Raw genomic sequence first — 56,139 nt, 5'->3', positions numbered from 1 at the left:
CGGCATGGCACTTTCGACCGGCGAAGTGAAGTTCAAGGGCATGGTTCGTCCGGAGACGAAACTCCTCGAATACGGCATCGACTTCAAGCGCGTCATGCGCGGCCGCCTCGTTCTCGGCACTGCCGATGGCTGGCTGAAGGCCGACGGCGAAACCATCTATCAGGCGTCAGACCTGCGTGTAGGCCTGTCAAAGGACAAGGTTGCCTGAACTGCGGCGTTGCCGCCTCCACAAAGACAGACTGTTTAAGAAAAGGTCATCGACATGAGACGGGTAGTTGTTACGGGTCTGGGTATTGTCTCTTCGATTGGAAACGATGCTCAAGAAGTGACCGCCTCGCTGCGCGAAGCCAAGTCCGGCATTTCTTTCTCCCCCGATTTCGCCGAGCACGGCTTCAAGTGCCAGGTCTGGGGTGCGCCGAAGATCGATACGACCGAACTGGTCGATCGCCGCGCCATGCGCTTCCTGTCGCAGGGCGGCGCGTGGAACCATGTCGCGATGAAGCAGGCGATCGCCGACAGCGGCCTCGAGGAAGGTGATATCACCAACGAGCGCACCGGCATCATCATGGGCTCCGGCGGCCCGTCGACCCGCACGCTGATCGAAGCCGCCGACATTACCCGCAAGAACAACAGCCCGAAGCGCATCGGTCCTTTCGCCGTGCCGAAGTCGATGTCGTCGACGGCATCGGCGACGCTCGCGACCTGGTTCAAGATCCACGGCGTCAACTATTCCATCTCGTCTGCCTGCTCGACCTCGGCGCACTGCATCGGCAATGCGACCGAAATGATCCAGTGGGGCAAGCAGGACGTGATGTTCGCCGGCGGTCACGAGGATCTCGACTGGACCATGTCGAACCTCTTCGACGCCATGGGAGCCATGTCTTCCAAGTTCAACGAGGATCATCCGGAAACCGCCTCGCGCGCCTATGACGCCAACCGCGATGGCTTCGTCATCGCCGGTGGAGCCGGCGTGCTGGTTCTGGAAGAGCTGGAACACGCCAAGGCACGCGGCGCCAAGATCTACGCTGAAGTCGTTGGCTACGGGGCCACCTCCGACGGCTACGACATGGTGGCACCGTCGGGCGAGGGAGCTGTACGCTGCATGCGCCAGGCAATGGCCACGGTGAAGGGCGACATCGACTACGTCAACACCCACGGCACCTCGACGCCGGTGGGCGATAGCAAGGAAATCGGCGCGATTCGCGAAGTGTTCGGCGACAAGATCCCGCCGATTCAGTCGACCAAGTCACTGACGGGCCATTCGCTCGGCGCGGCAGGTGTTCAGGAATCGATCTATTCGATCCTGATGATGCAGGAGCGCTTTATCGGCGAGAGCGCCCATATCGCCGAACTCGACCCGGAATTTGCCGGCGTGCCGATCGTGCGCAAGCGCATCGACGACGCCAAGATCGATATCGCTCTTTCGAATTCCTTCGGCTTCGGCGGCACCAACGCCACGCTCGTATTCCAGCGCTACAACGGATAACGCAATGACCGGAATCATGCAGGGTAAGCGCGGCCTCATCATGGGCGTCGCAAACAATCATTCCATTGCCTGGGGCATTTCGAAGGCGCTCGCAGCCGAAGGCGCGGAACTGGCATTCACCTTTCAGGGCGAAGCGCTCGGCAAGCGCGTCAAGCCGCTTGCAGCCGAAGTCGGCTCGGACTTCCTTCTGCCTTGCGACGTCGAGGATCTGGCTTCCGTCGATGCCGTCTTCGAAGAGATCAAGACGCGCTGGGGCAAGCTGGATTTCATCGTCCACGCCATAGGCTTCTCCGACAAGAACGAGCTGAAGGGCCTCTACGCCAACACCACGCGGGATAATTTCACGCGCACCATGGTGATTTCCTGCTTTTCCTTCACCGAGATCGCAAGGCGCGCCGCCGACCTGATGGTCGAAGGCGGCAGCATGCTGACGCTGACCTATAACGGCTCGACGCGCGTGATCCCGAATTACAACGTCATGGGTGTCGCCAAGGCGGCTTTGGAAGCCTCCGTGCGCTATCTCGCTGCCGATTACGGCCCGCGAGGCATCCGCGTCAACGCCATCTCCGCCGGCCCGATCCGCACGCTGGCCGGCGCCGGCATTTCCGATGCCCGCGCCATTCTCTCCTGGAACCAACGCAACGCGCCGCTGCGCAAGTCGGTCACCATCGATCAGGTCGGCTCGTCCTCGCTCTATCTCCTGTCGGATCTGTCGGCAGGCGTTACCGGCGAAATCCATTTCGTCGATGCCGGCTACAACATCACTTCGATGCCGACGCTGGAAACGCTGTCGAGGGCCGACGCCGAATAATATGCTGATCTGAATCGTCCTCCCGGTCATCGGCCGGGAGGATCAAATTTCCGGATATCCTTACAGAGGATTACCGATGGCGTATGCTGCCGCCGAAGCTCTCGCATCCACCGAACGTCTCATCCTCCGCGGTTTTGTGCCGGAGGATTTCGAAGCCTATAGCGCTTATCGCTCCCTTCCCGTCGTCTATCGTTACCTCTACAGCGACCCTCCGTCGGCAGACGCGATGCGGGAGCATTTCGATGCCGGCTTGAACACGCGCTTGTCGGAAGATGGCGATATTCTGCGCTGCGCGGTTGTTCGGCGCGAGGATGATGCGCTGATGGGTCAGGTCAGCCTCAAGCTCGTCAGCAAGGCTGCCCAACAGGCCGAGCTCGGCTACATCTTCAATCCGGCTTATGCCGGCAAGGGCTACGCCACCGAGGCCGCTGCGGCCATCATCACCCTCGGTTTCGAAAAATTCGGCTTCCATCGAATCTTCGCGCGGCTGGATGCGAAGAACGCCGGATCGGTCGGCGTTGTCGAGCGGCTGGGCCTGCGCCGCGAGGCGCATTTGGTCGAGAACGACCGCTTCAACGGCATATGGGGCGATGAATATATTTATGCCCTGCTGAGCCACGAATGGGCTGCAAGAGCGCCGAATCGGCCGCGTTAACCCGCATTGGCTAAAATTTTACGAAAACTTTAGGTTAATTCTATCTTGCCGGGGATGGTCCGTTACCACCGGCCGGATTTGCGATACACCAAGCGCATTCAACAGTATTGCCTGCATGTCCATCGGCGTTCATTGACCATTTACGGGAACCCCAGCCGTGAACACCATAGCTGTTGTCAATTCCAAGTCGCTCGTTCCACCGGACGAGACGACATCGCTCGATGCCATTGCCGGCACGAGAGCGCTGGGGCCGGATATATTGCGCGCCATCGCCATCCTGTTGGTCATGCTGCTGCATCTGCCGGCCGAGGCGACGCCGTTGCCGCTTGTGGGCATCAGGCCCTATGGATGGCTCGGCGTCGACATATTCTTCGTGCTCAGCGGCTTCCTTATCGGCACCCAGCTGATGGCGGAAGCGGCGCGCCGTGACAGCGTCGATTTCAAGAGCTTCTATCTGCGCCGGGCCTTCCGCATATTGCCGGCATTTCTAGTGGTCCTCGCCCTCTACACGTTCATTCCGTCTCTGCGCGATACGCCGACGATGCAGCCGGCCTGGCGGTTCCTCACCTCCACACTCAACTTCGGGCTCGATCCTCGCTCTGGCGGTGCGTTCACCGAGGCGTGGTCATTGAGCGTCGAAACGCATTTCTATCTGATTCTGCCGGTTCTCGTTTTCCTGCTGAAACGCCGCGCGACGATGGTTTTCATTGCCATTCTCGCAGCGACAATCGTCATTGCCGGCATGGGTTTGCGGTTTGCGATCTGGCAGAGCTTGGTCGGCGCGCCTGCGGAAGTGCATGAATATGGCCAAGCCTTTGCGGCCTATCTCAGGGATATCTACTACCCGACATACAATCGGCTTGATGGCTTGACGTTAGGTGTCGTTCTGGCCGCCGTTCGGCTGTTCAGGCCGTTGCTGTGGGAGCGGTACATGCCGCCCTATATCGCCCTTGTCATCGGCAGCATTCTTGCCACGGCTGCCCTGATGATCTTTTCCGGGCGAGGGCCGTTTGCCGAGACCAATCTGCCGCTTTTGCTCCAGCCTTTCCCCGGCGCAGTCGGCGGGCTCCCGCTGTTTTCGGCCGGAGTAACATTGATCCTCGGCGCCATGCTGGATCTGCAGCCGAAGATCGGGCGCTGGCATCCTCCGGCGATCACAGGCATCGCGACCCTATCTTACAGCCTGTATCTGACCCATAAGGCCGTCTATCAGCTCGACAGGATGGTCTTTGGCCGGGAAAATCTTCAGGGCCTGTCCGGCTTCGTGATCTATGTTGCCACATGCTTCATCGTGGCGGCGGCGCTCTGGTTTGTCGTCGAGAGAAGCTTCCTGCATCTGCGGGATCATCTCGTACCTCGCTCGCGCTGAGCCTATATGCTTGCACATACAAAAAAGGCGGCCAATGACCGCCTCTGCTTTGCTTATTTCTTCGCCCAGAGCACCTTGAAGCGGGCATTGCGGCAGGTTTCGCCATGCTCCTTGAAGCTTTCTGCCAGCACCGGCTCATAGGGCAGGCCGCGATTGGCGACCAACATCAGGCGGCCGCCGCTGCGCAGCGCCGAGGCGGCAGTCTTGATCATCGCCTGGCCGAGCGAAGGTTCGGCGGCGTGGCCTTCATGGAAGGGCGGGTTCATGACGATCAGGTCGTACTTGTCCTTGACCGGCTCGCTCGCCAGATCGTGCCAGAAGAAGCGCTGGGCGACCTTCGGGCAATTGGCCAGCAGATTGGCGCGTGCAGCCTCTAGCGCGCCGTAATGGGCCTCATAGAGGTCGATACGGGCGATTCTTGGCGACTTCGTCGCAAGTTCAACGGAAAGATAACCCCAGCCGGCCCCGAAATCGGCGGCATCGCCGGTAAAGTCGGTCGGCAGGCGCGAGGCGAGCAGTTCCGAGCCGGCGTCGATCCGGTCATGGGAGAACATGCCAGGCGTTGTGGTGAAACGGTCGTCGACGCGTGTAGCTGGCTTGCCAAGCTGCGCCGTCATCACCTTGATGTCAGCGGGGCGCGCGAACCAGAAGGCGACACCGTGATATTTCGGCATGTACTCGACCGCGAGGCCGAAGCCTTCCATGCGCTTGCGCAGCGGCTGAATGCCGTCTTCCTTGCCGCCGGCGACCACGATGAGGCCGCCTTCCCTAACGCGCGACAGCGCTTCGGCGATATGGTCTTCGTTTTCGCCCTTGTGCTTGCCGCAAAGGACCAGTGCGCCGTCATAGTCGCCGCCCTCGATCTCCGGCGTCACGTTGATCCGCTGCGCTTGCAGCTGGCGATAGAAGGGGCGGAAGCCCTGAACGGCCGAAAGTTCCGCGGTAAATCCGTCAGGCAGCGAAAAGCCCGCCTCCGCTGCGAGAAAAAGGATCCGCTTGCCCTCGCCGGGCGCGTCAATGGTGCCAGAGGCAAAGGGATGAAACAGGGTCTTCAGGGCGTCGCGGCTCATAGGCGTTATCTCGTCATGGGAATGGGTTTCGATTGTCGGATATGTGCGCCATCGTCGTATTCCATGCTTGCCCCTCACCCTAGCCCTCTCCCCGCCTATGCGGGGAGAGGGCTAGGGTGAGGGGCCGGGCACATAGTTTCAGCGAACGCGGGCCAAGCCGACAGCAATAATATAAAAAGGGCGCGGAAACGAATTCCGCGCCCCGGAACGTGAATGAAGGCGCGGCTTATTCGGCCGCGTCATCCTTCTTCTTGTCGGCGGCGAGTTCCTGGCCGGTCGCCTGATCGACGACCTTCATGGAAAGGCGGACCTTGCCGCGCTCGTCGAAGCCGAGCAGCTTGACCCAGACCTTGTCGCCTTCCTTGACGACGTCCTGCGTCTTCGCAACGCGCTCGGAAGCGAGCTGCGAGATGTGGACGAGGCCGTCACGGGCGCCGAAGAAGTTGACGAAGGCGCCGAAGTCGGCGGTCTTGACAACCGTACCTTCGTAGATCTGGCCGACTTCCGGCTCGGCGACGATCGAGTGGATCCACTTGCGGGCCGCTTCGATCTCCTTGCCGGAGGACGAGGCGATCTTGACGGTGCCGTCGTCTTCGATGTTGATCTTCGCGCCGGTCTTTTCGACGATTTCGCGGATGACCTTGCCGCCCGAGCCGATGACTTCACGGATCTTGTCGACCGGGATGTTCATGACTTCGATGCGCGGTGCGAATTCGCCGAGCTGGCCGCGGCTTTCGGTGATTGCCTTGGACATTTCGCCGAGGATGTGGGTGCGACCGCCCTGTGCCTGGCCGAGAGCGACCTTCATGATCTCTTCGGTGATGCCGGCGATCTTGATGTCCATCTGCAGCGAGGTGATGCCGTCGGCCGTGCCGGCGACCTTGAAGTCCATGTCGCCGAGGTGGTCTTCGTCACCGAGAATGTCGGAGAGAACGGCGAAACGATCGCCTTCCAGGATCAGACCCATGGCGATGCCGGCAACCGGCTTGGCCAGCGGAACGCCGGCGTCCATCAGAGCGAGCGAGGTGCCGCAAACCGTTGCCATCGAGGACGAGCCGTTCGACTCGGTGATCTCGGAGACGACGCGCAGCGTGTAGGGGAACTGTTCGACCGTCGGCAGCATCGGGCGGATAGCGCGCCAGGCGAGCTTGCCGTGACCGATTTCGCGACGACCCGGAGAACCCATGCGGCCGGTTTCGCCAACCGAGTAGGGGGGGAAGTTGTAATGGAGCAGGAAGCGCTCCTTGTACATGCCCGTCAGGCTGTCGACGTACTGTTCGTCTTCGCCGGTGCCGAGCGTGGCGACGACGATTGCCTGCGTTTCACCGCGGGTAAACAGCGCCGAACCGTGCGTGCGCGGCAGGAGGCCGACTTCCGAAACGATCGGGCGAACGGTCGACAGGTCGCGGCCGTCGATACGGCTCGACGTGTCGAGGATGTTCCAGCGAACGATCTTGGCCTGCAGGTGCTTGAAGACGGCGCCGATGACTTCGGCCGAATACTTCGGCTCGACGCCTTCCGGGAAGAAGTGTGCCTTGACCTTGGCCTTGACGGCGTCGACGGCAGCGTAGCGCTCAGCCTTCTGCGTGTTCTTGTAGGCGGTGCGCAGCTCGGCTTCGGCGATGCCGAGCATTTCGGCTTCGAGTTCGGAGTGATCTTCCGGCGTGAAATCGCGCGGTTCTTTGGCCGCGACTTCAGCGAGCTTGATGATCGCGTCGATGACGGGCTGGAAGCCGCGATGGCCGAACATGACGGCGCCGAGCATGACGTCCTCGGGCAATTCCTTGGCTTCCGACTCAACCATTAGAACGGCGTCCTGCGTGCCGGCGACGACGAGGTCGAGGCTCGATTCGTCCATCTCGTCGAGATGCGGGTTGAGCACGTATTCGCCGTTGATGTAACCGACGCGGGCACCGCCGACCGGGCCCATGAACGGAACGCCGGAGAGCGTGAGCGCTGCCGAAGTGGCAACCATCGACAGGATGTCGGGATTGTTTTCGAGATCATGCTGGATGACGGTGACGACGACCTGCGTGTCGTTCTTGTAGCCTTCCGGGAAGAGCGGGCGGATCGGGCGGTCGATCAGGCGGGAAACGAGGGTTTCGTTTTCGCTCGGACGTCCTTCGCGCTTGAAGTAGCCGCCGGGGATCTTGCCGGCTGCGTAGGTCTTTTCCTGGTAGTTGACGGTGAGCGGGAAGAAATCCTGGCCTGGCTTCGGCGACTTGGCGGAAACGACGGTGGCAAGTACCACGGTCTCGCCGTAGGTTGCCATGACAGCGCCATCGGCCTGGCGGGCGATCTTGCCGGTTTCGAGCTTCAGCGGGCGACCGGCCCACTCGATTTCGACGGTATGGATATCGAACATATCTTGTCCTTGCATTGTGCGGGAAAAGGCGCCGTCGCCAATGAGTTCGGCAAGGTGCATCTTCGACCGCACGAAATGTGACGCATCACGGGCAAGACAACGAGAGGCTTTCGAAGATCGGCCGAAGCGCGAAGCCTCGGCTGAAAGCATCCGGCAATCCTGCCCCATGACAGGTCAACGGTTGTTGTTGGCAGGACCGGCCCATCCGGCCTGCCGGCGGTTTCACATCGCGCAAACACAAGGCGCTAGGGAAACTCGTCTCAAGGGTTCATACCCTTCATAAGCATCCGGCGGACGTTCAGGAGAACGCCCGCCGGAAATTCGATTAGCGACGGATACCGAGGCTGGTGATCAGCTTGGTATAACGGCCTTCGTCCTTCTTCTTGAGATAGTCAAGAAGCGAGCGCCGGCTGGAAACCATCGTCAAGAGTCCACGACGGGAGTGGTTGTCCTTCTTGTGGTCCTTGAAGTGGCCTGTGAGATTGTTGATGCGCTCGGTCAGGATAGCAACCTGGACTTCCGGAGAACCGGTGTCGCCTTCGACGGTCGCATATTCCTTGATCAGCGCAGCCTTGCGCTCAGCAGTGATCGACATCGGATAGTCCTTTCTATGAGAGGAAATTAAAGTCGCCAAAAGCCGGGATGTCGTCCAGCATTGGCCGCGAATGCAATCAGGCATGCCCGATGCTGGCGCTGCCTATAGACCATTTGACATGCAAAGGGAAGAGCCGCGATTTTTCCTTCTCCCGGCCGGGAGAAGGCGGCGCTTACACGAACACCCGCTTCGGTCGGAATTCCCCCTCACCGATCTCGCCGATGGCGATCAGCTTGCCGCGCGCGGTGGCATAGGCCTCCGTTTCGGCGACCGGCGCATCGCGGCCGCGGACCAGAATAGGATTGCCCATCTTCAAACGGTGCGCCTGATCGTCGTTGATGACGAGGTGCGGCAGCGACGACAGGGCTTCGGCCGTGTCGATCAGCAGCGCGTCGAGGGCCGCCAGCCGCTCGTCGGCATCCTCGATTGCTTCGAGCGCCACCAGATTGGCGAGCGGCACCATCGCCTCCTCCGCAAAGGGGGCGACGAAACTGCGGCGCAGGCTGGAAATATGGCCGTAGCAGCCGAGATCGCGGCCGAAATCGCGGGCAAGCGCCCGGACATAGGTGCCCTTGCCGCACTCCACCTCGAAATGCGCCGTATTGGCATCTGGGCAGGCAAGCAGCGTCAGGCGGAAGATCTCCACTTCGCGCGAGGGGATCTCGACCGTCTCGCCGTCACGGGCGAGGTCGTAGGCGCGTTCTCCGGCAATCTTGATGGCCGAGAACTGCGGCGGGATCTGGTTGATGACACCGGTATATTGCGGCAGCAGCGCGCGGATGTCTTCTTCGCCCGGGCGCTTGTCTGACGTCTGCGTCACCTCGCCTTCGAGATCGTCCGTGGCGCGCTCTTCGCCCCAGGTGACGGTGAATTCATAGATCTTGCGGCCGTCCATGACGTAGGGGACCGTCTTGGTGGCGTCGCCAAGCGCGATCGGCAGCATGCCGGAGGCAAGCGGATCGAGCGTGCCGGCATGGCCCGCCTTCCGCGCCTTGAAAAGCCACTTGATCTTGGAAACGGCCTCGGTCGAGCCGAAATCCACCGGCTTGTCGAGGATGAGCCAGCCCGAAATCGGGCGGCCCTTGGGCTTGCGTGGTTTGGACATTCTCTGTCTCTGTTATCGGTTTTTGTCGGTATCGGTGTCAGCATCGCCGTCATTGAGATCGCGCTGGACCTCCGGCGAGCGCAGCAGCGCATCGATCTTCTTGTAGTTGTCGAAGCTGGTATCGTCGCGGAAGCGGACTTCCGGCATGTATTTCATCTGCCGGAGCAGCGGCCCGAGACGGCCGCGGATGTATTTCGAATGACGATTGAGCGTGTCGATGACGATGTCGTGGTCGGCGACGCCGAGCGGCGTCACATAGGCGGTGGCGATCTTCAGGTCCGGCGACATGCGCACTTCGGAAATGGAGATCACGGTGCGCTCGATCAGGTCGTCGCGCACTTCGCCGCGCTGCAGGACCTGCGTGATCGCGGCGCGCACTTGTTCGCCGACGCGAAGCATACGCTGCGAGGGCGCGGAAGAAGTTGGTCTGGTCATGGTTTTTCCGTTAGCAGCGTCCCTTGGACGCTATAAAGCGGGTCACATGACTCGATCCGGCGCAAAGGTCAAGGCTGGATGGCCCGTTCTGCCTTCCAGAAGCCCAGAATCCGCTGGAATGCGGCATCCTAGGCCCCATCTGTCGTAAGCATTCGGGGTGCGGCGTACCGCGAGACGGCGTCCCGCCTGTCGCATGACCGCGATATGCTCGTCCGGTTGACGAACGTAGGAAACGACGATCCGATCATTGTCTTCAGACGTTGTCGTCATGAGCCGCGCGCCTTTCTCCAGCCTCTTCGAACCCAATAAAAAACCGCCGGCGATGACCGGCGGTTTTGATATCCAGCCAATAGGAAGGCCGCTTACAGCGTGCGCGTGATGTGCTCGACGCGGAAGCATTCGATCGTATCGCCCGCGCGGATGTCTTCGTAGTTTTCGAAGGCCATGCCGCATTCCTGGCCGACGTTGACTTCGGAGACTTCGTCCTTGAAGCGCTTGAGCGTCTTGAGCTTGCCCTCGTGGATGACGACGTTGTCGCGCACCAGGCGGACGCCGACGCCACGTTCGACCTTGCCTTCGGTGACGCGGCAACCCGCGACCTTGCCGACCTTCGTGATGTTGAACACCTCGAGGATCTCGGCATTGCCGAGGAAGGTTTCGCGGCGCTCCGGAGACAAGAGGCCCGACATCGCCGCCTTCACGTCATCCACCAGATCGTAGATGATGTTGTAGTAGCGGATTTCGATGCCTTCGCGCTCTGCGAGCGTGCGAGCCTGCGAGTTGGCGCGGACGTTGAAGCCGATGATCGCCGCGTCGGAAGCTCCGGCCAGCGAAATATCGGATTCGGTCACGCCGCCGACGCCCGAATGGACGATGCGGGCGCGAACCTCGTCGGTGCCGAGCTTGTCCAGCGCGCCGGCAATGGCTTCGATCGAGCCCTGCACGTCGCCCTTGATGACCAGCGGGAACTCCTTGGTGCCCGTGGCCTGCAGCGTCATCATCATCTGTTCCAGCGAACCGCGCTGGACCGACTGGCGGGCAGCCGCCTTGTCGCGGGTGAGACGCTGGCGGTATTCCGAGATTTCGCGGGCGCGGCTTTCGTTTTCGACGACAGCGAACTTGTCGCCGGCCTGCGGTGCCCCGGAAAGACCGAGTACCTCGACCGGCATGGCCGGGCCGGCTTCCTTCACATGCTCGCCCTTGTCGTTGACCAGCGCGCGTACGCGACCCCACTGATCGCCGGCAACGACGATCTGGCCGGGGCGCAACGTGCCCTTCTGGATGAGCACCGTCGCAACGGAGCCGCGGCCGCGATCGAGCTGGGCTTCGATGACCGTGCCTTCGGCCGTGCGGTTCGGATTGGCCTTGAGATCAAGGATTTCCGCCTGCAGCAGCACGGCTTCCAGCAGCTTGTCGAGGTTGGTGCGGTTCTTCGCGGAGACTTCCACGTCGAGCACTTCACCGCCCATGGATTCGACGAAGACTTCATGCTGCAGCAGTTCGGTGCGAACCTTCTGCGGGTTGGCTTCGTGCTTGTCGATCTTGTTGATCGCCACGATGATCGGAACACCCGCCGCCTTGGCGTGGTTGATCGATTCGATCGTCTGCGGCATCACGCTATCGTCGGCCGCAACGACCAGGATAGCGATGTCGGTCGCTTGGGCACCGCGAGCACGCATTGCCGTGAAGGCGGCGTGGCCAGGGGTATCGATGAAGGTGATCTTCTGGCCGTTCTGCTCGACCTGATAGGCACCGATATGCTGGGTGATGCCGCCAGCTTCGCCGGCCACCACGTTGGCGTGGCGGATGGCGTCGAGCAGCGAGGTCTTGCCGTGGTCGACGTGACCCATGATGGTAACGACAGGCGGACGGGAAACCAGTTCGCCGTCTTCGTCGGCAACGTTGAAGATGCCGTGTTCGACGTCGGATTCTGAAACGCGCTTGACCGTATGACCGAATTCGTTGGCGATCAGCTCTGCCAGATCGGCGTCGATGACGTCACCCGGCTTCAGCATCTGGCCTTCCTTCATCAGGAACTTGATGACGTCGACGGCGCGTTCGGACATGCGCTGCGACAGCTCCTGGATGGTGATTGTTTCCGGCAGCACGACTTCACGCGAAATCTTTTCGCGCGTTTCCTGCATCTGGCTGCGGCGGAACTTTTCCTGGCGGCGGCGCATGGCCGAAAGCGAGCGGCCGCGAGCGCTGCCGTCTTCGTCGACATTGGCCGTCGTTACCGTCAGCTTGCCGCGACGACGTTCTTCGTCGGTCTTCGGACGCGTAGTGACCGGCTTTGCCGGCTCGGGGCGCGTGACCTTGCCGCGCGCCGGAGGGCCACCACGCGGCGGGCCGCGATCGGTTTCTTCTTCATTGACCCGACGACGATTGGCCGGTGCTTCCACGGGCAGCGCGCCGGGGCGCGCCGGCTGCGGAGCCGCATCCGGGCGACGAGCAACGACAGGAGCCGCGGCCGCCTGCACGTCCGGCTTCGGTGCTTCCACCGGTGCGGGCGTTTCGACCTTTGCCTCTACGGCACGGGCAGCTTCTTCTTCGGCGCGGCGGGCGGCTTCGGCCTGCTCCACGATGCGACGGGCGGCTTCCTCTTCGGCGCGGCGCGCTTCTTCCTCGGCACGGCGGACGGCGTCCGCGGCATCGCGGGCCTGGGCGTCGGCGAGTGCGCGACGGCGCGCGTCCATTTCATCGGCAGACAGATGGTTCAGAACCACCGGTCGCGACGAGCGTTCCTGCTGCGGCCGCTGCTGATAGCTTTGGTTGGGCTGTCCCGGCCGCTGTTGCTGGCCACCGGGCTGATGAATGCGCGGAGCGGGCTGCGGCGGGCGCGGCGGCTGCGGCGTCGGTTCCGCGACGCGCGTCACGGATGGCGTTGCGGCAGCCGTCGTCGAAGCCGCGATCGGCTTTTCGTCTTCGGGGCGTAGGGGGCGGCGCTTGCGGGTCTCAACCACGACCGCCTTGGTGCGACCGCGGCCCATGTCCTGGCGCACGGTGCCCTGGTTTACGCCTGAAGGCTTCAGGGTGAGGGTCTTCTTACCCGAAACACTCAGCGTCTTGTCGTCTTGATTGTCGGTCATTCCGTTCCTGTTCCTTCGGACAGGGCTCGGAAACGTCCGTCAGACCCTGTCGTTCAATGCATGTACCTTAATGAGGCGTCCGGCATAGGCCGGTGACCGCGTCATTGTTTTCGCCGGCCAGCGCCGCCCGTTGCCCGGGACTGACCGCCGTTGCGGTACCGTTCGAGCAGGTTTGCGCGCTTCACTACACCTTCACCCGCCCGCCCTGCAAGCGCTGCGGCATGGATAAAAGCATTCTGGCCCATCAGTTCTTCCATTTCCGCCTCCGTGAAGACACGGAATGACGGTATTTCCTTTTCGGTCTCCATGCCGAGATGCCAGGCCTTTCGTGCCTGGTCGATCTTGCGGACGCCGTCGGCGGCGGCATCGATCGCATGGAACACGGCGAGTGCCGAACCGTTGCGAACGGAGCCATCTACCTTTGACGAGCCATTGACGAACTGGCTCGCTTTGCGCGCCATGTGCATCATCCCGGCAAGCTGCGCCACAAGAAGGCGGTCGACGATGGCGCCGAGATCGCTCGGTGCCGTCACCTCCGCCTTCAAGGCGCGAGAAAACAATTTCTTCGCTACCGCCTTGTCCACGAGTGCCCGGTCAAGCTTGACCCAGCAGCCGCGTCCCGGCAGCTGCCGCTTCAGATCGGGAACAACGGTCCCGTCAGGAGCGGCTACGAAGCGGATCAACTCGTCGGGCGATCCGCTTTCGCGTGTTACGATGCACGTGCGACCGTTTGCGCCGTCACCCCCGAGATCTTCGTCTTCAGGCGGTGCGCTCGGCCTCTCGGTGATCGTCATGCTTCTTGCTCGGCTTCATCCTCCGCGACCTCTTCGGTCTCAGTGGCGAGATCGGCTTCCGTGATCCAGCCAGCCGACAGACGAGCCTGCACGATCATCTGCTCCGCCTCGACACGCGAGACTTCGAGCTTGGAGAACAGGCCTTCGAACTTCTTCGTCTCGCCGTTCTTGCGTTCGCTCCAGCCGACGAGGTCGTCGGCGGCGCAGCCGGCGAAGTCCTCGATCGTCTTGATGCCGTCCTCACCGAGGGCGACCATCATCTGCGCGGTCATACCGTTGATCTGGCGCAGCTCGTCGGATACGCCGAGTGCTTTGCGCTTCTCGTCCATTTCAGCTTCCAGGCGCTCCAGATATTCGCGGGCGCGCTGTTGGATTTCCTGGGCGGTTTCTTCGTCGAAACCGTCGATGGAGGCGATTTCGTCGAGTTCGACATAAGCCAGCTCCTCGACGGCGGCAAAGCCTTCGGAAGCCAGAACCTGGCCGACCATCTCGTCGACATCGAGCGCGTCCATGAAAAGGTTGGTGCGCTCGTTGAATTCCTTCTGACGGCGTTCCGATTCCTCGGCTTCCGTCATGATGTCGATGTCCCAGCCGGTCAGCTGCGAAGCAAGGCGGACGTTCTGGCCGCGGCGGCCAATCGCCAGCGACAGCTGTTCGTCCGGAACCACGACTTCGATGCGCTCGGCGTCCTCATCGAGAACGACCTTGGAGACTTCAGCCGGCTGCAACGCATTGACGACGAAGTTCGCCGGCTCGTTGGACCACGGAATGATGTCGATCTTTTCGCCCTGCAGCTCGCCGACGACGGCCTGGACGCGCGAACCGCGCATACCGACGCAGGCGCCGACCGGATCGATCGACGAGTCGTTCGAAATAACGGCGATCTTGGCGCGCGAGCCCGGATCGCGGGCAACCGATTTCACCTGGATGATGCCGTCGTAGATTTCAGGCACTTCCATGGTGAAGAGCTTGACCATGAACTGCGGATGCGTGCGCGACAGGAAAATCTGCGGACCGCGCTGCTCGCGGCGAACGTCGTAGACATAGGCGCGGACGCGGTCGCCGTAGCGGAAGTTCTCGCGCGGGATCATCTCGTCGCGGCGGATGATGCCTTCGCCACGGCCGAGGTCGACGATGACGTTGCCGTATTCGACGCGCTTGACCGTACCGTTGACGATTTCGCCGACGCGATCCTTGAATTCGTCGAACTGGCGGTCACGCTCGGCTTCGCGCACCTTCTGCACGATGACCTGCTTGGCCGACTGGGCGGCGATGCGGCCGAAATCCATCGGCGGCAGCGGATCGGCGATGAAATCGCCAAGAGCTGCATCCGGGTTGCGGTCGCGGGCCAGTTCCAGCGGGATCTGCGTGGAATAGTCCTCGGCCTTCTCGACGACTTCGAGCAGGCGCTGCAGCCGGATTTCGCCGGTCTTCGGGTTGATGTCGGCGCGGATGTTCGACTCCGAGCCGTAACGCGAGCGCGCGGCCTTCTGGATCGCGTCTGCCATTGCGGCAAGCACGATCTCGCGGTCGATGACCTTTTCGCGCGCCACTGCATCTGCGATCTGCAGAAGTTCTAGCCGGTTCGCACTGACTGCCATTGTTTTTAGTCTCCGTCTTCCTGCCCTTGGGTTCCCGTTCCGTCAGGCGGTTCGTTGATCGATTATTCTTCTTCGTCGTCCGCTTCGTTCTGGTTCGCTGCCTCGGCTTTCGCCAGCTTGTCGGCGCGCAGCGCGTCGCGGATGAGATCGTCCGTCAGGATCAGCTTGGCCTCGGCCAGCGTGCTGAACGGAATGGTCACCTTCGGTTCCTCGCCATAGGCAACCTGATCGCGTTCGATCGTGAAACCATCGTCGTTGACGTCGGCGATCTTGCCGCGAAAGCGCTTGCGGTTATCAACCAGGATCGAGGTCTCGCACTTGACGATATGGCCGATCCAGCGGCGGAAATCCGACTTGCGCACCATTGGCCGGTCGATGCCGGGCGAAGAAACCTCCAGATGATACGCCTTATCGACGGGATCTTCCACATCAAGCACAGGCGAAATCGCCGTCGAGACTTCTTCGCAATCCTGAACGGTCATGGTGCCGTCGTTGCGCTCGGCCATCACCTGCAACGTCAGGCCGTTCTGGTTCAGGAGGCGCACGCGCACCAGGCGGAAGCCCATGCCGACGATCACGGGCTCGATGATGGCGGCGACGCGCTGGTCAAGGCCGGTTTCGACGATCAGGCGCGGTTCATTGGTATTGTCTGCGTTTGTCACTTCCGACAAGCGTTCACTCCTGCAGGCTACTGCATTTGGGAGATCGAGCTAATAAAAAAGAGCGGGTCCTTGCGGCCCACTCTTCATCACACGATCAAGAATTTGAATGCGGATATAAGCCCGTTTCCGGCAAATTGCAAGGCTTTCGCGCCGAAACCTGCTCGGCTGCCTATTTCAGTACGCCGAGCATCGAACTGTCGGGATAGCAGGTGGGCTTCATGCCGCTCTTTTCCTGCCATTGGCCTATCGACCGTCTCGTCTTGTAGCCGGGCAGGCCATCCGTGCCGCCGACGTCGTAGCCCTTGCGCTCCAAAGTCTTCTGCATGCCGGCGACATCGGAGCGCAGCATCTTGCCGACATCGCCCCATTGGCCCTGGAAGGCGCCGCTGCCGGCGGCGATCCGGTCGGCGAGGTTGCCGATGTAAATGCCGTAGAGGTCGGAGTTGTTGTATTCCTTGATGACGTAGAAATTCGGCGTGACGATGAACTCGGGTCCGTCGCGGCCGGCCGGCACCAGCATCATGCCGCTGGCGCGCAATTCGTCTGATGGAAAGGTTTTGCCGGAAATCCTGGTGATGCCGAGCGATGCCCAGTGCGAGATCGGCTTGGCGAGATCAGGCCCTTCCTGGGCGCAGGAAACAGCCTGCGGGATGGCGACCTCATAGCCCCAGCTGCGGCCGCGCTGCCAGCCCTTCTGAACCAGATAGTTGGCTATGGATGCCAGCGTATCCGGCACCGAGGTCCAGATGTTGCGATGGCCGTCGCCGTCGAAATCGACAGCATATTTCAGGTAGCTGGTGGGCATGAACTGCGGCTGGCCAAGCGCGCCTGCCCAGGACCCCATGAACTGATCGGGCGTGACGTCGCCATGGTCGAGGATGCGCAATGCCGCGATAAGCTCGGTGCGGAACATGTCCTTGCGGGTCGACATGAAGGCTTTGGTCGCCAGCACCTGGATCGCCGAATTCGGCAGCTTCGCGGCCCCGAAGCCGGTCTCGCGGCCCCAGATGGCCAGCAGGATCGGCCCCGGCACCCCATAGGTCTTCTCGATCCGCTGCAGCACCGGGCCATATTGCGAAGCGAGGCTCCGTCCGGTCGCTGCCAGCTTTTGCAGCCGCGCCTCGTTGAAATACGGAGCGGGCGAGGAGAATTCGGCCTGCGTCTGCTTCTGCTCCTGGGGCTTTGGAAAGCCCGGGGGTACGAGATCCGGCAGGTCCCAGTTCAGCGTGATACCGGCAAAGGCGGCGCGGAAGGTCTTGTCGGATATCCCGTCCTTTTGCGCCTGGGGCCAGAGATCCTTCTGCAGCCAGCTCTGGAACTGCGCTTCGACATCGGCCTTCGAGGCGGCAAACGTGGGCAAGGGGAGGAGGGTCAGGAGGAGGATGAGCAGCCGCAGAATATGTCGCGCGATACCCCCCTCTGTCCCTTTCGGGACATCTCCTCCAGAAGGGGGGAGATCGTGGGCGGCGCGCTTCATGCCATATCGACGGTCCGAAGTTTCTGCAGATGCAGCAGCTGATTGTTTGGTGAAGACAGAGCTCCGGGTTACCAATCTCCACCTCTGTCGGGGAGATGTCACGAAGTGACAGAGGGGGGTGCGCACTCTCCTCATGCTCTGCCTCTCCTCAAATCGCCGTCCGTGCCCGCAGCGCCGCCGTCAGCGTGCCTTCGTCGAGATAATCGAGCTCGCCTCCTACCGGCACCCCATGGGCCAGCCGGGTGATCTTGATCTCAAGACCGGCAAGCTGGTCGGTTATATAGTGTGCTGTGGTTTGGCCTTCCACCGTGGCGTTGACGGCGATGATGATCTCGCGGACGCCGCCTTCGGCGACCCGCGCGATCAGTCCGCGAATATTGAGATCGTCGGGGCCGACGCCATCGAGCGGCGACAGCACGCCGCCGAGCACATGGTAGGCGGCATTCATCGCGCCGGCCCGCTCCAGCGCCCAGAGATCGGACACATCCTCGACGACGATGATGACAGACTGGTCGCGGTGGTCGTCGGTGCACACGGTGCAGGGATCGACGGTATCGACATTGCCGCAGCGGGAGCAGATCTTCACCTTGTCATAGGCTTCGCCCATGGCGTGGGAAAGCGGCCCGAGCAGCTGGTCCTTCTTCTTGATCAGGTGCAGAGCCGCGCGCCGCGCCGAGCGAGGCCCAAGCCCCGGCACTTTCGCCAGAAGCTGGATGAGTTTTTCGATTTCGGGGCCGGTGACTCGCTTTGCCATGGGAGGCTTTTAGCCCATAAGCTCAAGGAACGGAATCACGGAAGGGATGATTGGCCGATGAAAATTCTGGCCATTTGCGTCGGCGCCGCCGAAACGCTGCCCGGCAGGAAAAGCAGGACCGGCATCAACAAGCATGCCGTGAGCGGCGGCGTCATGATCGACGAGGAAGGTCTGATCGGCGATGCGATCTGCAATCGCGAGCATCACGGCGGCCGCGACCAGGCCGTCTATGTCGAGGGATCGTTGACGCTGGATTGGTGGGCGAAAGAACTCGGGCGCCCTCTGGAGCCCGGCACGTTCGGCGAAAATCTCGTCATCGAAGGGCTCGACAATTGCGCAGTCGCCGTCGGCGATAGATTCATAGCCGGCAATCTTGTTCTGGAGGCCACCTCGGCTCGTATTCCCTGCGCGACCTTCGCCGCGAAGATGGGTGATCCCAAATTCGTGAGACGCTATACGCGTGCGGGGCGCCCCGGCATCTACTGTCGTGTCGTCCAAGGCGGCACCGTAGCAGCGGGCGCCTTCGTGACCTACGTTCCCTATGCAGGCAGCCCCGTCACCATGCCGGAAATGATGGCGACTTTCGGCAGGCAACTATCGCCGCAGGATCGAGCGCGTTATCTGGCGGCGCCCATTCACTACAAGCTGAGGGCCATGCTCGAGGGCGACGCCGGTAATCTCTAGGCTCACCGCATGGCGATCGCCACGGCGGCACCCGCCATGGTGCCGGCGCTGGCGCGATTGGCGATGCGGACGGCGCGGCGGCTCTTCAGGAACGTCCTCGCCTTTGCCGCAAGCATTGCCCAGGAAAGATCGATGACAACAAGCACCACGAACATCGTCGCCACAAGCTCGGCCCAGCCGGAAAGGGTGACGGCATGAAGATCGATGATCGAGGGCAGCAGTGCCACGTAGAACACCATGATCTTCGGGTTGCCCATGGTCACCGTGAAGCCGGCGAGGAAAAGCCGCGCGGCTGATGGTTCGTCTGGCAGCTGTTCCTCTGCCGTGTCCGAGGCCGCAAACCACATTTTCCAGGCGAGATAGAGAAGATAGGCGACGCCAAGCCATTTGATCACCACGAAGGCCCAGTGAAAGGTTTCGGCGATGGTCGCAAGGCCCGCAACGGCGCAGGTCAGCCAGATCGCTTCGCCCAGCCACATGGCGGAGAGAAAGGGCAACACATTGCGGGCGCCCTTGGTGAGCACGCGTGCTACGAGTGCTGCGATGTTCGGCCCCGGCGATCCGGCCGCGATGAACAGTGCACCGGCAAAAACAAGCAGCATCGACAGGCTCATCGCATTCTCTCCGATCGGGTAGGCCAGAAGGCATATGGAAGACACCCAGAAATAGCACCCTGGCTGCCGTTTTCCAAATTCCCGATGTCCTCCTCAGCCGAGTTGCGCGCGAAATCGCTCGAAGAATGCCTTGCCCTCAGGCCAATCGCTCAGCCCGGATGCTGAATTGATATGACCGAGTGGCCCCACACTCACAAACTCGCTGCCCCAGATTTCGGCGCTATCCCGGGAATAATCGTAGGGGCCGTAGGGATCGTTGGTGCTGGTGACGAGCATGGACGGAAACGGCAGCCGTTGCCGCGGCGGATTGGCGAAACTGCCGGCCCCAGTCAGATAGACCTCACCGGTCGGATCGGGTGGCGCGACAACGAAGGCACCAAGGATCGGCGTTTTCTGGACGGGTGCCCAATGCGCGATCAGCTGGCAGGCAAGACTATGAGCGATCAGGATCGGCGGCGTTTTCGAGCGGGCGATCTCCCGTTCGAGCGCTGCGATCCAGTCTGCGAGGATCGGTCTGTCCCAGCTCGATGGCTGGAATCGCCGTATGTGCGGATCCTGCCGCTCCCACAAGGTCTGCCAATGATCTCCGTCGGAGCCACCAAGCCCCGGCAGCATGATGATATCGCTCATCTCTGTCCTCTCTCGCTATCTGGTGGAGAAAAACTGACACGTCGCTCAAGCAATTGACATTGCAATCCATTGGATAAAATCTTCTCCAACCGATGAATTAAAGGTGGAAAATGGAAGGCGCCGAGAAGGAGTTGGACCCGACCGACATGTCGATGATCGAGATCCTGCAGCGGGATGGAAGGATCTCGGTATCGGAACTCGGTCGCCGCGTCGGCCTTTCGCAACCGGCGGCATCGGAGCGGTTGAAGCGGCTGGAAGAGCGAGGTGTGATCGCAGGCTATCGTGCCGTCGTCGATCCCGCTACGGTCGGGCTCGGCATGATGGCGGTCATCCGGCTTCGCACCTCGCATGAGCATATCCGTCCATGCCTGAAGCAGTTTTCGGAAATGCCCGAGATCATCGAAGTTCTCAGATTGACGGGGGAGGATTGTTTCCTGCTCAAGGTCCTCGTGCCGACAGCCGCCAACCTTGAAACCATCGTCGATTCCATCGCCCGCCATGGCGCGGTGACGACGTCGCTGGTGCTGCGGAACGAACCGGTAAAGCCGATCGGCCGCGAATTGATCCGCAAGACGATCGCCCGGTGAGGGAGCCTTTGGGCGCCGATCTCAGAAAGGCAGCTTGAAACCGGGCGGGATCGGCAGGCCGGCGGTCAGCTCGCGGGTCTTGTCGGCGGCGATCGCCTCGGCCTTTTCCTGGGCATCCTTGTTGGCGGCGACGATCAGGTCTTCGAGGATCTCGACATCGTCTTCCTTGAAGAGCGACGGATCGATCTTGATGCCCAGCATCTGGCTCTTGCCGTTGACGGTGACGGTGACGAGGCCGCCGCCGGCCTTGCCTTCGACGCGAATGTCGGCGATTTCCGACTGCATCTTCTCCATCTTGGCCTGCATTTCCTTCACTTTGCCCATCATGCCCATGATGTCACGCATCGTCATTGGTCCTTCTTTTGCGTATCGTCAGCGTAATTGGTGAGGATGGGATGCGAAGGCCGCTCCAGGCGTCGAGCCCATGCGGTTCCGCTGCCGTTCATCCTACTCCTAGAATTCTATGTCGTCGCCCGGCAGAATATCCCCGTCGACGGATTCTGCGATGGCTGGAGCGGTTGTCTGCTCCTCCTCTTCTTCCGTCTCCGGTGCCCGCACGCGTACGTCGATGATCTTTGCACCGGGAAACTGCGACAGGATCGCCGCGACATCCGGGTCCTGCCGCGCATCGGCGACCCGCTGCTTCTGCGCGTTCGCTTCGGCTTCCACCAGCGTCGGCTCGCCTTCGTCGCGGCTGAGACTGACAATCCAGTGGATGCCGGTCCATTCCTTCAGCTTGACGGCAAGCTCGTTCAGCAGTGTGCCGGGAGCGCCTGATGTCAGGTTGACGTCGAGCCGGCCCGGCTCCAGCCGTACGGGGCGCACGAAGGTGCGCACCAGCACCTTCAGCTTCGGATCGCGCTTCTGGCCGGCAAGCTCGGCGATATCGGCCATCGAATTGATCGGCACGAGCGGCTTTGGCGCTTCGGTCGGCCTCGGCTCAATACGTCCCACGGGTTGCGAATCCGGCTGCGTATTCGGCACCGAACGCAACATGGCAACCGGCGCCGAGGGCGCGGGTCGTGGCGCTGGTGTTTCGACGGCTCTCGCCATGGCAGTGCCCTGGTAGGAAACCGGTGTCCCTCCGCCGCTGCCGATGGGGGATGCCGACGGTGGGCGAGCACCGCCATTGCCATCAGAAAATTCCACAAGCCTGCGCGCGGCATCTTCCGGTGCGGGCAGATGCGCGGCATGCGCCAGCCGTATCAATACCATTTCGGCAGCACCGGCAGTCCGCGACGCGTTCTCGGTCTCGGCTATGCCCTTCAGAAGCATCTGCCAGATGCGCGACAGTGCCGTCACCGCCACGCCCTGCGCAAACTCCAACGCTTTTATGCGCTCGACTTCGCTCAGCGACGGATCGTCGGCGGCATCGGGCACATATTTCAGGCGGGTGACGAGATGGGTGAAATCGGCAAGGTCGGTCAGCACGACGACGGGGTTGGCGCCGGCCTCATACTGGCTGTTGAACTCAGCCAAGGCGGACGAAACATCGCCTTTGACGATGTGGCCGAAGAGATCGACGATGCGGGCGCGATCGGCAAGTCCCAGCATCGAGCGCACGGCATCGGCTGCAACAAAACCGCTGCCGTGGGCGATCGCCTGGTCGAGCAGCGACAGACCGTCGCGCGCCGAGCCTTCGGCGGCCCGGGCGATCATGGCGAGCGCTTCCGGCTCTACCTCGATGCCTTCCTTGCCGGCGATGGTGGTGAACAGTCCCACAAGATCGGACGCGCTGATGCGGCGCAGGTCGAAGCGCTGGCAGCGCGACAGGACCGTGATCGGCACCTTGCGGATTTCTGTCGTGGCGAAGATGAATTTCACATGCTCGGGGGGTTCTTCCAGCGTCTTCAACAGGCCGTTGAAGGCGGCCGTCGACAGCATGTGCACTTCGTCGATGATGTAGACCTTGTAGCGCGCCGATACCGGCCGGTAGCGCACCTGCTCGATGATCTCACGGATGTCGTCGATACCCGTATGGGAGGCGGCGTCCATCTCGATGACATCGACATGCCGGCCTTCCATGATCGCCTGGCAATGCTCGCCTGGCTCGCGCAGATCGATCGTTGGGCGATCGATGTCCGATGTCTTGTAGTTGAGTGCACGGGCAAGGATGCGGGCGGTCGTCGTCTTGCCGACGCCGCGCACGCCGGTCAGCATGTAGGCCTGCGCGATGCGCCCGGTCTCGAACGCGTTGGTGAGCGTGCGGACCATCGGCTCCTGGCCGACCATAAGATCTGTGAAGTCCTTGGGCCTGTACTTGCGGGCCAGCACCCGGTAACCGGTGCCGGTCGAGGCGGCATCTTTTGCTTGTCGCTCGCTGTCGCTCATCGCCCTGCTGTTGCCCGCAGAAAGCCGGGTCTTGCTTTCGGAAAGGGTGGGAGGCTGGCACGATGACCCGTGCCGGGCTCGTTAGGGCTGCTTCCTTCCGGACCTGACCCGGTTGGCGAGTGGCTCGTCCACCACCAACCTCCCGGATGCACATATCGGCAATATCGCCATCAAAAGCAAGCCAAGGTCAAAAAAAACTGCTAAACATTTGATAAAACAATGGAGGATGCCCCTTGAAAGACTTCGCTCTCGACGAGAGACTGGCGAATGACAGCGTTTCCGTCGTGATGACAGGCCTTTGCGACGTGCGCCTGATGAAGGATAGCCGTTGGCCGTGGCTTCTGCTGGTGCCCCGCCGGCCCGATAAATCGGAAATATTCGAGTTGACACCGCTCGACCAGATTTTGCTCACTTTCGAGACCGAGAAGGTCGCGAGCGCCCTGAAGACGCTGACAGGGGCGACAAAAATCAACGTCGGGGCTCTTGGAAATATCGTCCGTCAGCTTCATGTTCATGTGATTGCGCGGTTCGAAGGGGACGCAAACTGGCCCGGCCCGATCTGGGGTCACGGCAAGGCGGAGCCCTATTCGGACGAAGATATGAACAGCTTCATAGCCAAGTTGCGGGACACGCTTTCACAATGAGCCATTCCATCTTTTCCTCGGATGCGCCCCATCCGGAAGCCAGCAGTCTCACCGCCTTTGCGGAAAATCAGCTTAACCGGGATGCCGAGCATCGCGACGAGGAATCGATCAAGCAGGCGCTGGCCAAGGAAGGCACGCATATCCTGGCCTTCGCCAAGGAGCAGCTGGTCTTGAAGCACGACGGCCAGGTGCTCGATCCGCTGTTTGCCCGCTACGAGTTGCAGGAACTCGATCCGGATTGGGAGGCCGCCGTGCTGCTCGGCTACCGCAGGACCGGCGAGCCGCGGCTGGCCGTGCCGGTACGCATCAATGCCGACGAGCTCGCGAGCCAGTACAAGCCGGCCGACATGCGCTCGCTCTGGCGCGACCTCTTGCTGGAGGGCGAAATCCTCGGCGAGGCGGCGCAGGGCATGAGCCTCATCCGCTGGAACAGCGACAACCGCTTCTGCGGGCGGTGCGGCTCCGTCATGGAAAGCCGCATCGGCGGCTACAAGCGGGTCTGCACGGCCTGTGAACACGTGATCTTCCCGCGCACCGACCCGGTCGTCATCATGCTGACGGTCGATGAGGAACGGAATCGCTGCCTGCTCGGCCGCAGCCACCATTTTGCGCCCGGCATGTATTCCTGTCTGGCCGGTTTCGTCGAGCCGGGCGAAACAATCGAGAACGCCGTGCGCCGCGAGACGCACGAGGAATCCGGCATCCAAACCGGCCGCGTGCGCTATCATGCGTCACAGCCCTGGCCGATGCCGCACTCGCTGATGATCGGCTGCTATGCCGAGGCGAAGTCGACGGAGATTCACATGGACGAAGCCGAGCTCGAGGACTGCCGCTGGTTCACTCCGGAAGAAACGCTTGCCATGCTCGATCGCGTCTCCGCCTCCGGCAACACGTCCCCGCCAAAGGGGGCCATTGCCCATCGCCTGATGCGCGACTGGGTGGAATGGAAACGATAGGTCTTTGCCTGACATGGCACGCTCGGAACGCTTGTTGACGCTGCTGCAGACGCTTAGGCGCTACCGCCGCCCGGTCAGCGGTGCTGTTCTGGCGGAGGAAACCGGCGTCAGCCTGCGCACGCTCTATCGCGATATCGCGAGCCTGCAGACACAGGGCGCCATGATCGAAGGCGAGCCGGGCATCGGCTATGTTCTGAAGCCTGGCTTCATGCTGCCGCCGATGATGTTTTCGCAGGACGAGATCGAAGCGCTGGTGCTGGGGTCCCGGTGGGTGGCGCGTGCTACCGACGCGCGACTGGCGGCAGCGGGCGCGGATGCACTTGCCAAGATCGCCGCGGTGCTGCCGGCCGAGATGCGCGACGAGGTCGATCAGGCAGCGGTGGTCGTCGCGACGCGCCGCATCACCGAGGACAGGACCGATCTCTCCCTCATGCGCAAGGCGATCCGCACGGAGCGCATGGTGCAGCTGACCTACGGCGATGTGAACGGCTCCATTTCGACCCGGCGGATCTGGCCCTTCGCGCTGGGCTATTTCGACAATTCGCGCATCATCATGGCCTGGTGTGAACTGCGCCAGGATTTTCGTCATTTCCGCGCCGACCGTATCGTCGATTTCGCGGTTCTGGAGGCACGCTATCCACGTCGCCGCGTCGCCTTGGCCAGGGAATGGCACGCCCGGGAGGGCGTCGTCCACAACTGACCTCGACACCCAACACTACTGCCAGAAACTGTCAGTAGGCTTGGCTATTATCGGCACCATCCAAGCAGGATGGGAGGACCGATCATGGCAAGCAACGTTTTCATCACTACGAAACAAGTGCAGCGCGGCGGCGTCGAAGCCGGCAAGGGCAATGATGTTTCAATATCGGCACCGCTGGCTCGCCTCTCGCAGATTGCGCTTGGCTATTTCACCCGTCGCTGGAACCGCCTCGATATCGAGGAAACGCCGAATTCCGTGAAGCGCGATCTGGGCTTCCTGGACGGACGCGCCCCTTACCGTGAGGAAGAGCGGATGCACTAACCGCACCGCCGACTCCCAGCCTAACTTCCGACACGCTCAACTCGCCTTCCGCCGGTAAGCTTCGCCCAGCTTGCCGGACCGCATATGCTCGCCCTCATATCCCTCAAAACCAAAGGAATATCCCGATGACCAACCCCAACCTCATCATCTTTTATGTCAAGGATCCTGCCGAGAGCACGCCGTTCTACCGTGACCTGCTCGGTCACGAGCCGGCCTTCGCCTCGCCGAATTTCGTGGCTTTCTCGCTCAACAACGGCTTCAGCCTTGGCCTGTGGCGTCGCAGCAGCGTCGAACCGCAGCCCTCCGCCATCGGCAATCGCGGCGAACTGGGCTTCATGGTCGAAGGCGCAGGCGCCGTCGAACAGCACTACAAGGATTGGAAGGCGCGTGGTCTGCCGATTGCGCAGGAACTGACGACGATGGATTTCGGCCCGACCTTCGTCGTCCTCGATCCTGACGGTCATCGGCTCCGGGTTTGTGAGCCGGATAAATAAGCTGCCAGGCGTGTGGCTTGCCCCTCACCCTAGCCCTCTCCCCGCTCGCGGGGAGAAGGTGGCCGACAGGCCGGATGAGGGGCAAATCGTCCATTATTCGAGTTGACTTGCGGCATTCGCGGAAGAGACTGATCGATAACCCAGAGAGCTAGGGAAGGCGCAATTGCTGCATCACATTTCATTCGGTGTCGCGGATATCGAGAAAGCCGCTGCATTCTATGACGCGGCATTTGCACCGCTTGGCTATGTGCGGGTTTGGGAAGACCTAAACCCAGGCAATCCCGACCAAGCGATCGGATATGGCCCAGCAGGCGGCGGCGACAAGTTCGCCATCAAATTGCGGAGCAAGGACGCTCGAGCTCCCAGCTCCGGCTTTCATCTCGCCTTTGCCGCACCAGGCCGCGAAGCCGTTTCGTCGTTTTATGAGGCTGCGCTGGCTCACGGCGGCGTGGACAATGGGGCACCGGGTCTTCGGCCTCACTATGGCCCGAATTATTTTGCCGCCTTCGTCATCGATCCGGACGGCCATCGCATTGAGGTCGTTACCAAGGCTGCGGAATAGCTGACGGTGGAAGCGCAGCGGTATCGCCATCCGCCCTCGTGGTTCGAGGCTGCAGCCCTTCGACAGGCTCAGGGTGCTTTCGCACCTCACCATGAGGACTGATCTTTTGTGCCGCCACAGAAGGCACTCCACCTCATGGTGAGGGGCACTGCCGTGGGAGCGCAGCGAAAACGGTGGTGCCTCGAACCACGAGGTGGCTTCCGACACGACCGGACTTAGAGATCGCCCCGCATCGGATGCCCCTTGTAGACGCCGAGGATGCGGACTTTTTCCGAGAAGAAGCGCAGTTCTTCCAGCGCGCGGCGCACATGCGCATCGGCGGGATGGCCTTCGATATCGGCATAGAATTGCGTTGCGACAAAACGGCCGCCGAGCTGGTAGCTTTCGAGCTTCGTCATGTTGATGCCGTTGGTGGCGAAGCCGCCGAGCGCCTTGTAGAGCGCGGCGGGAATGTTGCGGACGTTGAAGACGAAAGTGGTGACGATTTTTTCGTCCGGCGCGCTGCGTTCCGCCCAGGTCTCGTTGCGCGACAAAACGACGAAGCGCGTCATGTTGTCTTCGGTGTCCTCGACATTCTCGGCGATGATTTCAAGGCCATAAAGGTCGGCCGCAAGCCGTGGCGCCAGCGCCGCCATGCTGCGGTCGCCGGTTTCCTGCACCAGCTTGGCCGCACCCGCCGTATCGCCGGCGATGACCGGCTTCCAGCCGTTGGCGCGCACGATCTTGCGGCACTGGCCGAGCGCATGGATGTGGCTGTGCACCGTGCGGATCTCTTCCTTGGTCACTCCAGGCAGCACCATCAGCTGGAAGCGAATCGGCATGAAATATTCGCCGACGATATGCAGTCGCGATTCCGGCAGCAGGTGGTGAATGTCGGCGACGCGCCCGGCAATGGTGTTCTCGATCGGAATCATGCCGAGATCGGCTTCGCCGTTGTCGATCGCGGTGAAGGCGTCCTCGAAGGTTTGGCAGGGCAGCGGCTCCATGGTCGGGAACATGTCACGGCAGGCCATGTCGGAATTGGCGCCGTAGTCGCCCTGGAAGGAGATCTTGTTGGTCTTGGTGATCATGGGACTGCCTTTGGGGAGTGCCGTCAGAGAGAAGCGGCGGAAAGGATACGGCGAGCCTTTTCGAGGTCGGCGGGAGTATCGACACCGAGTGGGATCGTGTCAACGATCTCGACGTCGATGCGCATGCCGGCTTCCAGCGCCCGCAGCTGCTCCAGCGATTCGCGCAGTTCCAGCGGCGATGGGCCGAGGCTGACGAATTTTGCGAGCGCCGCGCGACGATAGGCATAAAGGCCGATATGGTGATAGAGCGGACCATTGCCGTAGGGCGCGGTCGTCCGGGTGAAATAGAGCGCCCGCAGGCGATTGTCCGAAATGGCCGAACCGACCACCTTGACGACGCTCGGTGCCGTCTTTTCTTCCTCGTCCTTGATCTCGACGGTCAGCGTGGCAATGTCGACGGCCGGATTTTCGAGCGGACGCAGCGATGCGCGGATGGTTTCGGGATCGATGGTCGGCAGGTCGCCCTGGACATTGACGATGATTTCGGCGCGGCCTTCGGGATCGACGGCCTGCAGCGCCTCATAGATGCGGTCCGAGCCCGATTGATGATCCCTGCGCGTCATGACGACTTCGAAGCCGGCATTGGCAACGGCGGCATAGGTATCCTCGTGATCGACGGCGACGACGATGCGACCGATCGCCGCCTCGCGCGCGCGCTTGGCAACCTGTACGATCATGGGCAGGCCGCAAATATCCGCGAGCGGCTTGCCCGGCAGCCGAGTGGAAGCCATGCGGGCGGGAATGAGGACCAGGGTCTTGTCTAAATTTGAATCTGTCATTCTTGGGCCTTCTATTCCCGCGGGAAAAGTGTCAAAACGTCTCATGGTGGAGGCGGTTTACAGAGTTGCAAGAAACAGCCAAAAGACATAGGTTTCGCGCGAATTCAAGATGGGCCGGCAGAGGATGCTGGTGGCGAGGGGAGCATAGCAGATGAATTCATCCTACGTGAACATGGGAGTCGGGGCACTTTTGGCCACGCTGTTCGTGTTGAAGTCCGTGTCGCTCGCGTCAGGATTTATTTTCCATTCAGAGGCACCGGAAAAGCCCGGTTTCGCCATCGTCGCGGCCGAGGAACCGGCTGCAGGCGACAAGGCCGCGGCCGCCAAGCCGGATACGCCGATCGCCCAGCTCTTGCAGAAGGCTGATGCCAAGGTCGGCGAAACGATCTTCAAGAAGTGTCAAGCCTGTCATTCCGGGGAAAAAGGCGGACCGAACAAGGTCGGCCCGGATCTCTGGGGCATCGTCGATCGCCCGGTCGGCGAGCATGAGGGCTTTGCCTATTCCTCCGGCATGAAGGACTTCTCCAAGGGCGGCTCGGAAAAGTGGACTTACGATCATCTCTATCACTTCCTCGCTGCTCCGAAGAAGTTCGTTGCCGGAACGGCAATGGGCTTTGCCGGCCTGCCCAAGGAAGAGGATCGCGCCAACGTGATCGCCTATCTGCGCACGCTTGCCGATACGCAGGTGCCGCTGCCGGATCCGAACGCCGCGCCGGCTGCTGCGACCAACTGATATTGACATCGGTACCCGCAATCGAAAGCCCGGTCAGAATGGCCGGGCTTCTTCGTGCCGTTTTTCAGAGAGCATGCTTGCGCGAGCGCGTCCTCTGATCGAGATCATAGACCTTCAGCCCTTCCTCGGCCTTGGGCGGCACGCGCCATTCCTGCGGAGCCAATGCCTTGCGGCCGTCGCGCAAGCCAGCGTCCCAATGCTCGCGCATCGAAAGCGCTGAGAACTCGTAGTCCTTGGAATGTGAGCGGAACTGCTTGTTACGATAGATCAGGTGGATGATGGTGACGCTGTAGTCGCAGCTATGCACCTGCAGCTTCTGGATTTCGGGGTCGGCCTTGGCCTCATCGGGAAGGTGGGCATAAAGTTCGGATATGGCGCGCCTCAGGCGGTGGCGCTCCAGAAAGAGGTCGGTGTTCAGTCGGGTGCGGCTCGAATAGGTGATGTCCTTGCGCCGCTCCTCGACTTCTTCGAGATCCTGCGGCAGATTGCCGACGGCGCTGAAGAGATCGACCTGAAACACCACGGTATCGACGCCCGCGCCGTTGCTGAGCACGTAGCCCAGCGGCGTGTTCGAAACCAGGCCGCCGTCCCAGTATTGCTCGCCGCCGATCTTGATCGCCGGAAAGCCCGGCGGCAGGGCGCCGCTCGCCATTACGTGTTCCGGCGCGATCTTGGTGTCCTTATTGTCGAAAAAGGCGAAGTTGCCGGTGCGCACATTGACCGCACCGAGGCTGAGCCGCACCGGGCCGTGATTGATTCGGTCGAAATCGACATGGTCGAGCAGCGTCTGCCGCAATGGCTCGGTGTCGTAGATGCTGGTCGCGCCCTTGGAACCAGGCGCCTGGAACCAGGATGGAATCTGCCAGGGCGAAAAGAAGCCGGGGACGCCGAAGGTCGACACCCACCAGCTGCTGACCGTGCGATAGAAAGCGGTGCTCTGGCGCTGCTGTTCCATCAACACGTCGACCGGGAGCTGGATGCCGACCTTGTTCCAAAAGGAGCGCAGCGCCTTGAGCCGCTCTCCCGGCACATTGCCGGCCATGATCGAGGCATTGATCGCGCCGATCGAGATGCCGGCGATCCAGTCGGGTTCGATATTCTGTTCTCGGAGCGCTTCGAAGGCGCCCGCCTGATAGGAGCCGAGAGCGCCGCCTCCCTGGAGTACGAAGACTTTCTGCGAATAGGCCGAAGCGGGATTGGTGAGTGGAGCTGCAATATTCATGTGCCATCCTTTGCTGCGCTTCAGTCTTCAAGGCTGCGATGCGCAAATATATGACCATTTTCCTGCCTGTTTCTCCGAATGCGGAGATATGTCGTCCCGGCCATTGGCGGCTTGGGGCCGGCCTAGCCGAGAATATAGGCCCAGAGCGACACCGAAAATGCGCCGAGCGCGGTCGTCAGCGTAATCGTCGAGGCTGCGAGACTGTGACCGACGCCGAAGCGATTGGCAATCAGCCAGGCGTTCACACCTGTTGGAACTGCGGCTGTGAGCACGAGTGCGGCCCGCCATTCCGGGCTGAGACCGAGGAGGTGGCCGGCCGCCAGCACTGAGGCCGGCAGCAGGAAAAGCTTGAAAGCCGCCATGACGCTGGTGATGCCGAGATTGCCTGATAGCCCGTATTGGCGCAGCGCCATGCCGAGCGAGATCAGCGCCGCCGGGCCGGCAATATTGGCGATGCTGTCGACGACGGTGCCAAGCGTCGCCGGCAAGGGAATGCCGACGATATGCACGACGAGGCCGCAGAGAAGCCCGATGACCAGCGGATTGCGGACAAGGTTCCTGCCGACCTGCCGGAGGAGCTTCCATATGCTGCGGCCGGCGCCGCCGTTTTCCTTGCGTTCGGCCTGCTCCATCAGCAGCGTGCCGGCGATCATCATCGTCGGCAGATGCACGGCAATCAGGATCGACATCGCCATGATGCCGTCTGGCCCGACCGTGCGCCCCACCAGCGGCAGGCCGATGAAGATCGTGTTGGCGAAGGCGGAGGACACGCCGGCCAGTACGCCGATGCGCGCATCCCGCCCGAACAGCCGCGTCGCCACCAGATGGCCGGCAGTCCAGGTGATGGCAACGCCGGAAAAATAGGCGATCCACAATCGAAACGGCGAGGCGCCGCGAAAATTCGCCTCCGCAATGGTCTGGAACAGCAGCAGCGGCACGGCGATCTTGAACACGAACTCGCTCATCGCCTCGCCGACCTCGGCCTTCAAGAGACCGGTGCGCACGATCACCCAGCCGACGAGAATCAGCAGGAAAACCGGAAGGACGTCGGTAAAGATTTCGGACATGCCGGGCGAGGGCCGTGAAGGGTGAGCTCGAGGGATTTGACCCGGAAGTTGTAGCAGCTTGGCCCATCGTGAGAAGCCGCAAAAGCAAAAAAGCGGGATCAAACCCGCTTTTGCCGATCCGGTCCCGCCGGACGGTCCTCCCGGTGCACATGCCGCCAGTTCATCCGTGGTCGGCCCGCGTACCGGGGAGGCGGAAGGTATCATACCTTCCCAGGCTGGCTTGGAGGCCTTGTGAGCTTCCGATCCCAGCCGCTTGTTAAGGATTTACACATGGAAAGTGACAGTCGAATGACTGATGGGAATTAAGTTAACTGTCCCGGTGCCGATTTTTCTTCCAAACTTCGGAAAAACCGATAATACCGGATACCGGCTATCACCTATACCGGGACCCTCCTATTGATGACTCGCTTCGATGTACTGACCGTTGGCAATGCCATCGTCGACATTATCGCCCGCTGTAACGATCAGTTCCTGATCGACAACAAAATCACCAAGGCCGCGATGAATCTCATCGATGCCGAGCGCGCGGAACTTCTCTATTCCCGCATGGGCCCGGCGCTTGAGGCGTCCGGCGGCAGCGCCGGCAATACGGCCGCGGGTGTGGCGAATTTCGGCGGCAGGGCCGCTTATTTCGGCAAGGTCGCCGAGGATCAGCTCGGAGAGATCTTCGCTCACGATATCCGCGCCCAGGGCGTGCATTATGAGACCAAGGCGAAAGGCACCTTCCCGCCGACCGCCCGTTCGATGATCTTCGTCACCGAGGACGGCGAGCGCTCCATGAACACCTATCTCGGCGCCTGCGTGGAGCTCGGCCCGGAAGACGTGGAGGAAGATGTCGTCGCCGACGCCAAGGTCACCTATTTCGAAGGCTATCTCTGGGATCCGCCGCGCGCCAAGGAAGCGATTCGCGAATGCGCCCGCATCGCCCACGCCAATGGCCGCGAAATGTCGATGACCTTGTCCGACAGTTTCTGTGTCGGCCGCTATCGCGGCGAATTCTTGGACCTGATGCGTTCGGGCACGGTCGATATCGTCTTCGCCAATCGCGATGAGGCTTTGTCGCTTTACGAGACCGAGGATTTCGACACGGCGCTGACGCTGATTTCAGCCGATTGCAAGATCGCAGCTGTCACGACAGGCAAGGACGGCGCCGTCATCGTGCGCGGCACCGAACGTTATGTGGTCGATGCCCATCCGATCGAGGAGCGCGTCGATACGACCGGTGCCGGTGATCTCTTCGCCGCCGGTTTCCTGTTCGGCTATACGCAGGGCCGTACGCTCGAAGATTGCGGCAAGCTCGGCAACCTCGCCGCAGCTATCGTCATCGAGCAGATCGGTCCGCGGCCGATGCGATCGCTGTCGGAAGCCGCCAAGGAATTCGGGCTCCTTTGATGGGGCTCGTTGTCTGAAGCTTTTTCGTTTTCTCAGATAGTCGAAGCCGCCTTCAGCAGACCGCTGCGGGCGGCTTTTCCTATAAGGCCGGCCGGGGCCGCCTATACCCAGAAAAGCGTCGCAGTCCCGGCCTCATAGAGGATGAGGATGCCGAGGGCGATCAGGATGAACGGCACGATCCTGTGCCCGTGGCGTCTGATCGGTGCGCCAAGCGTCGGATGGTTCACCAGAGAATGGGCAGCGCCGAGCCAAGCCGCCGTCAGGATCGCGAAGATGCAGCCGATGGCCAGGATCTCATAGGCGGAGCGGGTGGCAAAGAGCGGCGTATAGATGCTGATGTTGTCGCCGCCATTGGCGATCGTCACCAGGGTGACGGCGACGATATTGCTATGCCCCGCTGAAGCCTTCTCGTGGTCCTCCGGATTGTCGCCTGTTTCGACGCCGTTCCAGAGCTCCCATAATCTCCTGAAGCCGAAAAAGATCGGCGCGAAACCGAGCAGGCCGATATAGGTGGCGGGAATGACGAGCACGAGGAACGAGGCGACAACGCTGACAGCATAGAGAACGGCAATGCCGAGATACTGGCCGATGACGACCTGCTTCGCCCGGAATTTCGGATCGGCAAAGAAGCCGAGAAGAACGAAAATGTCATCCACATTGGTCGAGGCGAACACAACGATGGCAACGCCGAAAACGCCTAACATATAACCCAAGGCCGCCACTCTCCCGTTCCGATGCCGGATATATCATTGCGCCGGAAAAGTTGCGCGGTTGCTGATGTCGCGGAGCTTTGTGGAATTCTCTACTTGAAGGCTTCGCCGGGATAGGCGCCCCAGATCTCGGACTGTGCAACCCAGCCCTCCGTGCCATCGGCGGTGACCATGCACCAGTCGCCGGTGCATTCGCGAACGCTCATCATCACGCCGGGTTGAAGCTTGGCGATGACGCTGGCGGATGGCTGGGCGTCGCGGCGCATGTTGACGAAGACGGCCTTGCCCTTGCCCTTCATCCATGGGGCTGCGAGCGCCGAGCGCTGGCCCGACAGCAGCGACTGGTTGACCCAGCCCTCGGTGCCGTCGGAATCGCGTACGCGCCGCCAATTATCGTATTCCTGGATGATCTCGACCGGCAATCCCTGCTTGAGATAGAGCCATGAGACGGCATAATCCGCGCTCGGACCGATGCGCAGGTTGACCCGCTTCGACTTCAGCGTGACGAACCTCGGCAACGGCAATCCGCTCGGCCCCTTGGCGGCCTGCGCCACGGCAAGATCGGCGGCGGCACCGGCCATCATCAGGCCGATCGCGAAAATGGCGCAGGACTTCAATACTCTGCCACGCATGGGATTTCCGTTCGTTCATCATGATCAAGGCGCCGTCGGGTCGCCTTTTGGCTCCGGTCAGCGGCAAATCCCTGGATCGCGCCAGCGAGTTTTGTTTGTCTTCGCCTGCGGGTCTGGTAGAAATGCCCGGAACGGGAAAATTATCCCGCTTCTTGGTTAAGAACATCTGAACAAGGCATCGCCGCTCTCCATGACGACGAAGAAAAAACCGAAGGTTTACGTCACGCGCAAACTGCCGGATGCGGTGGAGACGCGGATGCGCGAACTGTTCGACGCCGAACTGAATATCGACGACCGGCCGCGCACGCCGGCGGAGCTTGCCGCGGCGGTTCGAACCGTGGATGTGCTGGTGCCCACGGTCACCGATCGTATCGACGCCGCGCTGATCGAAGAGGCCGGGCCGCAGATGAAGCTGATCGCCAGCTTCTCCAACGGCACTGACCATATCGACGTCGAAGCCGCCGCCCGCCGTGGCATCACGGTCACCAACACGCCGAACGTGCTGACCGAGGATACCGCCGATATGACGATGGCGCTCATTCTCGCTGTGCCGCGCCGCCTCGCCGAAGGTGCGCGGATACTGACCGACAACCCCGGCGAATGGGCGGGATGGTCGCCGACCTGGATGCTCGGCCGCCGCATTCACGGCAAGCGCATCGGCATCGTCGGCATGGGGCGCATCGGCACCGCCGTTGCCCGCCGCGCCAAGGCATTCGGCCTGTCCATCCACTATCACAACCGCAAGAGGGTCAATCCGGCGACGGAAGACGAGCTCGAGGCCACCTATTGGGACAGCCTCGACCAGATGCTTGCCCGCGTCGATATCGTTTCGGTCAATTGCCCGTCCACGCCCGCGACCTTCCATCTGATCTCGGCGCGCCGTTTGGCGCTGCTGCAGCCGACGAGTTATATCGTCAACACGGCGCGCGGCGATGTGATCGACGAGACGGCGCTGATCAAGATCCTGCGCGAAGGCAAGATCGCCGGCGCCGGCCTCGACGTGTTCGAGAACGAGCCGGCCGTCAGTCCGAAGCTGGTGAAGCTCGCCAATGAGGGCAAGGTGGTTATTTTGCCGCATATGAGTTCGGCCACATTGGAAGGCCGCATCGACATGGGCGACAAGGTCATCATCAACATCCGCGCCTTCATCGACGGACATCGTCCGCCCAATCGCGTGCTGCCGTTTCGCTGATACGTTTTCGCTCGGCGGGTGGCGCTTTGAGCCGGCCCGGTTTTGCCCAGGGCGCAAGTTGTCATTCACATCCAAAATCAATGCATCCGCCTCGGGGCCGGTCACGCCCATGTCATAAAGGCGACCCAGAGATGACCGCAGGTACGAAGCAGGAAGGGCAGAAGAGAAATGGCACGGGCGCTACCGCATGAGCGGATCCAATATGTCGTTGAAGGCGGCTTTAAGCTGTCGGGTGAGATCGAGCCGAGCGGCAACAAGAATGCCGCGCTGCCGATCATCGCTGCATCGCTGCTGACCGATCAGCGCGTCGAGCTCAGCAACGTGCCGCGCATCCGCGACGTCGAGGCGCTCGTGGAGTTGATCCAGTCGGTCGGCGCGAAGGTGCGCTGGCTCGGGCGCAACGAGCTCGAAATCGAGGCACGCGAACTGCGCCCCGCCAATCTCGATCCGGGCCTCTGCGCCCGCATCCGTGCCTCCATCTTGCTTGCCGGCCCGATGTTGGCGCGTTGCGGCGAGATCACCTTGCCGCCGCCCGGCGGCGACGTCATCGGCCGCCGGCGTGTCGACACGCATTTCCTGGCGCTGGAACAGCTCGGCACCGAGATCAGCGTCAACCACGTCTATAGTTTTCGCGCCGAACGGCTGCGCGGCGCCGATGTCTTCCTCGACGAACCCTCGGTGACGGCGACGGAAAACGCGCTCTGCGCTGCGGTGTCAGCCGAAGGCACGACGATCCTGCGCAACTGCGCCTCCGAGCCGCATGTGCAGGATCTGGCGCGCTTTCTCATCGCCATGGGCGCCCGCATCGAAGGGATCGGCACCAACATGATGACGATCCACGGCGGCCAGCCGTTGGGTGCCGTCACGCACCGGATCGGGCCTGACCATAACGAGGTGGGGTCGCTGATCGGCCTTGCCGCCGTCACCGGCTCGGAAATCACCATCCGCAAGGCGGGTGTCGAGCATCTGCGCTCCACCTTGATGACCTTCGAGCGCCTCGGCATCCGCTGCCGTATCGAGGGCGATGATCTGATTATTCCCTCCGGGCAGGAGATGAAGATCCAGTCCGATTTCGGCGGCCATATTCCGAAGATCGAGGACCAGCCGTGGCCGGCTTTCCCGGCCGACACTATGTCGATCGCCATCGTCACCGCGACGCAATGCGACGGTGTCGTTCTGATGTTCGAGAAGATGTTCGAAAGCCGGATGTTCTTCGTCGACAAGCTGATCGCCATGGGCGCGCGAATCGTTTTGTGCGACCCGCATCGCGCCATCGTCGCCGGCCCGTCGAAGCTGCGCGCCGCCCAGCTCGAAAGTCCCGACATCCGCGCCGGCATGGCCATGCTGATCGCGGCGATGTGCGCCGAAGGCACGAGCATCATCAACAACGCGCAGCAGATCGAGCGCGGCTATGAGCGCATCGAGGAGCGGCTGAACGCGCTCGGCGCCCGCATCACGCGCATCCCGCCGCGGGAGGCGTGAGGGCCGAAGGCGCGAATCGCTACGGTAGGAATTTCTGCATCTCGATCGACGTCGTGCGATCGAAGCCCGGATGGCGATTCTCGGCGGTTTTGGCGAAGCCCAACGCGGCGAAGGTTGCATGGTTTTCGGTAAGTTCGATGCGCGTTTCCAGCCGCAGGACGGCGAGACCTCGCTCGCGCGCGTCAGCCTCCGCATATGTCAGCAGACGCCTGCAGATCCCCTTGCGTTGCGCGGTCGGCAACACGGCCAACTTGCCGATATAGAGGCTATCCGGCTCGGCGCGACAAAATACACAGCCGGCTATCTTATCTCCATCAAGCGCGACATAGCCGATCTCGTTGCGAGCTTTTTCCCTGAGGGACTGCGACGTCAGCGCAAGCGCAGATGAGGGTGGGTCGATCCGTCCGTTCATATAGGCGAAAGAGGCAAGGATGAGGTCGAGCAATGCGTCCCAGCGGTCGAAGCTGCCATTCAGCCGTTGAATCGTAATATCGCTCATTCCGCTGCCACCTTGCTGCGCTTGCGGCGATAACGAATGGTCTCGAAGCGCGCCGTGAGCGCGTCGTAGAGCAGCAGTCGGCCGATCAGCGGTTCGCCGATGCCGGTCATGAGCTTGATCGCCTCCATCGCCATCAGCGTGCCGATGACGCCGGTCAGTGCACCGATGATGCCGGCCTCCGCGCAGCTTGGAATTAAGCCTTCCGGCGGCGGTGCCGGGAAGAGATCGCGATAGCGCGGATTGGGCGCGCCGTCGGTGCCGTTCTCATAGGGCTTCAACGTCGTCACGGACCCGTCGAATCGCCCGACCGCGCCGGTCACGAGCGGCAGGTGGGCGGCTTCAGTCGCGTCGGCTGCGGCATAGCGCGTGTCGAAATTGTCGGAGCCGTCGATGACGAGATCGAAACCGGCGAGATGCCGCGCAGCCGTGTCGGCGGAGAAACGCTCCTCGAAACGGACGGTCCGCACATGCGGGTTGAGCCTTGCGATGGCGTCAGCCGCACTTTGCGTCTTCAATTCGCCGATGGTGCCGGTGTCATGAATCACCTGCCGCTGCAGGTTGGACAGCGAGACGCGGTCGTCGTCGGTAATGCCGAGCGTACCGACGCCGGCGGCCGCAAGATATTGCAATACAGGCGCCCCGAGCCCGCCCGCGCCGATCACCAGAACGCGCGCGGCCTTCAATTTCTGCTGGCCGGCGCCACCGATTTCGGGCAGCAGGATATGGCGCTGATAACGGGCGATTTCGTCTGAGGTTAAAGGATCCATGGCGGCAATTCTATCATGATCGGCGGTTTTGAGGTGCTAGGATTTTGTAATGCCGCCATGCGCCACGGTAAAGAACTGCGCGCGCTCGCCGAGCGCTGAAAACATCGCCTTGTCCGTGCCGGTCATGAACGCCTGTCCGCCGAGCCCATCGATGAGATCGAACAGTGCGGCGCGCCGGCCCTCGTCGAGATGCGCGGCAATCTCGTCAAGCAGCAGGATCGGCGCGTGCCCGGTCAGATTGCCGACGAGGCGCGCATGGGCGAGGATCAGGCCGACAAGCAGGGCCTTCTGCTCGCCGGTCGAGCAGCGTTCCGCCTCCATGTCTTTTTCGCGATGGCGCACCAGCAGGTCGGCTCGGTGCGGCCCATCCAGCGTTCGCCCGGCCGCCGCATCGCGGTAGCGTCCCTCGCGCAGCAGGGCGGCGTAATGATCCTCGAGGTCGACGGCCGGTCGATCGAATTGCCCGTCGAGGAAGCCGGAAAGTTCAAGAGCCGCCGAGGGAAATGGCGTTGCCTCGCGCGTTTCGGCAATCAGCCGCGAAAGAAGGCCGAGCATCTCCTGCCGCGCGATCGCCATGGCGATGCCGAGGCTCGCCATCTGCTCCTCGATGCCGGCAAGCCAGGAGGGATCGAACCGGCCCTCGGACAGCAGCTTGTTGCGGCTGCGCATCGCGCGCTCGAAATCGCTGGCACGACGGCCATGGGCGGGATCGAGCGACAGCACCAGCCGGTCGAGGAAGCGGCGGCGTTCGGAAGAGCCGCCAGTGAAGAGGCCGTCCATGGCCGGCGTCAACCAGAGAACGCGCAGATGATCGGTCAACTCGTCCACGGTCTTGGCCGCCGTGCCGTTGATTCGCAATTTGCGGGTCGCCGCCTCGTCTGTCGCGTCGATGCCGGTGCCGATCTCGACTGAGCCCTCAATGCCTTCGAGTTCGGCAAAGATCGAAAATCCACCCGGCGCACGGACGCGAGTGATATCCGCATAGGCTGCACGCCGCAGGCCGCGCCCGGGCGAGAGAAGAGAAACCGCCTCCATGAGATTGGTCTTGCCGGCGCCGTTGTCACCGGTCAGCACCACATGCCGCTCGTCAAGCGCAAGTGCGGCCGCCGCATAATTGCGGAAGTCGGTAAGCTTCAGGCGCGAGATGAAAACCTTGTGCGGCATTGGTCTTTCGGATTCTTAGTCGGTGGCCGAGGGGTATGCCGAACATCGCCCGAGCGCAAGGATTTTGCCGTGCACATCAGCCTCACGGTGAGGAGGCCCGTAGGGCTGTCTCGAGCCACGAGGGCTGGTGATTCGGCCGCAAACGAAAAAACCGGCCGAATCACCGGCCGGTTTTATGGGAAGCAATTTGATTCGCCGTTCAATCGCTGAAGGTATCGAAGAAATCCTTCATGCGGGCAAAGAAGCCCGTCGATTCGGGATTGTTGTCCTTCGACGAGATCTGCTCGAATTCCTGCAGGAGTTCGCGCTGGCGCTTGGTCAGTTTCTGCGGCGTCTCGATCTGGATCTGGATATAGAGATCGCCGACCTGGCTCGAGCGCAGCACCGGCATGCCCTTGGCCTTCAAGCGAAACTGCTTGCCGACCTGCGTCCCCTCGGGAACGGTGACGCGCGATTTCGTGCCGTCGAGCGTCGCCACATCGAAGGTGCCGCCAAGCGCGGCCGTCGTCATCGAGATGGGCACCGCGCAATAAAGGTCGGCGCCGTCGCGCTGGAAGAACTCATGCGGCTTGACGGAAAGGAAGATGTAGAGGTCGCCCGCAGGCCCGCCACGAAGACCCGCTTCGCCTTCGCCCTGCAGGCGGATACGCGTGCCGTCCTCGATGCCGGCCGGAATGTTGACGGAGAGCGAACGCTCTTCGGTCACGCGGCCCTGGCCATGACACTTGGTGCAGGGATCGGGAATGATCTGGCCGCGGCCATGGCAGGTCGGGCAGGTACGTTCGACAGAGAAGAAGCCCTGTGCGGCGCGCACCCGGCCGGAGCCCTGGCAGGTGCCGCAGGTCTTCGGCTGCGTGCCGGGCTTGGCACCGGAGCCGGAACAGACGTCGCAGGTGAGCGAGGTCGGCACGCGGATCTGCGCCGTCTTGCCGACGAAGGCTTCCTCGAGCGAGATTTCCATATTGTAGCGAAGATCGGCACCGCGTTCGCGACCGCCGGAGGAACGTCCGCGTGCGCGGCCGCCACCCATCATCTCGCCAAAAATATCCTCGAAAATATCGGAGAAACCGCCGCCGCCGAAGCCGGCACCAAAACCGCCTCCGCCACCCATGCCGCCGTGCTCGAAAGCCGCGTGGCCATAGCGATCATAGGCCGCGCGCTTCTGCGGATCCTTGAGCGTCTCGTAGGCTTCGTTGATTTCCTTGAACTTCCGCTCGGCGCTGCTGTCGTCCGGGTTCTTGTCCGGATGAAATTGCATCGCCAGCTTGCGAAAGGCGCTCTTCAGCTCTTTCTCGTCCGCCGTCTTTGAGACGCCCAATGTCTCGTAAAAATCCGCTTTTGCCATTAAGGATTAGACCCCGGAAATGGATTTCCGGCTGCCCGAAGGCAGCCGGATCATGCGCACAACCCCTTAAATTGATAGGGTTTAAGGAAAGGCTTATGCGCCACTTTAAATTCCGCTGCGCCCTTTGCGCGTCCAAAAGGACGCGCGGCGCAGTAGCTCCTCGAGAACCTTTCGGTTCGCGCTTATGCTGACCGCTTGCGGTCGTCTTCGTCCTTGATTTCCTCGTAGTCGGCATCGACAACGTCGTCCTTGCCGGCTGCCGAGGCATCAGCCGAAGGGGCTTCCGCCTGCTGGGCCTCATAGATCGCCTGGCCGAGTTTCATGGAAACTTCCATGAGCGTCTGGGTCTTGGCCTTGATATCTTCGGCGTCCGGCTCGGAAGCTTCGGTCGCCGCCTTCAGCGCTGCGATTGCGTCGGAGATCGCATTGCGATCGGCTTCGCTGACCTTGTCGCCATAATCCTTCAGCGACTTTTCGCTGGAGTGGATCAGGCTTTCGGCCTGGTTCTTGGCTTCGACGCCTTCGCGACGCTTCTTGTCTTCGGCAGCGTGGGCTTCGGCGTCCTTGACCATCTTCTCGATGTCGGCGTCGGAAAGACCGCCGGAAGCCTGGATGCGGATCTGCTGTTCCTTGCCGGTGCCCTTGTCCTTGGCCGAAACCTGGACGATGCCGTTGGCGTCGATGTCGAAGGTGACTTCGATCTGCGGCACGCCGCGCGGAGCGGGCGGCAGGCCGACGAGGTCGAACTGGCCGAGCAGCTTGTTGTCGGCAGCCATTTCGCGCTCGCCCTGCGAGACGCGGATGGTCACGGCCGATTGATTGTCGTCAGCGGTCGAGAAGGTCTGCGACTTCTTCGTCGGGATCGTCGTGTTGCGTTCGATCAGACGGGTGAAGACGCCACCAAGCGTTTCGATGCCGAGCGACAGCGGGGTCACGTCGAGCAGCAGAACGTCCTTGACGTCGCCCTGCAGAACGCCGGCCTGGATGGCGGCGCCGAGAGCGACGACTTCATCCGGGTTGACGCCCTTGTGCGGTTCCTTGCCGAACAGCTGCTTGACGACTTCCTGTACCTTCGGCATGCGGCTCATGCCGCCGACGAGAACGACTTCGTCGATTTCGGCAGCGGTAACGCCGGCATCCTTGAGGGCGGCCTTGCAGGGCGCGATGGTGCGCTGCACGAGGTCGTCGACCAGGCTTTCCAGCTTGGCGCGCGTCAGCTTCAGCGTCAGATGCTTCGGGCCGGTGGCGTCAGCCGTGATGAAGGGCAGGTTGATTTCGGTCTGCTGCGCGGAGGACAGTTCGATCTTCGCCTTTTCGGCAGCTTCCTTGAGGCGCTGCAGCGCGAGCTTGTCGCCCTTGAGGTCGATGCCGTTGTCCTTCTTGAACTCGGCAACGAGATATTCGACGAGACGCATGTCGAAGTCTTCACCGCCGAGGAAGGTGTCGCCGTTGGTCGACTTCACTTCGAAGACGCCGTCGCCGATTTCCAGGATGGAGATATCGAAGGTGCCGCCACCAAGGTCGTAAACGGCGATGGTCTTGCCGTCCTTCTTGTCGAGACCGTAGGCGAGTGCTGCAGCGGTCGGCTCGTTGATGATGCGCAGGACTTCAAGACCGGCAATCTTGCCGGCATCCTTGGTTGCCTGACGCTGCGCGTCGTTGAAGTATGCGGGAACGGTGATGACGGCCTTTTCGACCTTCTCGCCGAGATAGGATTCCGCGGTTTCCTTCATCTTCTGAAGGATCATTGCGGAAATCTGTGCAGGCGAATAGCCCTTGCCGTTGGCTTCGACCCAAGCGTCGCCATTGTCGCCCTTGACGATCGTGAACGGAACAAGGTGCTTGTCCTTCTCAACGGTCGGATCTTCGTAGCGGCGGCCGATCAGGCGCTTCACCGCGAAGAGGGTGTTCGTGGGGTTTGTCACAGCCTGGCGCTTGGCCGGCTGGCCGACGAGGCGTTCGCCATCATCGGAGAAGGCGACCATCGACGGGGTGGTGCGGGCGCCTTCGGCATTTTCGATCACTTTGGCGTCTTTACCGTCCATGACGGCGACGCAGGAATTTGTCGTTCCAAGGTCGATACCAATTACTTTTGCCATGTCATTCTCTCCTTGAAGCAAGCTATCGGAACCCCTGCCAGGCATTCCATTGACAGCCCCTTACGGGATGGTCTTGAGGATTGCGCAGCCATGACTGCGGTGATGCGGCGTATATAAGTAGCGGTTTTACTGACTGCAAGGCAGGAAATGACCTGGAATCCAGCAAAACGAATGGTTTGTCGCCCAAATTCCACATGCCGGGGCCGTCCGCGGGCCTGTGGATTTCATGCAATCCTATATCAGATCAGCCTTGCCGCGGCCATGCAAGCGGCAAGGCTGAAAATTACGTTTTTATTGGCCCAGAATGACGTCGAGAAGCGAGGAACGATGCGGTCGCACCGTCGCCGTGTGGGGGTTGGTATCGCCCACATCGGCAGGGGGGATGTCGCCGGTGTCGTAGGTGTTCGAGCTGTAGGGGTTGGTGTCGTCGGTCAGATTGGCCGGCGGCAGATCCTGCGGGTCGTCGTTGGCAACGGTCTGGTTGACGATCTGCGGCTGGATCGGCCGCTGTTGCAGCGTCGGCTGCTGAATCGCCTGCCCGCCGCCGGACGTGCCGGAAATGATATTGCCGATCGTCGTGGGCTGGTCGGCATTCGGCGCCGATTGCGCCACGGGCAAGCCGTTGTCGATGATCTGGCCGCCACCGAAGATCGGTGCCGGCGTCAAGCCCTTGTGCGCGGCGATCATGAAATCCTTCCATGCCCTGGCCGGCAACCCGCCGCCCGTGACCTTGCGCATCGACTTGCCGTCGTCGTTGCCGAACCAGACGCCGGTGGTCAGATGGCTGGTAAATCCGACGAACAGCGCATCGCGGAAGGATTGCGTCGTTCCGGACTTGCCGGCGGCCTGCCAGCCGGGAATGCGGGCCGACTTGCCGGTTCCGTATGCGATGACGCCGGCCATCATGGCGTTCATGTTGGCGACGATATCCGGGTTCATCACGCGTGGCGGATTGGCGACATTGGCTTGGTAGAGAACCTTGCCGCCTGCGGTCGTAACCTTGGTCACGACGTAGGGTGTCGCCTTGAAGCCGCCGTTCATGAAGGCGGCGTAAGCGGAGGTCAGTTCCAGCAGCGAGACCTCCGACGTGCCGAGCGCGATGGAGGCGTTGGCTTGCAGGTCGGATTCGATGCCGAGCCTGTGGGCCACCTTGATCACTTGGTCCGCCCCGACCTCGGCGACGAGCTGCGCGGCAACCGTGTTCAGCGACTGCGCCACCGCCGTGGCAAGCGTCACGGGGCCGCTGTAGCGCTGCTCGTAATTCTCCGGTGCCCAGTTGCCGATCTTGATCGGCGCGTCGTTGCGGATCGAATTGGGCGTTAGCCCCATTTCCAATGCCGCGGTATAGACGAAGGGCTTGAAGGCCGAGCCCGGCTGGCGCTTGGCGGTGACGGCGCGATTGAACTGGCTTTGTGCATAGTCGCGACCGCCGACCAGCGCGCGGATGGCGCCCGTCGCATCGACGGACACGAGCGAGGCCTGGGATGCGTTGAGCTTCTTGCCATCCTTGGCGAGCACGTCGTTCAGCGCCTTTTCGGCCTTCTCCTCGAGCGACATGTCAAGGGTGGTGTCGACGATCAGGTCATCCTTGATGTCGCTGCCGATCAGCTTCGGAAGCTGATCCATGACCATGTCAGCGACGTAGTTTTCCGCGCCGCTCCAGTAGCTCTTCGAGCGTGTCGGCGGCTGCGACATCGCGGTCTTGATGTCGGCCTCGCTGATGAAGCCCTGATCCTGCATGGCCTGCAGCACCAGCTGGGCTCGAGCCTCCGCGGCGGCGGGATCACGGGCGGGCGACAGCCGCGACGGCGCCTTGACAAGGCCGGCCAACATGGCGGCCTCGCCGAGGTTCACGTCACGGGCCGATTTGTTGAAGTAACGCCGCGAGGCCGCCTCGACGCCATAGGCGTTCGAGCCGAAATAGACGCGGTTCAGATACATCGTCAGGATCTGGTCCTTGGTGTATTTATGCTCCAGCCATAGCGCAAGCAGCACTTCCTGCACCTTGCGTTCCAGCGTGCGATCCGGCGACAGGAACAGGTTCTTGGCGAGCTGCTGCGTCAGCGTCGAGCCGCCCTGGACGGCGTGTCCCGTCAGGACGTTGGTCACGAAGGCGCGGCCTAGACCGATCGGATCGAAGCCGAAATGGGAATAGAAGCGCCGATCCTCGATGGCGACGATGGCTTCGGGTATGTAGGGCGACATGTCGCTGAGCGCCAAGGCTTCGCCGCCGGTCGTGCCGCGGTTGGCAATCAGGCTACCGTCGAGGCCGGCGATCTTTACGTTCGGCGGCCGCTCGGGAATGGCCCAGGTGCTGGCGCTCGGCATGCGCGACCCGTAGTAGGCGACAAGGCCAGCAAGCCCGATGCCGGCCCAGAGGCAAAGCACCAGTCCCCAATAGATCGTTGTGCGGATGAACCCGAAAAAACCACGGCGCGGTGGACGTCGGGCGGGCTTGCGCCGGCTGCGCGAGCGGCGGGGTTTTTCGACCACCGGCTCATCCTCGTCCTCGTCGTACTCCGGCTCTTCATATCGAGACGAGCGTCTGCCGCCAACGATGCGTTCGCCAGCGCTGAATCCGTCATCGATGCGTTCCCGGCCGCTGGAAAAGGATGGATCTATCCTCTGGCGTGATTTTTTCTTATCTGCCATTGCGGGCCGGTCGTACCTCGATGCTTCAGTGTTCCGATGTCTGCTGCCAACTGATCACAACGGCAGCACATGCCCTTCAGGACGCGCGATCGCCCGTCTGCCGGCTATCATCTTGGAAGAATGATCCCGATGCTCCGGACAGGAGCGCTGCCGGCCGTTCGTTCACGAACCCCTCGCGAAGACATTAAATCCCGCCTGAACTGTAAATGCGGCGATTTAAGGAGGGATTAAGAACATTTCCGGCCCTCGCGATAGCGGCTTTCGCCCATCCAGAATGGGGGCGCGCAGGGAACTTTTCGCCGTCCCGGGCATTATCGTCCCATAAAAACGAGAGGGCGAGCCTATGAGTTCATTGATCAAGATAGAGAAAGCTGGCGAGAGCAGGCTGCGGGAGGTGTGGAGTGTCGAGGATTTTGCCCGGCGCCACCGGATTTGCAAGGACGAGGAAGTCCGGCTGAAAAAGCTGTTTGGCGACTTCGCGACAAAGCAGGAATTGCTCTCGAATGCGCAGAGGCCGCCGCTGTTTCGTTGAACAGTCTTGGCGGGCCGGGCGCGATGTTCATCGTGGGCTGCCGCGAGCGAACGGTTTGCGGCGGAGGAGGCTGCGCCAATGTGGAAGCGTTTTGAATTGTGGTTGGTCGACCAGATCGATCGGATATTCGGACTGGAGCGGCTCGCCCGCCGGGCCGGCTTCTCGCCCGACGAGGCAAAGCGTATCGCCCGCGAGAAATAGGTTGCACGCCAGCTCGCAACGGCATCCAGCGGATGTCCGCACTTCCCAAAAAGCTATTGCAGAAATTCGTCTCGCGGGTCTCAGCGGCCGGCCGATTGAAACTGGTCGAATGCTTCGAAACTTCGAATGGTCTTCGCAATGTTGCGTATTTTCGAATGATCTGATCAGAGTTATAGTATTGTCATGTGACCGTCTTGGAGGGCGGTTCCAAGCAGTTGGTAGCGCGTGAGGAGGAGTATTCATGCGACACATCAAATGGAGCAATCCGATCGAGATCGGTTTCGTTCAAGGTAGTTCCCAGACTGTGACAGGCCCATCCGAGGCATTGAATTGCATGGCCAATCTTTGGCCGGACCGCCGCGGTCCGCTGTATGTGGCGGCCAGAAGCGTTTGCCGGGCAGCGATCGATGGCCGCAAATCCGTCGAAGAAGCTCGTGAGATGTTCATCTCGGCAATGCGGGAAGCGCATCTGAAAACCCATTGAAGCGCCTCCGCGCTGCCGGATCGTCGATCGCTCGAAACTGCGCCCTGGCGGTAGTGCGGCAATAGGCACGTTACCTGAAAGCGGATCAATTCCGCGGGATTTCCTATTGTGCTGTCGCCACCGGGCCATAAAGACGGGGCAGCTTCTCAAGCTGGTATGCATGGCATCAAAAAGGCCGGCGACTTTTAGGGTCGCCGGCCTTTTGTTGTCTAGGTCTCGCAAAACGTCGTCAGCGGTTTGAACCTCTTACCGACATGCGGCAATTCGGTTCCGACGCCGGGCAGGGATCCGTATGGTCAGGGCTATAAGGACCCGGGGCACCGGCATTCGGCCGCGGATTATTCTGCGGCTGCGGCTGCGGCTGCGGCTGGGGCTGCGGTTGAGCTTGAGGCTGTCGCTGCTGCGGTTCGGGGCGCGGCTGGTTGTCGGGGCGGTTATTATCGCGCCGGCGATCCGGCCGGCTGCCAAAATCCTGGTTGTTGTCCGGCTGCTGGCGGCCCCAGTCCCGATTGCCGTCGCGATTACGGTCGGGGCGGCGATCCCAGTTCTGATCCTGTCCGTCATTCCAGTCCGATCCGCTGTTCCAGTCGCGATTGCGATCGGGACGGCGGTCCCAATTGCGATCCTGTCCGTCATTCCAGTTTGATCCACCGTCCCATCCCGGACTGCGATCCGGGCGACGATCGACCCAACCGGGACCGCGCCGCCAGCGATCGCGATCACGGTAGAAGTCGCGGCCGCGATAATAACGACCCCAATAGTCATCGAAGTTGAAGACCACGGTCGGAATACCGAGTGGGCGATAATATTGCGGATCGACATAGATACGACGCGACTGGTAGGTCGCCTGAATATAGCGGCCGGCGACCCATCCGCGACCACCGTAGAACGAGACGTCGCACCAGGGCGTCTCGTTGAGGCAGCCATTTATCCGCAGCGGCACGCCGACAGGGATCATGGTCACTGCCGGATAAGCGGTGCTCGGGCCTGACCGCATGTTGACATTTGCGGTGGCAAAGCCTTCCGCTGCCTCCGCGATGGCCGGCAACGCAACGAGTGCGGCCAGCATGCTCGCGGCAAGAACCTTGAACCTCATGAATACTCTCCCTTTGCACACCGTCGCCGCGAATCGCCGTGCGGTGCTTGTTCGGCATCTGATACGCCTACCCCGGCGCCCATTCGGTATGACTTCCCAATTTCGGCAAGATAAAGGCCTGCGCATGCACGGAATCTGATAGATTTCGCGGCGCGCCTTCAATCTCAGCATGTGTTTTAAAAGTGTTTGCATGAATGGAGCTTGAACGACTGTGGATAAAGCGTTCGAGGCCTGCGCGGCTTACTGTTCGGCGCGTTACTGTCGCCGGAGTGCGTATCTCTCATGACATGGCTGGAAGAATGATTGCCGCGACCTTGAAATCGCCGTGTTGCATTCCGACATAGGCTACAGTCATGCAGCCGATGGATGACTGGCGCGCTCCAAGCGAGCAGTTTTTATCCTTCTTCGATCGCGGAAGTGAAGTTGACGTATCGTTAACCTTTCACGATCAATCTGGCTGCAGTTCCGCTTTCCCTTTGACCACGGATGTACTGGCACTGTTGTGAGGGCGGATGACGAAAGGCCGGTTTGCTCCGGCCTTTTTGTTTTTCATGGTGATGGCGTGCTTTGCGAAAGCGGGGCGCGCCATTTTCAATTTCGGCTGTGTTTCCGCCAACGAAAAACCGCCGCAAGTGACTGCGGCGGTTTTGAAGATTTAAGCGAAACGCCCGTTATACGGGGCGATGTCCTCAGTTGGCCTTCTTGGCCGAGACCTTGACGATCTTGGCCGGCGCTTCAGCCACGGTCGTCTTGCCGGCCGGTACATAGCCCGCGCCGATGTTGACGTTCAGCAGGATGTAGTCGTTGGCGCTCGTCTGAACGGCCTGCGCCAGGCTCTGCTGGGCTGCCGTCACGTTGCGCTGCGCGTCGAGAACGTCGAGCAGCGAAGACGCACCGTCCTTGTAGCTCGCGGTCGAGAGCTGCAGGGCTTCCTGATAGGATTTCACCTGCGCGTGCAGAGCAGCGACCGTCTGGGCATCGCGGGTGACCGCCGAGAGGTTGTTTTCGACATCCTCGATGGCACTCCTCACCGTCTGCTGCCAGACGATGTACTGTTCGCGGCTCGCTGATTCTGCACTCTTGACGCCGGCACGCAGTGCGCCACCGTCGAAGATCGGTAGGTTCAGAGACGGGCCGAACGACCAGCTGGTCAGGCCGCCGCTTCTGGCCGAAGTATGAATATAGGACGGCGAGATCGCGCCGCTGAGCGTGATCGACGGCAGCAGTTTGGCTTCCGCCACGCCGATCTCCGCTGTGGCCGCAGCGAGTTGACGCTCTGCGCGACGGATGTCTGGTCGATTGCGGATCAGATCGGCAGGAACGCCGGTGCGGACGCTGCCACGGAAGACCGGTTGTTTGCCGCCGCCCTGCATCTGCGCAATGATCGTCGAAGAAGGCACGTTCAGCAGCGTGGCGATATGGTGCACGGCCTGGCGATAGCTGATCTCGAAACCGGGAATGGTCGAAAGCGTCGAATTGACAAGGCCCTCAGCTTGAACGACGTCGAGGCGGGATGCCGCACCGGCTTCGAGCTGGAACTTCGTCAATGAGAGCGTATCGCGGCGGGACTTTAGGTTTTCCTGAGCGATCGCCACAAGTGCCTGATAGTAACGGGCGTTGACGTAGCTGGTGGCGAGATCCTGAAGATAAGTAAGCCGTGCGATGTCGACGCTGGAGTAAGCGGCATCGAGCGATGCGTTGGCGCCTTCCCTTGCGCGGCGATATTGGCCCCAGAGGTCGAGCAGCCACGAAACCGAAGCAGTGCCGCCTGTGCTGTTTTGCGTTTCGGTCTGGGTGCGCAGCGAGCCCTTCTGGCCGCTGGTTGTGTGGTCGCCGCTAACCGTCAGGCTCGGCAAGCCGCCGGCACCTGCGGTGACGACCGCAGCTTCAGCCTGATTGATGGCTTCCAGCGACTGCTGGATGTTAAGGTTTTGGGCAAGACCCTGGGCGGCGAAGGCATTCAGTCTGGAGTCGCCGAAAGCGGTCCACCATTGTGAACCGGCGATATCGCCATTGACCTTCGTACCGCCCTCCGAGAATTTGGCCGGGAGAGGCATTTCCGGTGGCTTATGATCTGGGCCGCTGACGCAACCTGCCAGAATAAGCAGCAGGGCGGGGGCGGCAGTACGAATGGAAACCATCACATTGTCCCACAATTCAATTTACATGATCAGTGTTTTACGGGGTCGACATGACCCTAAGTGTTTCGGCGCTCCAGCCTTACGCAGTACAAACAATGACCCGAAGCGGTCGGCGTCAATCTAGCAATGAGTTTTGCAATAGCACAGTGGCTTTTACGATTTCTCGTCGGGGAACATATGTGGGATCGGGCGAAATAGCAGGGTTTCGGTAAAAAAAATCTAAAGTGTTGCAAAAAACATACCCTTCCGCCCACCACTCAAGGGTGCGGGATGTTAACGAATCGTTAGCCGATGCAACCATTGGAAGGTTATTCGGCCGGCTGGTCTCGTTAAAAGGCCGCTCGGATCGTCTCTACGGGAAATAGCGAGCGAGACTTGCGCGAACCCGGTCGCGCGGTGTTGCACTGCGGTCGTCGGCCAGGAAAGGCGTGCCTGTGATTGCTTCATAGGCACGGATATACACCTTGGACGTCTGCTCGATGAGCTCCAGCGGGATCTCCGGGATCTCATCCTTGTAAGGATCGCAGCGTTCCGTCACCCAGGACCGGACGAAATCCTTGTCGAAGCTTTCCGGGCGGACGCCCTTTTCGAATCTGTCCTGATAGCTGTCGGCCAGCCAATAGCGGCTGCTGTCTGGCGTATGGATTTCATCGGCAAGGATGATCGTGCCGTTTTCGTCAGTGCCGAATTCATATTTGGTATCGACGAGGATGAGCCCCCGCTTGCGGGCGATTTCCTGACCGCGCGCAAACAGGGCCAGGGCATAGTCCGACAATGTCCGCCATTGTGCCTCGGTCAGAAGTCCTTGCTCGATGATCTGGGTCGGCGTCAATGGTTCGTCGTGGCCGCCGTCGAATTCCTTGCTCGTCGGCGTGATGATCGGCTCCGGCAGGATCTGGTTGTCACGCATGCCGTCCGGAAGCGTGATGCCGTACATCTCGCGCTGACCCTTCTTATAAAGCGTCAGGATCGAGGTGCCGGTGGTGCCGGCGAGATAACCGCGCACGACGACCTCGACCGGCAGAATGTTCAGCCGCTTGCCGACGACGACATTCGGGTCGGGATAGTCGATGACATGGTTCGGGCAGATATCGCGCGTCTGCTCGAACCAGTAGCGCGCCGTTTGGGTGAGTACCTGGCCCTTGTAAGGGATACAGGTGAGGATGCGGTCGAAGGCGCTCAAGCGATCGGTGCTGATGATGATGCGGCTGCCGTCGGGCAGGTCGTAATTCTCGCGTACCTTGCCGCGATAGTAATTGGGCAGTTCCGGGAAATAGGCTTCGGAGAGAATTCGCAACACGTCCACCAGCAGGCTCCTGCATCCGCCCGACGGATGCTTCTTGAGCGGACCCTTAGCGCATTGCGGCGGGAATCGGAACGATTTTCATATGCAATGTTGCATTCTTCGAGCCCGCCGGCATGGCTGCCCTGCTGGAAAAGGCGGTCAGCCGGGACTATGCCAGCCGCCATTTTCGGTCTGTTCGAGGAGCGGTGTCGAAAAAACACCGACGATCCGCTCGCTCCATTGCCTGCCGTCCGCATCGACACGCTCCCGCCAGCGCTCGGATTGCAGCATGGCCGCGCCGATCACCACGGGTTCGATGCCGCATGCGGTCAGGAGGGCCAGGCCGGAAACGATCGAAGCTCCGCTCGATATGACGTCATCGACCAGCGCCACGCGCTTTCCTTCGAGCAGCGGCAACATGCGTGGGTCGATATAAAGACGCTTCTCCTGGTTTGGCGTGGTGATGGATGAAAGCGCAACCGATAGTTCTTCCCTGTACCAGAATTTGCGCGAGGTCCCGAGCGGCACGTAACGACTATGGCCGAGCGCCCGTGCAACCCCGCTCGCCAGCGTCAGCCCCAGCGTCGGCAATCCGGCGACGACATCGATATCGTGGACCGCAATCCTGGCCGCAAGCGCCTCGGCCAGCGCTTCCTGCACGACGAAACTCGCCTGATTGACGATCAGCGATGCCAGCGCGTGCGTGCCATCAGCCAGGACACGGATCGGCAGGCGCAACTGGCGCCCGTCCGGGAGCTCCGCCACATAGAAATCGTGGCGTTCGCCCGCCGTCGAGAAAGTTTTGGGCGGGTGGAGCTCCTGCCAGAAATCATGAGGCTGCATCGCGTTTCGCCTTCGATCCATTCTGTCCGTTCGTTTTCAGGTCCGCGCGCCGGCGCAGCCGAAGGATTTCGGCCTCCGTCAGGGGCCGGACCGCACCTTTCGGCAAATCGCCGAGCGCAATATCGCCGAAAGCGACGCGCACCAACCGCAGGCATTCGATGCCGAGCGCCTCCAGCATCCGGCGGATCTGTCGGTTGCGGCCCTCCTTGAGCTCGACTTCGATCCAGCTATTGCGATCCCCGCTGCGCAACAGGCGGGCCATGCTGGCAGTCAGAAGCTCACCGTCGTCGATGATTCCGCGCTCCATGCGCTCGAACTGCTCGTGGTCCATGATGCGGTCGACCTGGACGTGATAGACCTTGCCGACATGGCTGACCGGATCGAGCAGCGCCTGCGCCAAGACCGTATCGTTGGTAAAGAGGAGTAGCCCCTCGCTCGCCTTGTCCAGCCGCCCGACCGGAGCGAGATGCCGTGCATCGATGTCCCTCAGGCAGTCATAGACGGTCGGTCGGCCCTCGGGATCGTCACGGGTTGTCACCAGCCCGCGCGGCTTGTTCAGCATGAAGTAGAGTTTCTCTTCAGCAGATATTGCGATGTCGTCGACCGCAAATTGCGACCGCTCCAGATCGACCCATGTGCTCGGATCGGTGACTGTTCTGCCGTTCACGGTCACGCGGCCGGCTGAAATTAGGGTTTCCGCCTGGGTGCGGGAACAATAGCCGAGCTTGGAAAGCGCCCGCGGCAAGGTCACGCGCTTGCCGTCGGGTTCCTGTCTGCCTCTCGCCGTCTTGCCGGATCTTTGCGGTGAATGCCGCTGGCTCACCCGTTTGCCTCACGATCTCTACTGCGATGACCGGGCATTGCTGCCCGCGAAGGACAATCCTTTCGCACGAGGATGATCGGGACGCAAATCGCATTGCTGGAAAGCAGGCAAGGTCGGAAAGCGGCAGGGCTCGCATTTCATGGATACGAGCCCTGCCTCGGACCGGAGCGGGCGGTTGGGTCGGGTAGGCGGCATAGAGGGTGCCGCCGTTCGCTCCGGAGGGATTGCCCTTGCCCGGAAACTGCACGGCTTCCTTTGCTGGGATTTTTCAAAACAGCGGAAATTTGTTACAGTTTGTAACGCCGACTGTTTCCCTGTTGCCAAAACCGCCTTTCGCCCCGCATGGAGGGGCCATGGTTTCCGCATCGCTTCTTCTGGTCGAGGACGACCGCGAGATTAGGGCGCTCCTCGAGGAGTTCCTGAGCCGCGAGGGTTTTGCCGTGCAGGCTGCCGATAGCGCCGCCGCCATGGACCGCATTCTCTCCAAGGGCTTTCCCGATCTCATCATTCTCGATCTGATGCTGCCGGGCGAGGATGGCCTGTCGGCATGCCGCCGCATCCGCGCCCGCAGCCAGGTGCCGATCCTCATGCTGACGGCGAAAACAGAAGATATCGACCGCATCCTCGGCCTCGAGATGGGCGCCGACGATTATCTCGGCAAACCCTTCAATCCGCGCGAACTCCTGGCGCGCATTCGCGCTATCCTTCGCCGCTCGGGGCCCGAGCGTCCCGAGGAGGGCGCTGCTCCTGCCCGGCGCAAGAGTTTCGCCGGCCTCACCGTCGACCTCGATGGCCGGGTGATCGAGATGGAGGGCGAACGCATCGTGCATCTGACAACGGCTGAATTCGATCTGCTCGTCTGCTTTCTCGAGCGGCCGCGGCGCATATTATCGCGTGACCAGTTGCTCGACTGGACGCGCGGCCGCGGCGCCGATCCTTTCGACCGCACCATCGACGTGACGGTCTCGCGTCTTCGCACCAAGCTCGGGCATTGCCTGCCCGATGGCGCCCATATCATCACCACCGTGCGCAATGCCGGCTATCTCCTCACGACAGAAGTGAAGGATGTCTGAGCCATGCTGAAACTCGGCCTCGTCGCCCGCATCATTATGATCGTTGCCGTGGCGCTGTTCGTCATCCAGCTCGCGGCATTTGCCGCGGCCCAGTTGAAGCCGAATACGTCGCTCGATCCCGAAATCTCGCCGGCAATGCAGGTCAAGTCGGCGATCCGTCTTCTTGATGCCATCCCGCCCGAGACGCAGCCGCTGGCCGTCCGTGCGCTGAATGCCAATGGTCTGGCACTTAGCCTGATCGATGCTCCCTTGCCCGGGCAAAAGGATGATGCGTCCAATCTCACCCTGACCGACAAGCTGGCGCGTGAGTTCGCAGCGATCGCTCTGGGCAATCGCTATTTCAACATGCGCTCGCTTCCCGAAAGACCACAGGGCTGGTTCTCCGTCGGCGCGCCGGACCGCATCGTCGAAGTGTCGATCGGCGTCGCCGGCGGCAAGGTCGCCGTCTTCAGGCTTCCCGATACGCCGACGGTGCGGTTGCGCGGGGTTCCGGTCGGCCTCATGGCCGGCGTCCTTGGCATGCTGGTCGCTGTCATCGCGATCGCCGCCGTAGCGCGGGAGACCCGACCTCTCACGCGCCTGTCCCGCACTGTCAACTCCATCGGCAATGGTCTGCAACCGGTCGATATTCCGGAGAGAGGCGCCTGCGAACTTCGCATGCTGATCCGGGCCATCAACGCGATGCAGCTGCGCATCGCTGCCCTGGTCAACAACCGCACCCTGATCATCGGGGCGATCTCGCATGATCTCAGAACCTATCTCACCCGCTTTCGTCTGCGCATGGAGATGATGCCGGATACGCCGCATCGCGACCGGGCGATCGCCGATGTGGAGGCCATGCAGCGCCTCGTCGAGGATGCCCTTGGCTTTGCCCGCAGCACCGTCGTGCCGGACGGGAAGATTATCGTCGACCTCGACGTTGCCGTTTGCTCCCATGTGGCCGAGCGCCAGGATGCTTCGGACCTCGTTGCCTTCTCCCCGTTCGGGCAGCCCCTGGCCGTGACGATGCCTCAGACGGCATTGGTGCGGGTATTGGATAATCTGATCGACAATGCACTGCGCTACGGCGGCTGTGCCGAGGTCGGTGTCGAGCATCGTGGGGATCAAGGCGCCATCATCGTCGGCGATCGCGGACCCGGCATTCCGACGGAGCGGCGCAAGGAAGTGCTCGAGCCTTTCGTGCGGTTGGAAGAGTCCCGCAACCGCGATCTCGGCGGCAGCGGTCTCGGCCTGGCCATCGTCCGGCAAATTCTCGATGCGCATGGCGGCGCACTCTGCCTGGAGGATCGCGAGGGTGGTGGGCTCAATGCTGTCGTCTTGCTGCCGCTTGCCGCCACGGAAAGAAAGGCCGCCTGAGAAACGCTGGCGCCAGACAGCCTCGCGCTGCCGCACGATCCGTGCCGTACGCCTCGCCTGCGGCTCAGTGGCAGGTCAGAAACGTCTGGAGCTCTTCCCGGCTGACGACAACGCCGGCAGCGGCTTTTGAAGGATCCGGATGCGTATAGGTGAATCGCAGCAGGTCAGGCAGATCCAATGCCTGGCGCATGCTCATGATGCCCAGCGCACGACGTCCGCTGGCGCTGTCGACGCTGACTTCGATAATGCTTTCCGGTCTTGTTGTGTGCATTGTTTCCTCCCTCCTATGCTGTTTTTCTTACATATAGCAGAAATCTCATATAAAATATCGGTTTTTCTGAGGCTTGCATCTCAAAATTGCGTGTCGGCAATAGAGCGAGCGGAATGGGGTTGCTCAGCCGTCTGTGACCGTGGCCTCGATCCCTTGTGAGGCAAATCCGGAGGAGAAGCGGCCTTGGGACATCGACTTTCCGTTGCGCCGACCGAAATTTTGATCATTTGGACAATATTTTTTGGAGCGCTTGTGGGCAAACGCTGCCTCTCCCCACATCCATCCACAAAATCTATTTACAAATCAATCACTTACAAAAATGTCAGAATTTTTACAGTTGGTGTGTTGACTTGGTTCGTTGGGTGGGATTATAAGCCCACTCACTGAACGAGGGCGGCGGCGCTGCTGGCGACGACGACTTTCGCTCTAGTGTTTCCT

At 61.5% G+C, this 56,139-nt stretch carries 56 protein-coding genes and 1 other RNA gene (1 of these 57 only partly in view); 23 read left to right on the top strand and 34 right to left on the bottom strand.

Going from position 1 to position 56,139, the window contains the following annotated elements:
* The 5 genes from fabA to FHT28_RS31515 all read left to right on the top strand — a co-directional run.
* On the top strand, positions 1–208 hold the end of the coding sequence (fabA, locus tag FHT28_RS31535) for a 3-hydroxyacyl-[acyl-carrier-protein] dehydratase FabA (RefSeq protein ID WP_037199288.1). Its footprint begins 308 nt before the window's first position; the window shows 208 of its 516 coding nt (coding positions 309–516); its start codon lies off the left edge, out of view; it ends in the stop codon at positions 206–208.
* A gap of 54 nt (positions 209–262) precedes the next feature.
* Entirely contained in the window at positions 263–1,486 is a 1,224-nt protein-coding gene (gene fabB, locus FHT28_RS31530) for a beta-ketoacyl-ACP synthase I (RefSeq protein WP_037199286.1), read from the top strand.
* A gap of 4 nt (positions 1,487–1,490) precedes the next feature.
* Positions 1,491–2,297 (top strand): enoyl-ACP reductase FabI, encoded by an 807-nt coding sequence (fabI, locus tag FHT28_RS31525; protein ID WP_047561157.1) that lies wholly within the window; start codon positions 1,491–1,493, stop codon positions 2,295–2,297.
* 76 nt (positions 2,298–2,373) lie between these two features.
* Positions 2,374–2,952 (top strand): GNAT family protein, encoded by a 579-nt coding sequence (locus FHT28_RS31520; protein WP_092576518.1) that lies wholly within the window; start codon positions 2,374–2,376, stop codon positions 2,950–2,952.
* Positions 2,953–3,109: 157 nt separating this feature from the next.
* Complete coding sequence (locus FHT28_RS31515; protein WP_168598369.1) at positions 3,110–4,321, top strand: acyltransferase; 1,212 nt, start codon at positions 3,110–3,112, stop codon at positions 4,319–4,321.
* A gap of 53 nt (positions 4,322–4,374) precedes the next feature.
* Here FHT28_RS31515 and FHT28_RS31510 read toward each other — a convergent pair whose 3' ends face one another.
* The 11 genes from FHT28_RS31510 to recR form a co-directional block, all read right to left on the bottom strand.
* Positions 4,375–5,391 (bottom strand): class I SAM-dependent methyltransferase, encoded by a 1,017-nt coding sequence (locus tag FHT28_RS31510; RefSeq protein ID WP_037199282.1) that lies wholly within the window; start codon positions 5,389–5,391, stop codon positions 4,375–4,377.
* A gap of 226 nt (positions 5,392–5,617) precedes the next feature.
* Entirely contained in the window at positions 5,618–7,756 is a 2,139-nt protein-coding gene (gene pnp / locus FHT28_RS31505; protein WP_037199355.1) for a polyribonucleotide nucleotidyltransferase, read from the bottom strand.
* A 325-nt stretch (positions 7,757–8,081) separates the two neighbouring features.
* A complete protein-coding gene (rpsO, locus tag FHT28_RS31500) occupies positions 8,082–8,351 on the bottom strand; it encodes a 30S ribosomal protein S15 (protein ID WP_034512717.1) in 270 nt (89 codons plus the stop codon).
* 172 nt (positions 8,352–8,523) lie between these two features.
* Positions 8,524–9,456: a tRNA pseudouridine(55) synthase TruB gene (gene truB, locus FHT28_RS31495; protein ID WP_168598368.1), complete on the bottom strand. Its 933-nt coding sequence runs from the start codon at positions 9,454–9,456 to the stop codon at positions 8,524–8,526.
* 12 nt (positions 9,457–9,468) lie between these two features.
* Complete coding sequence (rbfA, locus tag FHT28_RS31490; RefSeq protein WP_037199280.1) at positions 9,469–9,891, bottom strand: 30S ribosome-binding factor RbfA; 423 nt, start codon at positions 9,889–9,891, stop codon at positions 9,469–9,471.
* Between the two features lie 362 nt (positions 9,892–10,253).
* The gene (gene infB / locus FHT28_RS31485) at positions 10,254–12,980 is read right to left on the bottom strand and encodes a translation initiation factor IF-2 (protein WP_168598367.1); all 2,727 of its coding nucleotides are present in this window, start codon (positions 12,978–12,980) and stop codon (positions 10,254–10,256) included.
* Positions 12,981–13,081: 101 nt separating this feature from the next.
* Positions 13,082–13,774: an RNA-binding protein gene (locus FHT28_RS31480; RefSeq protein WP_037199277.1), complete on the bottom strand. Its 693-nt coding sequence runs from the start codon at positions 13,772–13,774 to the stop codon at positions 13,082–13,084.
* A complete protein-coding gene (gene nusA, locus FHT28_RS31475) occupies positions 13,771–15,375 on the bottom strand; it encodes a transcription termination factor NusA (protein ID WP_037199275.1) in 1,605 nt (534 codons plus the stop codon). Before nusA ends, FHT28_RS31480 begins: the two co-directional genes overlap by 4 nt.
* 62 nt (positions 15,376–15,437) lie before the next feature.
* Positions 15,438–16,046 (bottom strand): ribosome maturation factor RimP, encoded by a 609-nt coding sequence (rimP, locus tag FHT28_RS31470; protein ID WP_037199273.1) that lies wholly within the window; start codon positions 16,044–16,046, stop codon positions 15,438–15,440.
* Positions 16,047–16,206: 160 nt separating this feature from the next.
* Positions 16,207–17,514: a lytic murein transglycosylase gene (locus FHT28_RS31465; RefSeq protein WP_168598366.1), complete on the bottom strand. Its 1,308-nt coding sequence runs from the start codon at positions 17,512–17,514 to the stop codon at positions 16,207–16,209.
* A gap of 148 nt (positions 17,515–17,662) precedes the next feature.
* The gene (gene recR, locus FHT28_RS31460) at positions 17,663–18,268 is read right to left on the bottom strand and encodes a recombination mediator RecR (RefSeq protein ID WP_037199271.1); all 606 of its coding nucleotides are present in this window, start codon (positions 18,266–18,268) and stop codon (positions 17,663–17,665) included.
* Between the two features lie 57 nt (positions 18,269–18,325).
* Between recR and FHT28_RS31455 the strand changes: the two genes are divergently transcribed.
* A complete protein-coding gene (locus FHT28_RS31455; protein WP_168598365.1) occupies positions 18,326–18,952 on the top strand; it encodes an MOSC domain-containing protein in 627 nt (208 codons plus the stop codon).
* A gap of 2 nt (positions 18,953–18,954) precedes the next feature.
* On the opposite strand, the gene FHT28_RS31450 is transcribed toward FHT28_RS31455, so the two are convergent.
* Both FHT28_RS31450 and FHT28_RS31445 read right to left on the bottom strand, forming a co-directional pair.
* Positions 18,955–19,566 (bottom strand): LysE family translocator, encoded by a 612-nt coding sequence (locus tag FHT28_RS31450; RefSeq protein ID WP_037199268.1) that lies wholly within the window; start codon positions 19,564–19,566, stop codon positions 18,955–18,957.
* A 93-nt stretch (positions 19,567–19,659) separates the two neighbouring features.
* Positions 19,660–20,196, bottom strand: a complete 537-nt coding sequence (locus tag FHT28_RS31445) for an alpha/beta fold hydrolase (protein WP_168598364.1) — start codon at positions 20,194–20,196, stop codon at positions 19,660–19,662.
* A 110-nt stretch (positions 20,197–20,306) separates the two neighbouring features.
* On the opposite strand from FHT28_RS31445, the gene FHT28_RS31440 reads away from it, so the two are divergent.
* Positions 20,307–20,783 (top strand): Lrp/AsnC family transcriptional regulator, encoded by a 477-nt coding sequence (locus tag FHT28_RS31440; protein WP_168598363.1) that lies wholly within the window; start codon positions 20,307–20,309, stop codon positions 20,781–20,783.
* A gap of 21 nt (positions 20,784–20,804) precedes the next feature.
* On the opposite strand, the gene FHT28_RS31435 is transcribed toward FHT28_RS31440, so the two are convergent.
* The 3 genes from FHT28_RS31435 to ffs all read right to left on the bottom strand — a co-directional run bounded on the left by FHT28_RS31435 (position 20,805) and on the right by ffs (position 23,257).
* Positions 20,805–21,128, bottom strand: a complete 324-nt coding sequence (locus tag FHT28_RS31435; protein ID WP_037199350.1) for a YbaB/EbfC family nucleoid-associated protein — start codon at positions 21,126–21,128, stop codon at positions 20,805–20,807.
* Between the two features lie 108 nt (positions 21,129–21,236).
* Entirely contained in the window at positions 21,237–23,114 is a 1,878-nt protein-coding gene (locus FHT28_RS31430) for a DNA polymerase III subunit gamma/tau (protein WP_168598362.1), read from the bottom strand.
* Positions 23,115–23,160: 46 nt separating this feature from the next.
* An RNA gene (gene ffs, locus FHT28_RS31425) (signal recognition particle sRNA small type) lies at positions 23,161–23,257 on the bottom strand.
* A 90-nt stretch (positions 23,258–23,347) separates the two neighbouring features.
* On the opposite strand from ffs, the gene FHT28_RS31420 reads away from it, so the two are divergent.
* From FHT28_RS31420 to FHT28_RS31395, 6 genes are all read left to right on the top strand, one after another.
* Positions 23,348–23,758 (top strand): HIT family protein, encoded by a 411-nt coding sequence (locus tag FHT28_RS31420; RefSeq protein WP_037199263.1) that lies wholly within the window; start codon positions 23,348–23,350, stop codon positions 23,756–23,758.
* A complete protein-coding gene (gene nudC / locus FHT28_RS31415; protein ID WP_037199262.1) occupies positions 23,755–24,714 on the top strand; it encodes an NAD(+) diphosphatase in 960 nt (319 codons plus the stop codon). The genes FHT28_RS31420 and nudC overlap by 4 nt, the downstream gene beginning before the upstream one ends.
* A 13-nt stretch (positions 24,715–24,727) precedes the next feature.
* The gene (locus tag FHT28_RS31410; protein WP_037199261.1) at positions 24,728–25,414 is read left to right on the top strand and encodes a YafY family protein; all 687 of its coding nucleotides are present in this window, start codon (positions 24,728–24,730) and stop codon (positions 25,412–25,414) included.
* A gap of 84 nt (positions 25,415–25,498) precedes the next feature.
* Complete coding sequence (locus FHT28_RS31405; RefSeq protein ID WP_037199260.1) at positions 25,499–25,735, top strand: hypothetical protein; 237 nt, start codon at positions 25,499–25,501, stop codon at positions 25,733–25,735.
* Between the two features lie 125 nt (positions 25,736–25,860).
* Positions 25,861–26,229: a VOC family protein gene (locus FHT28_RS31400; RefSeq protein WP_037199259.1), complete on the top strand. Its 369-nt coding sequence runs from the start codon at positions 25,861–25,863 to the stop codon at positions 26,227–26,229.
* Between the two features lie 163 nt (positions 26,230–26,392).
* The gene (locus FHT28_RS31395; RefSeq protein WP_168598361.1) at positions 26,393–26,791 is read left to right on the top strand and encodes a VOC family protein; all 399 of its coding nucleotides are present in this window, start codon (positions 26,393–26,395) and stop codon (positions 26,789–26,791) included.
* A gap of 215 nt (positions 26,792–27,006) precedes the next feature.
* On the opposite strand, the gene FHT28_RS31390 is transcribed toward FHT28_RS31395, so the two are convergent.
* Both FHT28_RS31390 and FHT28_RS31385 read right to left on the bottom strand, forming a co-directional pair.
* On the bottom strand, positions 27,007–27,861 hold the full coding sequence (locus FHT28_RS31390) for a prephenate dehydratase (RefSeq protein WP_168598360.1): 855 nt from the start codon (positions 27,859–27,861) through the stop codon (positions 27,007–27,009).
* Between the two features lie 23 nt (positions 27,862–27,884).
* On the bottom strand, positions 27,885–28,640 hold the full coding sequence (locus FHT28_RS31385) for a 3-deoxy-manno-octulosonate cytidylyltransferase (RefSeq protein WP_047640552.1): 756 nt from the start codon (positions 28,638–28,640) through the stop codon (positions 27,885–27,887).
* 151 nt (positions 28,641–28,791) lie between these two features.
* Between FHT28_RS31385 and FHT28_RS31380 the strand changes: the two genes are divergently transcribed.
* On the top strand, positions 28,792–29,373 hold the full coding sequence (locus FHT28_RS31380; protein ID WP_037199255.1) for a cytochrome c family protein: 582 nt from the start codon (positions 28,792–28,794) through the stop codon (positions 29,371–29,373).
* A gap of 64 nt (positions 29,374–29,437) precedes the next feature.
* On the opposite strand, the gene FHT28_RS31375 is transcribed toward FHT28_RS31380, so the two are convergent.
* Both FHT28_RS31375 and FHT28_RS31370 read right to left on the bottom strand, forming a co-directional pair.
* Positions 29,438–30,595 carry a patatin-like phospholipase family protein gene (locus FHT28_RS31375; RefSeq protein WP_168598359.1) on the bottom strand — a complete coding sequence of 386 codons (1,158 nt, stop codon included), beginning with the start codon at positions 30,593–30,595 and terminating at the stop codon, positions 29,438–29,440.
* Positions 30,596–30,717: 122 nt separating this feature from the next.
* Positions 30,718–31,662 (bottom strand): AEC family transporter, encoded by a 945-nt coding sequence (locus FHT28_RS31370; protein WP_047561123.1) that lies wholly within the window; start codon positions 31,660–31,662, stop codon positions 30,718–30,720.
* A gap of 399 nt (positions 31,663–32,061) precedes the next feature.
* On the opposite strand from FHT28_RS31370, the gene FHT28_RS31365 reads away from it, so the two are divergent.
* Positions 32,062–33,054, top strand: coding sequence for an adenosine kinase (locus FHT28_RS31365; protein ID WP_037199252.1), 993 nt, complete (start codon positions 32,062–32,064; stop codon positions 33,052–33,054).
* Between the two features lie 101 nt (positions 33,055–33,155).
* Here the strand turns inward: FHT28_RS31365 and FHT28_RS31360 are convergent, their stop codons facing one another.
* Together FHT28_RS31360 and FHT28_RS31355 are read right to left on the bottom strand one after the other, a co-directional pair.
* On the bottom strand, positions 33,156–33,758 hold the full coding sequence (locus FHT28_RS31360; protein WP_112442454.1) for a cadmium resistance transporter: 603 nt from the start codon (positions 33,756–33,758) through the stop codon (positions 33,156–33,158).
* 98 nt (positions 33,759–33,856) lie between these two features.
* A complete protein-coding gene (locus FHT28_RS31355; RefSeq protein ID WP_037199250.1) occupies positions 33,857–34,396 on the bottom strand; it encodes an SH3 domain-containing protein in 540 nt (179 codons plus the stop codon).
* Between the two features lie 190 nt (positions 34,397–34,586).
* Between FHT28_RS31355 and FHT28_RS31350 the strand changes: the two genes are divergently transcribed.
* A complete protein-coding gene (locus tag FHT28_RS31350; protein ID WP_037199248.1) occupies positions 34,587–35,588 on the top strand; it encodes a D-glycerate dehydrogenase in 1,002 nt (333 codons plus the stop codon).
* A 168-nt stretch (positions 35,589–35,756) separates the two neighbouring features.
* Positions 35,757–37,070 (top strand): UDP-N-acetylglucosamine 1-carboxyvinyltransferase, encoded by a 1,314-nt coding sequence (gene murA / locus FHT28_RS31345; RefSeq protein WP_168598358.1) that lies wholly within the window; start codon positions 35,757–35,759, stop codon positions 37,068–37,070.
* Between the two features lie 19 nt (positions 37,071–37,089).
* On the opposite strand, the gene FHT28_RS31340 is transcribed toward murA, so the two are convergent.
* From FHT28_RS31340 to FHT28_RS31315, 6 genes are all read right to left on the bottom strand, one after another.
* A complete protein-coding gene (locus FHT28_RS31340) occupies positions 37,090–37,560 on the bottom strand; it encodes a GNAT family N-acetyltransferase (protein ID WP_348645047.1) in 471 nt (156 codons plus the stop codon).
* A gap of 5 nt (positions 37,561–37,565) precedes the next feature.
* Positions 37,566–38,336, bottom strand: a complete 771-nt coding sequence (locus FHT28_RS31335) for a molybdopterin-synthase adenylyltransferase MoeB (RefSeq protein WP_037199243.1) — start codon at positions 38,334–38,336, stop codon at positions 37,566–37,568.
* A 36-nt stretch (positions 38,337–38,372) separates the two neighbouring features.
* Positions 38,373–39,500, bottom strand: coding sequence for a DNA replication/repair protein RecF (gene recF, locus FHT28_RS31330; protein WP_168598356.1), 1,128 nt, complete (start codon positions 39,498–39,500; stop codon positions 38,373–38,375).
* Between the two features lie 199 nt (positions 39,501–39,699).
* A complete protein-coding gene (gene dnaJ / locus FHT28_RS31325) occupies positions 39,700–40,845 on the bottom strand; it encodes a molecular chaperone DnaJ (RefSeq protein WP_037199240.1) in 1,146 nt (381 codons plus the stop codon).
* 182 nt (positions 40,846–41,027) lie between these two features.
* Positions 41,028–42,944, bottom strand: coding sequence for a molecular chaperone DnaK (gene dnaK, locus FHT28_RS31320; protein ID WP_037199239.1), 1,917 nt, complete (start codon positions 42,942–42,944; stop codon positions 41,028–41,030).
* Between the two features lie 291 nt (positions 42,945–43,235).
* Entirely contained in the window at positions 43,236–45,596 is a 2,361-nt protein-coding gene (locus tag FHT28_RS31315) for a transglycosylase domain-containing protein (RefSeq protein ID WP_168598355.1), read from the bottom strand.
* Between the two features lie 343 nt (positions 45,597–45,939).
* On the opposite strand from FHT28_RS31315, the gene FHT28_RS31310 reads away from it, so the two are divergent.
* The 3 genes from FHT28_RS31310 (at position 45,940) to FHT28_RS31305 (ending at position 46,813) form a co-directional block, all read left to right on the top strand.
* A complete protein-coding gene (locus FHT28_RS31310; RefSeq protein ID WP_037199234.1) occupies positions 45,940–46,128 on the top strand; it encodes a hypothetical protein in 189 nt (62 codons plus the stop codon).
* A gap of 78 nt (positions 46,129–46,206) precedes the next feature.
* Complete coding sequence (locus FHT28_RS36750) at positions 46,207–46,329, top strand: hypothetical protein (RefSeq protein WP_280518115.1); 123 nt, start codon at positions 46,207–46,209, stop codon at positions 46,327–46,329.
* A 241-nt stretch (positions 46,330–46,570) separates the two neighbouring features.
* On the top strand, positions 46,571–46,813 hold the full coding sequence (locus FHT28_RS31305) for a DUF982 domain-containing protein (RefSeq protein WP_037199233.1): 243 nt from the start codon (positions 46,571–46,573) through the stop codon (positions 46,811–46,813).
* A gap of 229 nt (positions 46,814–47,042) precedes the next feature.
* Here the strand turns inward: FHT28_RS31305 and FHT28_RS31300 are convergent, their stop codons facing one another.
* Positions 47,043–47,909 carry an SH3 domain-containing protein gene (locus tag FHT28_RS31300; protein ID WP_092576472.1) on the bottom strand — a complete coding sequence of 289 codons (867 nt, stop codon included), beginning with the start codon at positions 47,907–47,909 and terminating at the stop codon, positions 47,043–47,045.
* A gap of 512 nt (positions 47,910–48,421) precedes the next feature.
* Between FHT28_RS31300 and FHT28_RS31295 the strand changes: the two genes are divergently transcribed.
* Positions 48,422–48,568: a hypothetical protein gene (locus FHT28_RS31295; protein WP_156143674.1), complete on the top strand. Its 147-nt coding sequence runs from the start codon at positions 48,422–48,424 to the stop codon at positions 48,566–48,568.
* A gap of 30 nt (positions 48,569–48,598) precedes the next feature.
* On the opposite strand, the gene FHT28_RS31290 is transcribed toward FHT28_RS31295, so the two are convergent.
* The 4 genes from FHT28_RS31290 to FHT28_RS31275 form a co-directional block, all read right to left on the bottom strand.
* Positions 48,599–50,050, bottom strand: a complete 1,452-nt coding sequence (locus FHT28_RS31290) for an efflux transporter outer membrane subunit (protein ID WP_092576470.1) — start codon at positions 50,048–50,050, stop codon at positions 48,599–48,601.
* Between the two features lie 352 nt (positions 50,051–50,402).
* Positions 50,403–51,347 (bottom strand): phosphoribosylaminoimidazolesuccinocarboxamide synthase, encoded by a 945-nt coding sequence (locus tag FHT28_RS31285; RefSeq protein WP_168598387.1) that lies wholly within the window; start codon positions 51,345–51,347, stop codon positions 50,403–50,405.
* 147 nt (positions 51,348–51,494) lie between these two features.
* The gene (locus FHT28_RS31280) at positions 51,495–52,178 is read right to left on the bottom strand and encodes a phosphoribosyltransferase (protein ID WP_168598354.1); all 684 of its coding nucleotides are present in this window, start codon (positions 52,176–52,178) and stop codon (positions 51,495–51,497) included.
* A complete protein-coding gene (locus FHT28_RS31275) occupies positions 52,165–52,929 on the bottom strand; it encodes a pseudouridine synthase (RefSeq protein WP_245297607.1) in 765 nt (254 codons plus the stop codon). The genes FHT28_RS31280 and FHT28_RS31275 overlap by 14 nt, the downstream gene beginning before the upstream one ends.
* Positions 52,930–53,354: 425 nt before the next feature.
* Between FHT28_RS31275 and FHT28_RS31270 the strand changes: the two genes are divergently transcribed.
* Both FHT28_RS31270 and FHT28_RS31265 read left to right on the top strand, forming a co-directional pair.
* A complete protein-coding gene (locus tag FHT28_RS31270) occupies positions 53,355–54,074 on the top strand; it encodes a response regulator (protein WP_037199224.1) in 720 nt (239 codons plus the stop codon).
* Positions 54,075–54,077: 3 nt separating this feature from the next.
* On the top strand, positions 54,078–55,430 hold the full coding sequence (locus FHT28_RS31265; RefSeq protein ID WP_092576465.1) for an ATP-binding protein: 1,353 nt from the start codon (positions 54,078–54,080) through the stop codon (positions 55,428–55,430).
* Positions 55,431–55,494: 64 nt separating this feature from the next.
* On the opposite strand, the gene FHT28_RS31260 is transcribed toward FHT28_RS31265, so the two are convergent.
* The gene (locus tag FHT28_RS31260) at positions 55,495–55,701 is read right to left on the bottom strand and encodes a hypothetical protein (protein WP_034512760.1); all 207 of its coding nucleotides are present in this window, start codon (positions 55,699–55,701) and stop codon (positions 55,495–55,497) included.
* Positions 55,702–56,139: the final 438 nt, after the last annotated feature.

This window comes from Rhizobium sp. SG570 (assembly GCF_012275345.1).
GTDB lineage: Bacteria > Pseudomonadota > Alphaproteobacteria > Rhizobiales > Rhizobiaceae > Rhizobium > Rhizobium lusitanum.
The sequence above is the reverse complement of the archived record's forward strand: the minus strand, read 5'-3'. Positions and strand labels throughout refer to the sequence as shown.

Coding starts and splice junctions, on each gene's coding strand:
- dnaK (WP_037199239.1), bottom strand. CDS start 42,944: ATGGCAAAAGTAATTGGTATCGACCTTGGAACGACAAATTCCTGCGTC.
- FHT28_RS31370 (WP_047561123.1), bottom strand. CDS start 31,662: ATGTCCGAAATCTTTACCGACGTCCTTCCGGTTTTCCTGCTGATTCTC.
- recR (WP_037199271.1), bottom strand. CDS start 18,268: ATGGCAAAGCGAGTCACCGGCCCCGAAATCGAAAAACTCATCCAGCTT.
- FHT28_RS31430 (WP_168598362.1), bottom strand. CDS start 23,114: ATGAGCGACAGCGAGCGACAAGCAAAAGATGCCGCCTCGACCGGCACC.
- pnp (WP_037199355.1), bottom strand. CDS start 7,756: ATGTTCGATATCCATACCGTCGAAATCGAGTGGGCCGGTCGCCCGCTG.
- FHT28_RS31335 (WP_037199243.1), bottom strand. CDS start 38,336: ATGGATCCTTTAACCTCAGACGAAATCGCCCGTTATCAGCGCCATATC.
- FHT28_RS31455 (WP_168598365.1), top strand. CDS start 18,326: ATGAAAATTCTGGCCATTTGCGTCGGCGCCGCCGAAACGCTGCCCGGC.
- FHT28_RS31450 (WP_037199268.1), bottom strand. CDS start 19,566: ATGAGCCTGTCGATGCTGCTTGTTTTTGCCGGTGCACTGTTCATCGCG.
- nusA (WP_037199275.1), bottom strand. CDS start 15,375: ATGGCAGTCAGTGCGAACCGGCTAGAACTTCTGCAGATCGCAGATGCA.
- FHT28_RS31520 (WP_092576518.1), top strand. CDS start 2,374: ATGGCGTATGCTGCCGCCGAAGCTCTCGCATCCACCGAACGTCTCATC.
- infB (WP_168598367.1), bottom strand. CDS start 12,980: ATGACCGACAATCAAGACGACAAGACGCTGAGTGTTTCGGGTAAGAAG.
- dnaJ (WP_037199240.1), bottom strand. CDS start 40,845: ATGGCAAAAGCGGATTTTTACGAGACATTGGGCGTCTCAAAGACGGCG.
- rbfA (WP_037199280.1), bottom strand. CDS start 9,891: ATGACCAGACCAACTTCTTCCGCGCCCTCGCAGCGTATGCTTCGCGTC.
- FHT28_RS31350 (WP_037199248.1), top strand. CDS start 34,587: ATGACGACGAAGAAAAAACCGAAGGTTTACGTCACGCGCAAACTGCCG.
- FHT28_RS31390 (WP_168598360.1), bottom strand. CDS start 27,861: ATGATCACCAAGACCAACAAGATCTCCTTCCAGGGCGACTACGGCGCC.
- FHT28_RS31405 (WP_037199260.1), top strand. CDS start 25,499: ATGGCAAGCAACGTTTTCATCACTACGAAACAAGTGCAGCGCGGCGGC.
- fabB (WP_037199286.1), top strand. CDS start 263: ATGAGACGGGTAGTTGTTACGGGTCTGGGTATTGTCTCTTCGATTGGA.
- FHT28_RS31290 (WP_092576470.1), bottom strand. CDS start 50,050: ATGGTTTCCATTCGTACTGCCGCCCCCGCCCTGCTGCTTATTCTGGCA.
- FHT28_RS31295 (WP_156143674.1), top strand. CDS start 48,422: ATGACGAAAGGCCGGTTTGCTCCGGCCTTTTTGTTTTTCATGGTGATG.
- FHT28_RS31510 (WP_037199282.1), bottom strand. CDS start 5,391: ATGAGCCGCGACGCCCTGAAGACCCTGTTTCATCCCTTTGCCTCTGGC.
- FHT28_RS31355 (WP_037199250.1), bottom strand. CDS start 34,396: ATGCGTGGCAGAGTATTGAAGTCCTGCGCCATTTTCGCGATCGGCCTG.
- FHT28_RS31435 (WP_037199350.1), bottom strand. CDS start 21,128: ATGCGTGACATCATGGGCATGATGGGCAAAGTGAAGGAAATGCAGGCC.
- FHT28_RS31465 (WP_168598366.1), bottom strand. CDS start 17,514: ATGAAGCGCGCCGCCCACGATCTCCCCCCTTCTGGAGGAGATGTCCCG.
- FHT28_RS31265 (WP_092576465.1), top strand. CDS start 54,078: ATGCTGAAACTCGGCCTCGTCGCCCGCATCATTATGATCGTTGCCGTG.
- murA (WP_168598358.1), top strand. CDS start 35,757: ATGGCACGGGCGCTACCGCATGAGCGGATCCAATATGTCGTTGAAGGC.
- FHT28_RS31385 (WP_047640552.1), bottom strand. CDS start 28,640: ATGACAGATTCAAATTTAGACAAGACCCTGGTCCTCATTCCCGCCCGC.
- FHT28_RS31270 (WP_037199224.1), top strand. CDS start 53,355: ATGGTTTCCGCATCGCTTCTTCTGGTCGAGGACGACCGCGAGATTAGG.
- recF (WP_168598356.1), bottom strand. CDS start 39,500: ATGCCGCACAAGGTTTTCATCTCGCGCCTGAAGCTTACCGACTTCCGC.
- FHT28_RS31445 (WP_168598364.1), bottom strand. CDS start 20,196: ATGAGCGATATCATCATGCTGCCGGGGCTTGGTGGCTCCGACGGAGAT.
- FHT28_RS31315 (WP_168598355.1), bottom strand. CDS start 45,596: ATGGCAGATAAGAAAAAATCACGCCAGAGGATAGATCCATCCTTTTCC.
- FHT28_RS31365 (WP_037199252.1), top strand. CDS start 32,062: ATGACTCGCTTCGATGTACTGACCGTTGGCAATGCCATCGTCGACATT.
- FHT28_RS31260 (WP_034512760.1), bottom strand. CDS start 55,701: ATGCACACAACAAGACCGGAAAGCATTATCGAAGTCAGCGTCGACAGC.
- FHT28_RS31280 (WP_168598354.1), bottom strand. CDS start 52,178: ATGCAGCCTCATGATTTCTGGCAGGAGCTCCACCCGCCCAAAACTTTC.
- FHT28_RS31310 (WP_037199234.1), top strand. CDS start 45,940: ATGAGTTCATTGATCAAGATAGAGAAAGCTGGCGAGAGCAGGCTGCGG.
- FHT28_RS31300 (WP_092576472.1), bottom strand. CDS start 47,909: ATGAGGTTCAAGGTTCTTGCCGCGAGCATGCTGGCCGCACTCGTTGCG.
- fabI (WP_047561157.1), top strand. CDS start 1,491: ATGACCGGAATCATGCAGGGTAAGCGCGGCCTCATCATGGGCGTCGCA.
- nudC (WP_037199262.1), top strand. CDS start 23,755: ATGAGCCATTCCATCTTTTCCTCGGATGCGCCCCATCCGGAAGCCAGC.
- truB (WP_168598368.1), bottom strand. CDS start 9,456: ATGTCCAAACCACGCAAGCCCAAGGGCCGCCCGATTTCGGGCTGGCTC.
- FHT28_RS31400 (WP_037199259.1), top strand. CDS start 25,861: ATGACCAACCCCAACCTCATCATCTTTTATGTCAAGGATCCTGCCGAG.
- FHT28_RS31360 (WP_112442454.1), bottom strand. CDS start 33,758: ATGTTAGGCGTTTTCGGCGTTGCCATCGTTGTGTTCGCCTCGACCAAT.
- rpsO (WP_034512717.1), bottom strand. CDS start 8,351: ATGTCGATCACTGCTGAGCGCAAGGCTGCGCTGATCAAGGAATATGCG.
- FHT28_RS36750 (WP_280518115.1), top strand. CDS start 46,207: ATGTGGAAGCGTTTTGAATTGTGGTTGGTCGACCAGATCGATCGGATA.
- FHT28_RS31375 (WP_168598359.1), bottom strand. CDS start 30,595: ATGAATATTGCAGCTCCACTCACCAATCCCGCTTCGGCCTATTCGCAG.
- FHT28_RS31440 (WP_168598363.1), top strand. CDS start 20,307: ATGGAAGGCGCCGAGAAGGAGTTGGACCCGACCGACATGTCGATGATC.
- FHT28_RS31305 (WP_037199233.1), top strand. CDS start 46,571: ATGCGACACATCAAATGGAGCAATCCGATCGAGATCGGTTTCGTTCAA.
- FHT28_RS31480 (WP_037199277.1), bottom strand. CDS start 13,774: ATGACGATCACCGAGAGGCCGAGCGCACCGCCTGAAGACGAAGATCTC.
- FHT28_RS31410 (WP_037199261.1), top strand. CDS start 24,728: ATGGCACGCTCGGAACGCTTGTTGACGCTGCTGCAGACGCTTAGGCGC.
- FHT28_RS31380 (WP_037199255.1), top strand. CDS start 28,792: ATGAATTCATCCTACGTGAACATGGGAGTCGGGGCACTTTTGGCCACG.